37 protein-coding genes (1 of these 37 running past the window's edge) are annotated in these 57,671 nt (G+C 71.4%); 14 read left to right on the top strand and 23 right to left on the bottom strand.

From position 1 onward, the window contains the following. The 4 genes from ABZ937_RS02435 to ABZ937_RS02420 all read left to right on the top strand — a co-directional run. A protein-coding gene (locus ABZ937_RS02435; protein ID WP_361684808.1) for a HAMP domain-containing sensor histidine kinase crosses the window boundary here: on the top strand, positions 1–518 show its final stretch. Its footprint begins 973 nt before the window's first position; 518 of the gene's 1,491 nt are visible here — the last part of the coding sequence; the start codon falls outside the window, past its left edge; its stop codon occupies positions 516–518. Positions 519–1,229: 711 nt separating this feature from the next. Next, positions 1,230–2,519 (top strand): ferredoxin reductase family protein, encoded by a 1,290-nt coding sequence (locus tag ABZ937_RS02430; RefSeq protein WP_361684806.1) that lies wholly within the window; start codon positions 1,230–1,232, stop codon positions 2,517–2,519. Positions 2,520–2,576: 57 nt separating this feature from the next. Continuing rightward, the gene (locus ABZ937_RS02425; protein WP_361684804.1) at positions 2,577–3,335 is read left to right on the top strand and encodes an FMN-binding protein; all 759 of its coding nucleotides are present in this window, start codon (positions 2,577–2,579) and stop codon (positions 3,333–3,335) included. 290 nt (positions 3,336–3,625) lie between these two features. Then, a complete protein-coding gene (locus tag ABZ937_RS02420) occupies positions 3,626–4,360 on the top strand; it encodes a response regulator transcription factor (protein ID WP_361685397.1) in 735 nt (244 codons plus the stop codon). Positions 4,361–4,442: 82 nt separating this feature from the next. Here the strand turns inward: ABZ937_RS02420 and ABZ937_RS02415 are convergent, their stop codons facing one another. The 4 genes from ABZ937_RS02415 to ABZ937_RS02400 form a co-directional block, all read right to left on the bottom strand. Continuing rightward, positions 4,443–4,997 carry an ATP-binding protein gene (locus ABZ937_RS02415; RefSeq protein WP_361684802.1) on the bottom strand — a complete coding sequence of 185 codons (555 nt, stop codon included), beginning with the start codon at positions 4,995–4,997 and terminating at the stop codon, positions 4,443–4,445. 196 nt (positions 4,998–5,193) lie between these two features. Next, positions 5,194–5,865, bottom strand: a complete 672-nt coding sequence (locus ABZ937_RS02410; RefSeq protein ID WP_361684800.1) for a hypothetical protein — start codon at positions 5,863–5,865, stop codon at positions 5,194–5,196. 1,361 nt (positions 5,866–7,226) lie between these two features. Then, on the bottom strand, positions 7,227–7,844 hold the full coding sequence (locus tag ABZ937_RS02405) for a sigma-70 family RNA polymerase sigma factor (protein WP_361684798.1): 618 nt from the start codon (positions 7,842–7,844) through the stop codon (positions 7,227–7,229). A gap of 189 nt (positions 7,845–8,033) precedes the next feature. Beyond that, positions 8,034–8,789, bottom strand: a complete 756-nt coding sequence (locus tag ABZ937_RS02400; RefSeq protein WP_361684796.1) for a hypothetical protein — start codon at positions 8,787–8,789, stop codon at positions 8,034–8,036. Between the two features lie 246 nt (positions 8,790–9,035). Between ABZ937_RS02400 and ABZ937_RS02395 the strand changes: the two genes are divergently transcribed. Both ABZ937_RS02395 and ABZ937_RS02390 read left to right on the top strand, forming a co-directional pair. Further along, positions 9,036–10,190 carry an MFS transporter gene (locus tag ABZ937_RS02395; RefSeq protein WP_361684794.1) on the top strand — a complete coding sequence of 385 codons (1,155 nt, stop codon included), beginning with the start codon at positions 9,036–9,038 and terminating at the stop codon, positions 10,188–10,190. After that, positions 10,187–11,227, top strand: a complete 1,041-nt coding sequence (locus ABZ937_RS02390; RefSeq protein ID WP_361684792.1) for a sugar ABC transporter permease — start codon at positions 10,187–10,189, stop codon at positions 11,225–11,227. Before ABZ937_RS02395 ends, ABZ937_RS02390 begins: the two co-directional genes overlap by 4 nt. Here ABZ937_RS02390 and ABZ937_RS02385 read toward each other — a convergent pair. After that, entirely contained in the window at positions 11,224–12,396 is a 1,173-nt protein-coding gene (locus ABZ937_RS02385) for an acyl-CoA dehydrogenase family protein (RefSeq protein ID WP_361684790.1), read from the bottom strand. The two genes, ABZ937_RS02390 and ABZ937_RS02385, sit on opposite strands and share 4 nt — an antisense overlap. A gap of 125 nt (positions 12,397–12,521) precedes the next feature. Here ABZ937_RS02385 and ABZ937_RS02380 point away from each other — a divergent pair, with 125 nt between their 5' ends. Together ABZ937_RS02380 and ABZ937_RS02375 are read left to right on the top strand one after the other, a co-directional pair. Continuing rightward, a complete protein-coding gene (locus ABZ937_RS02380) occupies positions 12,522–14,258 on the top strand; it encodes a CoA transferase (RefSeq protein ID WP_361684788.1) in 1,737 nt (578 codons plus the stop codon). Next, entirely contained in the window at positions 14,255–15,922 is a 1,668-nt protein-coding gene (locus ABZ937_RS02375; RefSeq protein WP_361684786.1) for a class I adenylate-forming enzyme family protein, read from the top strand. Before ABZ937_RS02380 ends, ABZ937_RS02375 begins: the two co-directional genes overlap by 4 nt. A 67-nt stretch (positions 15,923–15,989) precedes the next feature. Here ABZ937_RS02375 and ABZ937_RS02370 read toward each other — a convergent pair whose 3' ends face one another. From ABZ937_RS02370 to ABZ937_RS02360, 3 genes are read right to left on the bottom strand one after another with little or no spacing between them, the layout of a single operon-like run. After that, positions 15,990–16,811 carry a zinc ABC transporter substrate-binding protein gene (locus ABZ937_RS02370; protein ID WP_361684784.1) on the bottom strand — a complete coding sequence of 274 codons (822 nt, stop codon included), beginning with the start codon at positions 16,809–16,811 and terminating at the stop codon, positions 15,990–15,992. Further along, positions 16,760–17,638 (bottom strand): metal ABC transporter permease, encoded by an 879-nt coding sequence (locus ABZ937_RS02365; protein ID WP_361684782.1) that lies wholly within the window; start codon positions 17,636–17,638, stop codon positions 16,760–16,762. The genes ABZ937_RS02370 and ABZ937_RS02365 overlap by 52 nt, the downstream gene beginning before the upstream one ends. Beyond that, positions 17,635–18,270, bottom strand: coding sequence for an ABC transporter ATP-binding protein (locus ABZ937_RS02360; RefSeq protein WP_361684780.1), 636 nt, complete (start codon positions 18,268–18,270; stop codon positions 17,635–17,637). The genes ABZ937_RS02365 and ABZ937_RS02360 overlap by 4 nt, the downstream gene beginning before the upstream one ends. 78 nt (positions 18,271–18,348) lie before the next feature. Here ABZ937_RS02360 and ABZ937_RS02355 point away from each other — a divergent pair, with 78 nt between their 5' ends. Next, the gene (locus ABZ937_RS02355) at positions 18,349–18,471 is read left to right on the top strand and encodes a hypothetical protein (protein WP_361684778.1); all 123 of its coding nucleotides are present in this window, start codon (positions 18,349–18,351) and stop codon (positions 18,469–18,471) included. A 122-nt stretch (positions 18,472–18,593) separates the two neighbouring features. Here the strand turns inward: ABZ937_RS02355 and ABZ937_RS02350 are convergent, their stop codons facing one another. From ABZ937_RS02350 to ABZ937_RS02325, 6 genes are all read right to left on the bottom strand, one after another. Then, positions 18,594–19,331 carry a YcnI family protein gene (locus tag ABZ937_RS02350; RefSeq protein ID WP_361684776.1) on the bottom strand — a complete coding sequence of 246 codons (738 nt, stop codon included), beginning with the start codon at positions 19,329–19,331 and terminating at the stop codon, positions 18,594–18,596. 40 nt (positions 19,332–19,371) lie between these two features. After that, a complete protein-coding gene (locus ABZ937_RS02345) occupies positions 19,372–19,968 on the bottom strand; it encodes a hypothetical protein (protein ID WP_361684774.1) in 597 nt (198 codons plus the stop codon). A 305-nt stretch (positions 19,969–20,273) separates the two neighbouring features. Then, on the bottom strand, positions 20,274–20,999 hold the full coding sequence (locus ABZ937_RS02340) for a peptidylprolyl isomerase (protein WP_361684772.1): 726 nt from the start codon (positions 20,997–20,999) through the stop codon (positions 20,274–20,276). A gap of 229 nt (positions 21,000–21,228) precedes the next feature. Then, positions 21,229–21,597: a DUF4345 domain-containing protein gene (locus ABZ937_RS02335; RefSeq protein WP_361684770.1), complete on the bottom strand. Its 369-nt coding sequence runs from the start codon at positions 21,595–21,597 to the stop codon at positions 21,229–21,231. Continuing rightward, positions 21,594–22,355 carry an SDR family NAD(P)-dependent oxidoreductase gene (locus ABZ937_RS02330; protein ID WP_361684768.1) on the bottom strand — a complete coding sequence of 254 codons (762 nt, stop codon included), beginning with the start codon at positions 22,353–22,355 and terminating at the stop codon, positions 21,594–21,596. The genes ABZ937_RS02335 and ABZ937_RS02330 overlap by 4 nt, the downstream gene beginning before the upstream one ends. A gap of 264 nt (positions 22,356–22,619) precedes the next feature. Then, a complete protein-coding gene (locus ABZ937_RS02325; RefSeq protein WP_361684766.1) occupies positions 22,620–23,972 on the bottom strand; it encodes an aldehyde dehydrogenase family protein in 1,353 nt (450 codons plus the stop codon). Between the two features lie 395 nt (positions 23,973–24,367). Between ABZ937_RS02325 and ABZ937_RS02320 the strand changes: the two genes are divergently transcribed. After that, on the top strand, positions 24,368–25,264 hold the full coding sequence (locus ABZ937_RS02320; protein ID WP_361684764.1) for an AraC family transcriptional regulator: 897 nt from the start codon (positions 24,368–24,370) through the stop codon (positions 25,262–25,264). Positions 25,265–25,350: 86 nt separating this feature from the next. On the opposite strand, the gene ABZ937_RS02315 is transcribed toward ABZ937_RS02320, so the two are convergent. After that, entirely contained in the window at positions 25,351–26,412 is a 1,062-nt protein-coding gene (locus ABZ937_RS02315; RefSeq protein ID WP_361684762.1) for an RICIN domain-containing protein, read from the bottom strand. Positions 26,413–26,462: 50 nt separating this feature from the next. Between ABZ937_RS02315 and ABZ937_RS02310 the strand changes: the two genes are divergently transcribed. Further along, the gene (locus tag ABZ937_RS02310; protein ID WP_361685395.1) at positions 26,463–27,233 is read left to right on the top strand and encodes a CAP domain-containing protein; all 771 of its coding nucleotides are present in this window, start codon (positions 26,463–26,465) and stop codon (positions 27,231–27,233) included. 266 nt (positions 27,234–27,499) lie between these two features. Here the strand turns inward: ABZ937_RS02310 and ABZ937_RS02305 are convergent, their stop codons facing one another. The 6 genes from ABZ937_RS02305 to ABZ937_RS02280 form a co-directional block, all read right to left on the bottom strand. Beyond that, positions 27,500–29,410 carry an ABC transporter ATP-binding protein gene (locus ABZ937_RS02305; RefSeq protein ID WP_361684760.1) on the bottom strand — a complete coding sequence of 637 codons (1,911 nt, stop codon included), beginning with the start codon at positions 29,408–29,410 and terminating at the stop codon, positions 27,500–27,502. Between the two features lie 140 nt (positions 29,411–29,550). Beyond that, complete coding sequence (locus ABZ937_RS02300; protein WP_361684758.1) at positions 29,551–30,165, bottom strand: hypothetical protein; 615 nt, start codon at positions 30,163–30,165, stop codon at positions 29,551–29,553. Positions 30,166–30,266: 101 nt separating this feature from the next. After that, complete coding sequence (locus tag ABZ937_RS02295; RefSeq protein ID WP_361684756.1) at positions 30,267–31,742, bottom strand: amino acid adenylation domain-containing protein; 1,476 nt, start codon at positions 31,740–31,742, stop codon at positions 30,267–30,269. Beyond that, positions 31,739–31,969 (bottom strand): phosphopantetheine-binding protein, encoded by a 231-nt coding sequence (locus ABZ937_RS02290; protein ID WP_361684754.1) that lies wholly within the window; start codon positions 31,967–31,969, stop codon positions 31,739–31,741. Before ABZ937_RS02290 ends, ABZ937_RS02295 begins: the two co-directional genes overlap by 4 nt. 38 nt (positions 31,970–32,007) lie before the next feature. Then, positions 32,008–33,162 (bottom strand): cytochrome P450, encoded by a 1,155-nt coding sequence (locus ABZ937_RS02285; protein ID WP_361684752.1) that lies wholly within the window; start codon positions 33,160–33,162, stop codon positions 32,008–32,010. Between the two features lie 13 nt (positions 33,163–33,175). Then, positions 33,176–36,343: an amino acid adenylation domain-containing protein gene (locus ABZ937_RS02280; protein WP_361684750.1), complete on the bottom strand. Its 3,168-nt coding sequence runs from the start codon at positions 36,341–36,343 to the stop codon at positions 33,176–33,178. 187 nt (positions 36,344–36,530) lie between these two features. Between ABZ937_RS02280 and ABZ937_RS02275 the strand changes: the two genes are divergently transcribed. Genes ABZ937_RS02275 through ABZ937_RS02265 form a run of 3 tightly spaced genes read left to right on the top strand, consistent with a single transcriptional unit; the run spans position 36,531 to position 39,434 of the window. After that, positions 36,531–37,664, top strand: coding sequence for a zinc-binding dehydrogenase (locus tag ABZ937_RS02275; RefSeq protein ID WP_361684748.1), 1,134 nt, complete (start codon positions 36,531–36,533; stop codon positions 37,662–37,664). Between the two features lie 33 nt (positions 37,665–37,697). Next, the gene (locus tag ABZ937_RS02270; protein ID WP_361684746.1) at positions 37,698–38,612 is read left to right on the top strand and encodes an LLM class flavin-dependent oxidoreductase; all 915 of its coding nucleotides are present in this window, start codon (positions 37,698–37,700) and stop codon (positions 38,610–38,612) included. A 27-nt stretch (positions 38,613–38,639) separates the two neighbouring features. Next, entirely contained in the window at positions 38,640–39,434 is a 795-nt protein-coding gene (locus ABZ937_RS02265) for an alpha/beta hydrolase (protein ID WP_361684744.1), read from the top strand. Here ABZ937_RS02265 and ABZ937_RS02260 read toward each other — a convergent pair. Together ABZ937_RS02260 and ABZ937_RS02255 are read right to left on the bottom strand one after the other, a co-directional pair. Further along, entirely contained in the window at positions 39,424–43,107 is a 3,684-nt protein-coding gene (locus ABZ937_RS02260; RefSeq protein WP_361684742.1) for an ABC transporter ATP-binding protein, read from the bottom strand. The genes ABZ937_RS02265 and ABZ937_RS02260 overlap by 11 nt on opposite strands. Next, entirely contained in the window at positions 43,104–57,638 is a 14,535-nt protein-coding gene (locus tag ABZ937_RS02255) for an amino acid adenylation domain-containing protein (RefSeq protein ID WP_361684740.1), read from the bottom strand. Before ABZ937_RS02255 ends, ABZ937_RS02260 begins: the two co-directional genes overlap by 4 nt. Positions 57,639–57,671 lie beyond the last annotated feature (33 nt).

Here is a 57,671-nt window from a genome sequence, read left to right as displayed (position 1 = left end):
CCGCCTTCGCCGGCGAACACCACGTGGACATCGTCGTGGCCGGACCGAAGACCGGCCGGGCGTGGGCCATCCCCGGCGCCCTGGATCAGATCATCGACAACCTGCTCTCCAACGCGCTGCGGGTCTCACCGCCCCACACCACGATCACCTTGGCCACCGCCTGGGCGGACGGGGTCCCCGGAACCGTGGAACTGCACGTGATCGACCAGGGTCCGGGCATGACCGAGGAACAGCGACGACGCGCCTTCGACCGCTTCTGGCGGGCGAACGACGCCGACCACGAAGGCACCGGCCTCGGCCTGCCCATCGTGCAGCAGCTGGCCCGTGCCTCGGGCGGCGAGGTGACCTTGCAGGCCGCACCAGGCGGGGGACTTGATGCCGTGATCCGCCTCAGGACGGCAGACACGCACCGCGCGGGGCACCCTCGACGTCCCCGGTCGGCGATGCGGGCAAGGCAGGGCGCGGTGCCACCCGTCCCCGCCGAGCGCCCGCTTGCCGTATCCGACTGGCAGCAGTGAGGCAGCGCAACCAACGCGGGCGGGGGCTTTCGGGCGCACAGATGCTGCGAGACATTGGCTGATTCCTGGCCCTCCGCTACCCGTTCGCTGACATTGCGCTGCAGTGCCTCCCCCTACAGTCCATGGCGTTCCCGGCCCTCCCCTGCCTCTGATGGCTGTTGCCGGCCGCTGTGCGCAGGACGGGCCAATTCCATTCGGTGCTCGTGAAGGAGGAAGCGGCAGCTGCCGATGGGGGTGCGGTCCGCTCCGGACGCAAAGGCACCCCGTCGGCCAGCCGCTCAGCGGCCTCGGCCGCCGGCCGAGGAAGTCAGGAGAGCCATGGACGTAGCCAGCCACCAACCCGCCATCGGCGGCCCACCGCTGTCCGGCAGCACTGGTCCCAACGATGTGACCGCAGTGCTTCCGTCTCTTGCTGCCACCTCCGTCTCCAGCGGAGACACGACCCTCTTCCATTCCACCGCCGATTCCTGGGCCGTTGGCGCAGCAGCCAGCTCCCGTGCAGCGGAAGGAGCAGGACCACAGCCCAGCGCCTTCCCCGTGGTTTCGGGGAATCACGCCCGTCGGCACCGACGCAGCCGCCGCCCTCAGCGGGCGCGGCTGCAAGGGCCACTTGATCCGGCCGATGCGCCGGCAGTCGGCGAGTCTGCCGCCGTCGAGACTGTTCCTCCCGCTCCAGCTGCCGGAAGCGAGGCAGAGGGCAACCGGCTCCTTGTGGTCCTCGCGTTCTGGGGACTCCTGGCCGCCAGCGTCGCCCTGTGGTGGTTCAACACCCCGGGGCAGTCCATCACCGACCTGGCCGGGGCACTGACTGCGGCAGGCCGCATCACCGGCATGGCCGGCGGCTTCGTGCTGCTGGCCCAGGTGCTGATGATGAGCCGGGTGAGCTGGCTGGAGGACTGGGCCGGGGCACACGCCCTGATGACCTGGCACCGCCAACTAGGCGCCACTACCGTCGTGTTGGTCGTCGCCCACACCGTACTGATCACCGAGGGCTATGCGCTGTCCGGCAGCGTCTCCTTCACTTCGCAGACCTGGACGATGCTGACCACGTACGAGGACATGGTCGGCGCGTTCTCCGCCACCGGCCTCCTCGTCGCCCTTGCCTTGCTGGCCGTCCGCTCTGTACGCCACCGGATGCGCTATGAGATTTGGTACGTCCTGCACCTGACCGCCTACCTGGTGCTGCTGCTCGGCTATGGCCACCAGCTCACACTCGGCAGCGACCTGCAGTCACCGCTGGCCCGCGGCTACTGGACCGTCCTGTACGCCCTCGTGATCGCCTGCCTCGCCTGGGGACGCGTGGTGGAACCACTCGCGCTGAATCTGCGCCACCAACTAAAGGTCACCGCCGTGGTGCCCGAGGCCGGCGGCATGTTCTCCATCTACGTCCAGGGCAGGCACCTGGAGAAGATCGGCGCCAGAGCGGGACAGTTCTTCCGCTGGCGCTTCCTCACCCGGCAGGGCTGGCTGCAGTCCCACCCCTTCTCGCTGTCCAGTGCGCCCAATCGGCAGTGGCTGCGGCTGACGGTCAATCCCGTCGGCGACCACACCAGCCGACTGCGGTCCCTGTCCTCAGGCACCAGGGTCCTGGCTGAAGGGCCGTTCGGGACCTTCACCGCCGACCGGCGGCACTGCCCGAAGGCCCTGCTCATCGCTGCCGGAAGCGGCATCGCCCCCATACGCGCTCTGCTCGAACAGCTGCCCCCACGAACGGTCGTGATCTACCGGGCCCGCACCGAAGAGGAAATCGTCTTCCGAGGCGAACTCGACGACCTCGCGGTCCAGCGCGACGCACAGACTCACTACGTGCTCGGCCGCCGCGAAGACGCCTGGCCCCAAAGCCTGTTCACACCCGAGGGCATGAGGGACCTGGCGCCGGACATCGCGGACCGCGACGTGTATCTGTGCGGACCTCCCGGCTTCATCAACACGGCGCTGAACGTGCTCCGCCGACTGCGGGTGCCCGACCGACAGATCCACCTCGACCCCTTCGAGTTCTGAACCCCGCGCCGCTGCACAACCGCTCCGAGCCCTGGCCCTACGTCTGAAGGCATCCCCATGCGCAGAACCATCGCCGCCGTCATCGGCACCGCCGCCGCGACCGGCCTGTTGACCACGCTGAAACTGGGCATGGCCCCTGTCGGCGCCGACGCCTCGTCCACCGCCGGTTCCCCACAGCCGGGAGAAGCCGCGACCATAGGCACCCCCACCAGCCCGCCCGCATCCGCGCCTTCCGCGAGCAGCCCCGGCACCTGCCCCGCAGCGTTCACCGGTAGCGGCGCGGCGGAACCCGCGGCATACGTCGCAGCCGGGGACGACGACGGGGGCGACGGCGACCACCACGACGAGGGCGACGACGGAGGCGACGACGCCCGGGCCACCCCTGCGCCGACGAACGGGACAACCGGCACACCAACCGGCACCTCCACGCCCCCGCCCACCCCCACTGCCGCCGCTCCCAGCGTGCCATGCACCTCGGCACCTCCCGCGGCGCCCATCGCGACGCCCGCTCCTTCTTCCACGGCCACCCGGACCGGCCTGAAGAACGGCACCTTCCGCGGACCTGCCGCCCGTAACGAATACGGCACTATCCAGACCACGATCACCGTCTCCGGCGGCCGCATCACGGACGTCACCGCCGGCTTCCCCACCACACCGGCGCGTAGCGCGCAGATCAACGCCAAAGCCATCCCCGCCCTGCGCCAGGAGGCCCTGGCCGCACAGAGCGCAACCATCGACGCGGTGTCCGGAGCGAGCTTCACGAGCACCTCGTACAAAGAGTCTCTGCAGGCAGCCATCGACGCCGCAAAGGCGTAAGTCACCTACGAACCACAGAGGCCAGCCGGTCACCCATGTCGGAATATTGGCCACCTGCTAACACGGCACTGGAGGGCTTCTGGCCCCGAGTTTCCCTCCTCACCCGTAGGGTCGTCCCCACAACGCAACGCCCAGTCACACCAGCCGCACCGTCACCACCACCGCGCGCCGCGATGCCCACGGCGAGCACAACCCAGACGATCACGGACACAGCCATGCCGACGAATAGCGAGCCCGCGTACACCGCGGGGGCCGAACAGGTCGTTCCGGCCGAACCCACAGCAGAATCCATGCAGCTCCTGCTCGTCGAAGACGACGACCGGATCGCCGGCCCCATCATGGAAGGGCTGAACCGCTACGGCTTCGCCGTCGACCACGTCAAATCCGGAGCCTCCGCTCTGTCCGCCTCCACCGCCGACCTCATCCTTCTGGACCTCGGACTGCCCGACATGGACGGCATCGACGTCTGCCGGGCCCTGCGCGCCCGCTCCGCCGTCCCCATCATCATGATCACCGCACGAAGCGAAGAAACCGACCGCGTCGTCGGCCTGGAAGTCGGAGCGGACGACTACCTCTCCAAGCCCTTCGGCGTACGCGAGTTGGTCGCCCGGATCAGAGCCGTCACACGTCGCACCCACCCCGAGAGGCACGCCCCGCTCAATACCGGCACGGCAACGGGACTCCCCCTCCAGCGCACGCAACTTCCCGAGGAGCGCGGCGTCCAGCACCTCGGCCCGCTGACCATCAACCGGCGCACCCGGGGCGTCACCATCGACGGCCGCCCGCTCACGCTCACCCCTAAGGAATTCGATCTACTCGCCCAACTGGCCAGCGACCCTGGCGCCGTGCACTCCCGCCAGCAGATCCTCGACACGGTATGGGACCCCAACTACTTCGGCCCCACCCGCACCCTCGACGTGCACGTATCGGCGCTGCGCCGCAAGCTCGGCGACCCGGCCTGGATCGCCACTGTCCGTGGAATCGGCTTCCGGCTCACCGTCCCCGGCGACAGCGCGTACGCCTGAACGGCAAACAGCGGGCTGCTTCTGGGTGTGCGTCCAGCTGCGGCCGACGCCGGCACCGAGCAAGGACCGGATCAACTGGCCGTCAAAGCCGGCGGCCGGCCACGTCCTCGCCCGGATCATCGGCCAGCACGATGGCCGCAGTGATCCTCTTGCCTACTGGTTCCCGGTAGACCCTGAAGCTCTGGCAGACGGCCATCACGATCTCTAGCCCGTGCTGGCCGACCCGGCCCGGATCCGGTGCCGAGATCGAAGGCAGGGTGGTGCCGCTGTCCCACACGGTCACCTCAATGGCACCGTCCTGGACCTGCAGCGACAGCAGACACAGTCCCGGCGCGTATGTGCGGGCGTTGGTGACCGACTCACTGACCACCAACTGCACCACGCCCATGGCGCGGCCGGACACAGGAAGTCCATGAACGGCTTGCACGTCCGTCAAGAAAGACTGGGCGAGATCACGAGCGGCAGCGATCCCCTCACTGCCCTCAAAGTAGGTGCATTCCCCCACCACGGACGTGCGGGTGCGTGTTCTGCGGCGCAGGGCCCAGCGGCTGTCGCTACCCCGGCGCGTGGAGATCACCCGCCCGTCTACCTTGATCCAGCCGTGCTCACGGCTGGGCCGGACCGTGACGGGCGGCATGGCGGTTCCCTGGACGAGCGCGATGACGCTGGGCTAGCTGTCGTAGCTGATCCGTATCGGCCCGAACGGGCTGTCGGCCGTACGGTGCTGGGAGAGCCGGACGGTACGGCGCTTGCTGAAGAAGGGCATGGTCGGATCGGCTCCGAAGACAGGGAGGTCGAAACGGGAGAGGCACGCGCCGCTACGTCGATCGTTGTCAGCTGAGAGGTGACCCCGGATGCCAGGACTGGTACGACGCGGCTCCAGGCGCAGATTGCTGATGCGGCATCGCCGTAGGAGCCGAGCCGTGGGTGCGCAGCAGTGCCTCGAACCCGCAGTGCAACTCGCGGGCCGCGTCGGGCCGGGCGGCGTAGGAGACGGCGGATCCGTCGACGCGCTGGATCGTCACCACGGCGTCGGTGCCCGGATTCTCCTGGCCCAGCCACACTCCGCCGAGGGCGGTGGCAGGCACCCACCCCGGCTCGGACTCCGGGCCGCCATCGCGCCATCGGCGCAGCACCTTCCGCCGATAACCCGGGATCAGCAGACCGGGCAGCGTCACCACGACGAGGACAAAGACCACAATGTTCGCCACCACCCCGGCCGCCCAGCGCAGCAGCGCGAGGAGCGCGGCATAGCAGGCTGAGACGATGAACACCCACAGGCAACCCACGGCGACGACGTGCGGCGCACCGACCTTGTTCAGCAGGCTGTGGAGGCCCACGGAAGCGAGCAGTACCAAGATCGTGACACATCCGGCCGTGTCGCCGAGGAACGCTTCAGCAATGCGGCCGGCAAGCCGGTCGCGGCGGACGACGAAACCGTGGTCATGGAACTGGACACGTACACGTCCCCCGGGCATGGCTCTGACGCCAACGATCTCACGCACGCCGCTCACCCTAGACGAACATTCGTCGCTCACATGCCTCGCATGAACGCCACCGCTTCCGTCCTGCACGGGAGTGGCTCGGCGCTTGGGAATCGGGACCATGTCCGGTGACCGTCTTCGGACCGGCGGTCGAAGAGGCGCCGGGGACACACCGGCTGACGCTCCTACCAGGGACGGGGATGACATGCGCCACTGGCAGCCGCTGCCCGAATCTCTCGAACCGGAAACCAGGGCCCTGCTGGAGCGCATGCGCGACCCGAAGGACGCTAGCTGCCGGTGCTGCCGCGCGCACCGCGCACAGCAAGTCGGCCTGGCACCGTTACCCCAACGGCACACAGTTCCGTCCCGTTCAGCAGTCGCGGGACTGGGGCGACTCAGGCCGACCGACCTGCTGGAGCTGCTGGAGCTGCTGGAGCTGCTGGAGCTATGGAAGCGCGCCGAATCCGTCAGCGAACGGTCGGCCGTCCCACCACCACCGGAACTTCCGCCCTCGCCTGAGGCCCCGGCACCGAGGAGGCGTCTGCCTGCCCAGCCACCTTGTGCCAGCCACCATCCTCACGCTCTCAGCCGCCGCTCTCGCCTGGACGACCACCGGGAGTACCCATGCCACGTCCGAGACCGGTACGCGCCCTGTCGGAATACCGCTGGGCCCGCCGGAGCAGGGCGCACCGCATCAACCACCACACGACAGAACCCGCCCGGTCTCGCCGCAGGGCCGTGTCGTCTGGTGGATCCCGTCTTGGTGGCTGCGATCGCAAATCCAGCGTCCCCGAGCGCATTACAGGAACACGAACTGCATGAGGAGCCGAGCGCGTCATGCGCGCAAGCACAGTCGAACTCGAGACGGATCTGCTCGGAGAGCTCGTCGATCCGCTGGGCCGGCAGATCCAGCGTGATCCGAGTCGCCTGCAGCACCGCCTCCGCGCCGCCCTCCTCGTGACCGCTCACGTCGGCGAACCGCGCACAGGTACGGAAGAGTTCCGCATGGCCCAAGTGAGCCGGCTCTTCTCGCAAGGCGGGATCAGCCGTAACGAGGACGGACTTGAGCTGATTGATGGCCTGGGTGCAGGTTCGCAGAACATGCTCAACCCCCCTCACACAACACCCAGAACTTGCTCCCAGCCGACCACGAGCAGCGGCACGACCGCGGCGACCTGCGTCCGCACACGCGGCGCCGGGCCCGTGGCCAGGGCATGTGCCCCGGCGGCAAGCAACTCGCACAGCACGGCGAACAGTGTCGTGCGCGCTCCGCACCGCCAAGGTCACCTCGGACACCCGCACGGCACCCGACGGGTCCATGCGGCCATGGAAGCCGGCGGCCCGGATCACTCGGTGATCCAGGCCGCCGTACGACCGGTACGTCATGCCGCTGCGGCCACCGGCGCGGCCTGCTCGGCCTCGTCCAGCCACTCGATGAGCGAGGTGCGGGCGCGGGCGACCCGCGAGCGGACCGTGCCGATCGGGCAGTCGCTGAGCAGGGCCGCCTCCGCGTAGGGAAGTCCCACCATCTGAGTGAGGACGAACGCCTCGCGGCGGTCGTCGGGGAGCGTGTCCAGCAGCTCGGTGAGGGCGATGCCGTCGTCGAAGCCGGGCAGGTCGCGCGGCTGGGTGCGTTCGGCGACCGACTGCCAGTCGTCCGTGTCCGACAGGCGGGGGCGGGAAGAGTTGTAGCGGATGCTGTCGATGACCGTCCGACGGGCGATGGACAGCAGCCAGGTGCGGGCCGAGGAGCGGCCTTCGAACCGGTGCAGGCTGCCCAGGGCCCGCAGGAAGGTGTCCTGAGTCAGGTCGTCGGCGCTCTGGGGGTCGGCACCGAGGTACGTCACATAGCGGCGGACGTCTCGGTGCAGTGCGCGTACGAAGAGGTCGACGGCATCGGGGTCGCCGCTGCGGGCGGCGAGGGCCAGGGCCGTGATCGAGTCTTCTCTCGCGCTCTTCCTCGATTGCTCGCGCGATGCAGGCAGGGCAGGAGTGATCACCTGGGATCTGTCCTTCTCGGGAATCAGGTGTCCGGCGTCCGGCCAGGCGCGCGCCGCAGGGCAGCGGGGCGGCCCGACCGGAACCGGTGATGGGGTGGACGGCCGGGCGCTGGAGCGCACGGCCGATGCCCGAGGCGGAGAACCGACGGCTCGACGGCTGTGGGGACGGCCTCGGGGAACCGGCTGTCGTCAGGCGACAGCGGTCCCGGAGGGCGGGCCCCGAGAGGTGATCGCGTGGGTGAGGAGGAGGCGGCGCGGCGCCCGGTCCGACTCCGCTCGGCGGGCGCGGACACGCGGCCGGTGCGGCGGCACGGGCAGCCGGAGGAGCAGACACAGCGGCGCGAAGAACCAGCCGGCGACGGCCCGCAGGATGCGGAACGCGGCACGTTCGCCGTACGCGAGCCACAGCGCGCACAGCAGCGCCGCCAACAGGTGGGCGAGGAGCATGCCGGTCGAGGACATGCCGGCCATGTCGTGGGCAACGGCGCCGGCGGGCGCTGCGGAAGCCATGTGGTCCATCGAGCCCATGGAGCCCATCGAGCCCATGGAATGCATGGAATGCATGGCGGCCATGTCGTGGCCCGTTGAGTTCGTCTCGCTCATGGAGCCTGCCCCCGGCGGCGAACCGCACAGGAGGTAGGTGAGCCACTGCTGGGCGAGCGACCTCCCGCCGGACGGTGCGGGGTGGGCGACGGCCTGGGCGAGAGAGAACGACGAGTGGAGTACGGCCTGGGTGGCCACCGCGACGGAGACGACGAGAAGCGGTCCGCGTTCCCGGTCGGCCAGCCGCCAGGCCATACCGCCCGTCGCCACCGCGCCCGCGGTCATGGCCCACCAGGGCACCGCGGTTCCCGACATCATGACGTGAGCCAGGGCGGTGAGCAGCACACAGCAGGCCGCGAACACCGCGGCCCGTACCGTGCGAGAACACCACCCAGCAGTCATGGCGGCCTCATCCTCGCATCCGCGCTTCCATGGTCACCGGGGGGTACGGAAAACGGACTATGCCCCCCTCAGCCCCGAACTTGTGATCCAGGCCACAGAAACGGGCCGGAACTCCTCGGCGATTGAACCCGACCTCTCTCGAAGCCCCGGAGATTTCCCGGGTGGGGAGGAGGAACGCCGGTGGCGGCGGACCAGAGCCAGACTCAGAGTCAGATCGGGACGGCGGCCGAAGAAGGCCCGGCACGGGTGACCGGTGCCGTGACGGCGCTGCTGACGTGTGCCATGGCCTTCTCGATGATGCAGCTCTTCCTGCTCGGCGCGCTCGGACCACGGCTCGTGGACGACCTGAAGGTGTCACCGACCGGGCTGGGGCTGACGACGACCGTCGGCTTCGGCGCCGCGGCCGTGCTCTCCCCGGCGGGCGGGCGTGTGGTGGACCGGCTGGGTCCGCGCCGGTGCCTGGTCGCGCTGCTGCTCGTGTCGGCGGTGGCGCTGGCGCTCATCGGGTCGGCGCCGGGCGCCGGGTTCCTGCTGGCGGCGGTCGCGCTGGGCGGGCTCCCGCAGGCGCTGGCGAACCCCGCCACGAACAAGGCGATCCTGGCCACGGTACCGGCGGAGCGGCGTGGCTCGGTGACCGGGATGAAGCAGTCCGGGGTGCAGCTGGGCGCGTTCGCGGCCGGGCTGCCGCTGGCCGCGCTGGCCGGGATCACCGGCTGGCGGGGCGCGGTGTGGGCGGCGGCCGGCGCGGCCGTGCTGGCGGCCGTCTGGGCGGCTCGCGCCTTGCCCGCCGACCCGCCGCCGAAGGCCGCGCCGGCCTCGTGGGTCCCGCGCGGCGCCATCGCCTGGCTGGCAGCCTTCTCGCTGCTGCTGGGCTGCGGCATCGCGTCGGTGAACACGTATCTGGCGTTGTACGGCGTGCGGCGGCTCGGGCTCGGGCCGACAGCGGCCGGTGCGTTGGTGGCGGTGCTGGGCATCGCGGGCATGGCGGGGCGGGTGGGCTGGTCGAAGGTGGCGGGCCGGCCGGGTCGGGCTGTGTGGCTGCCGGGTGGACTGGCCGGTGGTGCGGTGGGGGCCGCGCTGCTGCTGGCGGCCTCGGCGTACGCGCACCTGCTGGCGTGGGCCGCTGCGGTGGCCGTGGGCGTCTTCGCGGTGGCCGCCAACGCGGTCTCGATGGTGCTGGTGATGCAGCGTGCGGCACCGGGCCGGGCCGGACAGGACTCGGCGCTGGTCTCGGCCGGTTTCTTCGCCGGGTTCGCGATCGGCCCGCCGCTGTTCGGGCTGCTGGCGGGCGCAGGGCGATACGGGACCGGGTGGCTGCTGGTCGCGGGAGAGTTCGTGGGGGCGAGTGTGGTGGCACTGACGTGGGCGGTGCGTGAGCGGCGTTCGGTCGTACGGCGATGAGCACGCCGCGTGCGGTGAAGGGTTCGGCGGGCATGGCTCGGCAGCCCCGCCCTGACGTCCCCGACTGGGTGGCTCCTGCGCTGGATTCCGTCCTGGAGCGGGTGGCTGCCACCCAGACCGAAGTCGGTGACCGTTTCCCGCTGTTCGCCGACCCTTGCACCGGCCGGTGGACGACGACCGGACGCGGCTCGTGGACGGGAGGCTTCTGGGCGGGGCTGCTGTGGCTGCGCGCCCGGTACGCAGCGGACGACGGCGCTCACGAGGCGGCGGCGAAGTACACCGCTCGGCTCGCGGACTGGGTGCACGCCGACACGGCCGCCCGCGGACTGATCTTCTGGTACGGGACCGCGCTCGCCGACACGCGCGAGGCCACCGAGCTGCGAGATCGAGCCGCCCGCGCCTGCCGGGATGCGTACGACGCCGGACTCGGTCTCGTCCCGTGGGGCTCGGCGTTCGGCGGCCCCCGCCTCCTGGCTCGCGTGGACGGCGTACCGGGCATGGTGCCGCTCCTGGCAACGGTGGATGAGCAGGCTGCCGAGGCTCATCTGCGCCGCCATCTCGAACTCTGTCTCGACAACGGCTCCTTCGGCTGGTCCTGGTGGTACGAGCGCCCTGCGCGCTGGGTTCCGTGCGACGATCCGCCGCCCGGCTGGAGCCGGGGCCGGGCCTGGCTGCTGCTGGCCGTGGCCGACGCCGTACACCGTCTCGGCGCCGACGATCTGGCGGATGTCGCACGCCGCTTGATCCCGGCCCACGCCGTCCCGCCCGCGGACGAGACCCACCCGGGAGGCCCCCTCGACACCTCCGCCGCCGCCATCTCCGCGGTGGCTCTGCTCAGGCTCGGCCGACGCGAAGGAGCCGTCGGGATACTGGAAGAGCTGGTCCGCACCCATCTCTCGGGGGACGGCCGTCTCCTGGACGGCTGCTACGACCTCACCACGGGAACGGCGACACGGCACGAGCTGATCTGGGGCGACTTCTTCCTCGCCTGCGCGCTCGCCGCCCTCGCCGGCCTCATCGATCCCCACGAAATCTAGGGGGCACGCAGCACCCGCCGCGCGACCGAGGTGATGTGCAGTTCGTCCGGGCCGTCGAGGATCCGGGCCGCCCTGCCGGTGCGGAACAGCGCGGGCAGAGCGGTGTCCGGGCCGAGGCCCGCAGCACCGTGCACCTGGATCGCCGCGTCGGCCACCTGCTGGAGAGTGCGGGCGGCGGCCACCTTGGCCAGGCCCACCTCCACGTGCGCGTCGAGGCCGGCGTCCAGGCGGGCCACGGCCTCGTACACGAGCGGGCGGGTCGTGCGCAGGGCGAGCAGCGACTCGAAGACGTGGCGCTGGACGAGCTGAAGGTCTGCGAGCGGGCCGCGGGAGCGGGTACGGGCCGTCGCGCGTGCGCGCATCAGGTCGAAGGCACGCCCCGCCTGCCCCAACCAGCGCAGGCAGCGCAGTGTGCGGCCGAGTTGGAGCCGTTCGGCCGCGACGTCCAGTGCCTTGCCGCCCTCGCCGATCAGGTGGTCGCCACCCACCACGACCCCGTCCAGCTCGATCTCCCACTGCCCGCCCGCGCCGAGCACCGGTAGTTCACGCACCACACGGAAGCCCGGCGAGTTTGTCGGTACCAGGAGCAGTGAGAGTCCCTCGCGGTCCGGCGGTGTGCCGTGGGTGCGTGCGAGGACCGTGACGAGGTCGGCGTCGACCGCCCCGCTGGTGAACCATTTGCGTCCGCTCACCCGCCACGTTCCGTCGTCCCCCGGTACGGCACGCGTGGTGGTGAGGAAGGGGTCGGTGCCCGGCGTCTCGGGCTCGGTCATGGCGTAGCAGGCCCGTATGTCTCCGGCGACCAGGCGTTCGGCGTACCGTTCACGGACGGCCGGGCTGCCGTGCCGCCACAGCATCAGCGCGTCGAGCAGGGGTGCCGAGCCGAGGGCGGCCGGGCCGTGGTCGCTGGCTCCCTCTGCCTCGGCGACATGGGCGTACGACCGCAGCCGCAGCCCCTGGCCGCCCAGTTCCGAGGGAAGCGGGAGCGCCCACAGCCCTTCGGTCTTCGCCTCGCGCTGGAGCCTGCGCAGCACGGCGGCGGCCTCCGCGCCGCCGGCGTCCAGTACGGGCTCGCAGGGCATCACCCGTCCGCGTACGAACTCGGCGACGCGATCCCTCAACGCCGTTGCGTCCGACGGACAGTGGGGCGTCCCGGTGATCTCGTCCATGCGGGTCTCCGTCACTTTCCTCGTGATCCGCGGGAACCCCGGCCGCCGGCCGTCCGACTCCCTCTTCCGTGGAACAGGTCGGGGGCGACCGTCCCCGGGTTCCCGCGCGTCAGGAAAGGAGAGGCATGGCAACTCCAGCCATACCGGCCGTCGCGCGGACGGCCGGACCACTCGACGGTCTCCGTCTGCGGGGCGACGGTCCGCCGGGCCCGGCGGACGGTCTCGTCGCGGAGCATCTGCGGCTGCTGGGCGCCGAGACCGACGGGGGCTGCGGCGGCCGGCTCACCGTCACCGGAGGCGACATCGGTGGGGTCACCGCCCGCAGCACGTGGGGAGGGACCGCGACCGACGAGGCCACCGTCCAGGCGGCGACCGGCATCATGGCCGTACACGGCCGCCGGGACGGCACCCCGCGCGGTCTCGCCGTCGACTACACCGCCACGGCCACCGGCGTGCTTGCCGTGCAGGGCCTGCTGGCCGGGCTGCTGGCGCGGGCGCGCGGCGGGAACGTCACACAGGTCGAGGTCAGCGCCGAGCGGGCCGGGCTGCTCGTGGTCTCCCAGTACCTGGCCGCCGCCGGGGCCGAGGAGGGCGAAGCGGTCGAACTCGCTGCGGCCGGGCCGCCGTTCACGTCGGCCGACGGGATCGTCTTCGAGCTGGAGACGCTGGATCCGGGGGTGTGGGCGTCGTTCTGGCGCACGCTGGACGCCCCAGAAGAATCGATACGGCGGGGGTGGCGACCCTTCCAGTTCCGGTATGCCACGGCCTGTGCGCCCTTCCTACAGCCGTTGCACGAGGCGACGCGGGCGAGGTCCTGGGAGCGGATCCGGTACGCCGCCGAGATGTCCGGTGCCGACGTGTGCCCGTTGCACTCGCTCGCCGAGCGTGCGGCCGAGTACGACGGTGCGGCGCCCTGGCAGCTGACCTCGTACGACGAGGCGTACGCGCCACGCAGTTCCGCCGACGCCCTGCCCCTCACCGGATTCACCGTCCTGGAAGCCGGGCGGCGTATCCAGGCCCCACTCGCCGCTCACCTTCTCGGCCTGCTGGGCGCGGAGGTGATCCGGATCGAGCCGCCGGGCGGCGACCCGTTGCGCGGGATGCCGCCCGCCTGTTCCGGCGTCTCGGCGCGCTGGCTGGCGTTGAACCGGGGCAAGAAGGCCGTCGAAGTGGACATCAAGTCCGCGGCCGACCGGGAGCGGCTGCGCGAGATGGCCGCCGACGCGGATGTCTTCCTGCACAACTGGGCACCTGGCAAGGCCGCCCAGCTCGGTCTCGACCACGAGCACCTGGCCCGCGCCAATCCCGCGCTCGTCTACGCGTACACCAGCGGCTGGGCGGACCGGTTGTCCGAGGCGCCCATGGGCACCGACTTCATGGTGCAGGCCCGCACCGGTGTCGGTGAGGCGGTGCGGCCCGCCGACGAGCCGGCCGCCCCGTCCTTGATGACGCTGCTCGACGTGCTCGGCGGCCTGCTCGGTGCCGAGGCGATCCTGGCGGGGCTGCTGCTGCGGGAGCGCACCGGACGGGGGGTACGCGTCGACTCGTCGCTGCTCGGCGCCGCCGACGTGCTCACCGCACCCCATCGGGCCCGGGCCGCGCAGGGACTCGACCCGCGCAGGCCGGCGGGGTTCCGCCGCCCGCTGCGCACCGCCGACGGCTGGATCGCCCTGGCCGATCTGTCCGCGGCCCCGTACGACATCGCCGAGCTGTCCACAGACCAGGCGCTGGAGCGGCTGCGCGAGCGCGGCCTGGCCGCCGTCCCGGTCGTCACCGACCTCGCCGACCTGCTCTCCTCCGGCCCGATCACCCGCGACGCGTACGGCGCCCCCGCCGTTCCCGACCCCTGGAGCTTCGCATGACCGTGGACCTGCACGACCTGCTGCCCGCCGAGCTGCGCCGCACCTGGGCCGTCGACGGCACCTGCCCGGACCTGGACCTCTACAGCCTCTACCGCGCCCGCCAGGTCGCCGACCTGCACCGCACCGCGGTCATCGACGCCAAGGGAAAGCTCTGCTACACGGCCCTGGACCGCAAGGCGCGATGTCTGGCGGCCGGTCTGTCCGGGCTCGGCATACGCGCCGGTGACGTGGTCGGCATACAACTGCCCAATGGCCGGGGCGCCGTCGTCGCCGACCTGGCGCTGGCCGCGCTGGGTGCCATCGCGCTGCCCTTCCCCGTCGGCCGCGGCACTCGCGAGGCGGCGTCCCTGCTGCGCCGGGCGGAGGCGGTCGCCGTGATCGCCGCCACCGAGCACCGCGGCAACCACCATGCCGCCGATCTGCTCACGCTCGCCGGTGAACTCCCCGCCCTGCGCACGGTGATCGCCGCCGGACCCGGAGCCCCGGAGGGGACGGTCGCGTTCTCCGCGCTGCTGCGCACCGACCCCACGTCCTTCAAGCCGGTCCGCCCCGACCCCGACTCCGCCGCCCGCATCCTGGTCTCGTCCGGGTCCGAGGCCGAGCCGAAGATGGTGGCGTACTCGCACAACGCGCTGGCCGGCGGCCGCGGCAACTTCCTCGCCGCGCTCATGCCGGACAGCCGGCCGCCGCGCTGCCTCTTCCTCGTACCGCTGGCCTCCGCCTTCGGTAGCAGCGGCACCGCCGTCACCCTCGCCCGGCACGGCGGAACGCTCGTCCTGCTGGACCACTTCACGCCCGAGGCCGCCCTGGACGCGCTCGCCGCGCACGAGCCCACCCATGTCCTGGGCGTACCGACCATGATCCGGATGATGCTGGACCGGATCGCGGAGGGACACCATCCGGCGTTCACTCCCCCGACGGCGGTCATCGTCGGCGGATCCCCGCTCGACGAGGCCACGGCTGAGGAGGCCCGGCGCGTCTTCGGCTGCCCGGTCGTGAACCTGTACGGCTCGGCCGACGGCGTCAACTGCCACACCGGGCTGTCCGACCCTCCCCTGCGCGGTGAAAGGCCGGGCGTCCTCGCCGGTCACCCGGACCCGCTCGTCGCCGACATACGCATCGCCGTCCCCGGCACGAGTGAACTCCGGGAGGCACCGCGCGGCTGTGTCGGTGAGATCGTCGCCCGCGGCCCGATGACCCCGCTGTGCTACGTCGCCGCCCCCGACCTCGACGCCCGCTACCGCACCGCCGACGGCTGGGTGCGCACCGGCGACCTCGGCCTCATCGACGAGGACGGGAACCTGCGGATCGTCGGGCGCCTGAAGGACGTCGTCATCCGGGGCGGGGCCAACATCAGCCCGGCCGAGGTGGAGATGGAGCTGGCGGCACATCCGCTCGTACGGGACGTGGTGTGTGTCGGCGTGCCCGATCCGCTGATGGGCGAGCGGCTGGCCGCCTGCGTCGTGCCGCGGGGCGAGGCGGCACCCACGTTGGAGGAGCTGTGCGCGCACCTGGACGCGCGCGGCCTGGAGCGGCGCAAGCACCCGGAACGTCTCCTGGTCGTACCGGAGTTGCCGCTCACCCCGGCGGGCAAACCGGACCGGGCGCTCTTGCGTGAACGGTGTTCGGCGCAGGCGCCGAGATCCGTCGCGCAGGCCGTCTGACCCCCACGAGAGCGGGCCGCCCGGAGCCTCCGGGCGGCCTCGCACTCACCTCACGACGCACACCAGGTCAGGAAGAGGTCATCGCCTTCTTGATCGTCTCCGCGGCGTTCTTGTAGACCGCCAGCAGATCCAGGTCCTTGCCCGGGTAGTTGACGATCTCCACCTGCCGCGCGCCGGAGTCCGGCAGCACCGTGCCCGTCGTCATGTGGATGTTGTCGAGGACGAACGCGGGCTTCTTCGTCTCCAGCTCGGCCAGCTGCTTGGCGGTCACGGCCTGCGGACCGTAGGTTCCGCGCAGGTCGGCGCCGGCCATCTTCGCCGACCAGGCGGAGAAGACCTGCGCGACGACGGCCGGCGCCTTGTCGCCCGGCCACGCGGCCTTCAGCTCCTTCTGCAGCGCGCCGTACTCACTCTTGAAGGAGGTGTTCCATTTCGCGGCGGCCTCCTGGGTGCCGAACAGCTTGCCCAGGCGGGTGACGTCCGCACTCGTGGTGGCGACGTCGTTGTCGAGGTTCATCTCGACCATCTTCGCGCTCGACCCGGCAGCGTCCTTGATCTTCTTGGCGTACGGCTCGAAGGACGCGTACAGCACGAAGTCGGCGTCGGCGACCGCCGCGAGGTCGGACGGCTTGGGGTCGTAGTCCGGGGCGTGCTGCACGGACGACGGGACGATGACCTTCACGTCCTTGGCGCCGGCGGCCTTGGCGAGTGCGCCCTCCCAGGTGGTGGTGGCCACGACGACAGGGCCGCCGCCGTTCTTGTTCGCACTCTTGTCGCCGCTGTCGGCGTTGTCGGAGCCGCAGGCGGTGGCGGTCAGCGCGAGCGCGGTGGTCAGGCTCAGTGCGAGGAGGGAAGGGACACGGACGGTGCGGACGCGGGTGCGCGCCATGAGCGGATTCTCCGTTCGGGGATGAGGTGCACGGCCAGGACCAGGACCCCGGCCGTCAGGACGAGCAGGGGCCCGGGCGGCCAGTCGAGCTTCAGCGCGACGAGGAACCCGGTGAGGTTCACCGCGACGCCGATACCGACCGCCCAGGCGGTGATGGACTTCAGGGAGGTGCCCAGCCGCCGGGCGGCGAGCGCGGGCAGGAGGGTCAGCGCGTCGACGAGCAGCGCGCCGGTCAGCTTGATCGCCCCGGCGACGGACACCGCGACGAGCACGAGCAGCAAGAGGGTGAGCCGGTCGACCCGCACCCCGGAGGAGAGGGCGAGTTCGCGGTCGTAGAGCAGGAGCGCGAGGTCGCGGCGGCGCCACCAGAACAGGGCCGGTACGACGACGGCGAGCCCGCCCAGCAGCCACAGGTCGGGCGTGCCCACCGACAGGATCGAGCCCCACAGCAGCGCGAACGCACCTTGCGCGTTGACGCCGGACACGGCCAGGACCAGCAGCGCGGCGGCGATCGCCAGGCTCATCAGCAGGCCCATCGCGCCGGACAGGCCGTCCGGGGTGCGGGCCAGCGGCGCGACACCGGCACCTGCGAGGGCGCAGGCGATCAGCGCGCACAGCATGGGGTCGAGCCCGGTCAGCAGTCCGAGTGCGATGCCCAGGAGCGCGACGTGCATCATCGCGAACCGGACCGGCATGATGTCGAGCCCGACGATCACGACACCGATCACCGGAAGGCCGACGGCCGCCAGGAGCAGGGCGGCTCCGGCCCGTTGGACGGGTACGAGCTGCAGGAGCGTTCCGAGGTCGGCGGCGGCAAGGTTGTTCACCGGACCTCCCGGAGCCGGCCGGCGGCCATCTCCAGTACCCGGTCGCAGCGGTCGGCCAGCGCCCGGTCGTGCGTGACGACCACGACGGTCACCGGCAGCGACAGCAGGACGTCGGCCGCCTCCTCCTGCCCGGCGAAGTCGAGCGCGGCGGTGGGCTCGTCGGCCAGCAGCACACCCGCCCCGGCCGCGACGCAGCCGACCGCGCGGGCCAGATACATGCGCTGCAGCTGGCCGCCCGACAGCGTGTGCAGCGGTCGGCCGGTCAACGACCCGACACCCAGCTTCTCCGCCGCCTCCACGCCTTCGGCCGCTGCCCCACTGCTCGCCAGCAACTCGCTGCCCAGCAGCGGGAATCTGCCGACTGCGGGCTTCTGCGGGATCCAGGCGCACGCCCGGCGCCGCCACGCCCACTCGGCCGCGCTGCCGGTGCCCCGGCCGCCGACCAGGATCTCCCCGTCAGCCTGGCGGTGCAGGCCCAGCACGGCGCGTAGCAGCGTGGTCTTGCCCGACCCGTTGGTGCCGGTCAGCGCCACCCGCTCGCCCGCCTCGATGTCGAGATCGACCTCGCGCACGGCCTCTACGCGACCGTGCCGACAGGCGACCTGGCGCATCCGCACATCCAGCCCGTCCATCCCACCTCCTGTCCGTTCTGCGAGAGGAGTCGGACGGGCAGGGCGATGAGTTCCCGGCGATTTCCGGCGAAGAGAGGAATGCGCGAAGTCTCCGCGGCCCCCGGTTCCGTCACCGTGCACGGCACGGATCTCGACGACGGGCGGTTGCGCGCGGCGATCGTCGAGGCGGGGTACGGCGTCACCGACCCGGTCGCCGTCTGACCGACGGTGGAGCGGACCGCAGGCGACCGGCTCTCATCCGTCGCGCGTCACATCGAAAAGACGACGGGTGCCCTGCCGACGGGTCTCCGCCGGCAGGGCAGGCACCGCTGTTCTACTCGGCTTTACTCGGCCCGGGATCCGGCGGAGCGGCCGCGCAGGACGGAGAACACCGCCGCGGCCAGCCCCAGCACGCCGACGACCAGTCCGGCGACACCCAGACCGCGGGCGGTCGAGTCACTGGCCGACGCGGTCGACTTCGAGCTGTCGGAGGTCTTCGGGCTCGCCGACGAGGCGGTCGCGCTGCCGCCGTCCTCTGCCGCCTTGGCGGTGAGCTTGAGCACGGGTGCCGGGTTCTCCGGCTCCTGATCGCCCTGGGCCTCCTCGATCCACCGCACGACCTTGCCGTCGGAGTACGTCTGGAGGGTCTTGAAGGTGAGCTGGTCGGTGTCGTCGGGCAGCTGGCCGAAGGCGACGTTGAAGTCCTCGTAGTGGCCGGGGTCGATCTTGCCGCCGGTGAAGGTGATCTCGGAGACGGCGTCGGTGATGGTGCCGTCGTCGGTCTTGATGGGCGTCTTGAGCTTGGTGTTGGTGACCTTGGCGGTCCAGCCGTCCTGCGGGGAGACGAGCACGCCGAGGACGGGGTGGTCGGTGGGCAGGAACACCTGGACCTGCTTGGTGCTCGCGTTGTCCTCCTCGTTGGGGACACGGAAGGTCAGGACGCCGTCGGTGGCGCCCTTGGCGTAGCTGTCGGGGTGGATGGTGACGTGCGCGGAGGCGACGCCGGCGGCGGCGAGGAGTCCGGCGGCGGTCAGGGCGGTGACGGCGCCGGCGCGGCGCAGGGTGGTGCGGGTCCTGGACATGTGGTGAGGGATCTCCGTACGGAAGGAAGGGATGTCGGGGTCAGATCGCGTACGACAGCGCGGATGACATCCCCATCGGCGGCCCCCGCCGGTGAACGGCGTGCCTCAGCCGTGCCTGCCGCAGCGACCACGTCTCACCGGCAGCCCGACCTACGAGCCCGTGCGCGTCCGGTACGCCCCGCGCCCCGCCGTCGGCCTGCCACCAGGCGGCAAGCCCCGGCACGAACACGACCGCCCACCGCAGCAGCGACCACAGCGCCGCCTCGCCCCGCCGCAGCCACCAGGTCAGGACCAGAGCCGCCCCGACGTGGGCGGCAGTGGCGTGCGGCGTCAGCGCATGGGCGTGGGCCATCCGCATGCCGTGCATGACCATCGCCGCGTGGTGCGGCTGCACGGCGTGGAAGAGGAGATGCAGCCCACCCTGGGCAGCCAGAGTCCCCACGCCGATCGCGGCCAGCGACCGCTCCCGGCCGCCCAGCAGACAGCCGCCCGCAAAGACCGGCACGAACGCGGCCACCTGCACCCACACCGCCGGCGCCATGCCCGTGGCCAGGGCATGCCCTCCGGCAGCGAGCAGCACGCACAGCACGGCGAACACCGCCGCGCGCACGCTCCGCACCGCCAGGGACACACTCACGGCACCCGATGCTGCCATGCGGCAAGAAGATCTTTCCCCTCGCCCATGCATACGCATCACCGCCCACGAACCGCCTGGCCAATCCGCCCCCTTAACGAGTCGGAGGCGGCGGCCGTTCAGTTCCCGGCCATCTTGGCGAAATCGAAGCACCGGAAGCGGAGCACGGGCGCACGCCGTCCGCCCACACGCCCCCACACACGACGGGGTCGCGCGTCCGCCGCATCCGACAGCATCGGCAACGGCTACTTCACATCACCGTGGGACCAGGCACATAGCCGGCCCCACGGTGACCGCACCACGGTTCGTCAGGGCCGGCAGGACGGCCGGACGCGGAGCAGCTCGGTCCGCAGCACGGGCGTGCCGTCGACAAGCTGGGGGTCCTGCGTAGTCGGCTCGATACCGCCGGCAGCGATCTTGTCGAGCGTCTCCAGGCCGGCGGTACCGACCGTGCCGAACACCGTGTAGTTCGGTCGCAGCGCGGAGTCGCCGTAGACGACGAAGAACTGTGAACCGTTCGTGTTCGGCCCGGCGTTGGCCATCGCCAGCACACCGCGCCCGTAAAGGCGACGGACGCCGGTCGGATCGCTCGGTGCCGGCGGCAGGTCCACCGGCAGCTCGTCCTTGTACGCGTACCCCGGCCCACCCTCGCCGGTGCCGGTCGGGTCGCCACACTGCAGGACCTTCAGCGTCGGATACGCCGTCAGCCGATGGCACACCGTACGGTCGTAGAACCGGTGCCGCGCCAGGTGCACGAAGCTCTGGACCGTGCACGGCGCCTTCGCCCGGTCCAGACGCAGCGGGAGCGGGCCCTGGCTGGTCGGGACAGCCATGTCGACCGTGCCGTGACCGGGGGTGTGCCGCGGGTCGGGCGGCAGGGGAACCGGCCGCGCCGCCGGCTCGTCCGGGGTCTGGGTGTACTGGCAGGGACCGTGCGTCGTGCCCGGCGGGGCATCGGAAGCGGAGGCGGTGGTGCTGCCCCCGGACACGACCAGCGCTGCTGCCGCCCATGCGGTCATGAGAGCTCGGTTCATCCTGCACACCCTCCAAAAGATCGTCAGATTTCGGAGCGGTCGCAGTCTAAAGCGCGGCCCGGTGGGCGAGTACCGGTCCGCAGGCCACATCCACTCCCAGCCTTCGGCCCGGCCGCAGGCCACGTCGTTCGGCTGCGGCACGGCGCCCCGAACCATGTCGAGCGGGTTTCCGGGTGCAGAAACGCCATCCGTCCCGGACATGCCGGTGTGCCCGCCCAGGGTCGCTGCCTCAGACAGCGAGTGACATTCGTCTGGTCCTGAGTGCGGTGGAGTGCGCCCCGACGATGACGAACGCGAGGATGAGCTCCAGGGCGCCGAAGGAGAGAAATTCTGCCGGCCGGTCCGGCAGGCCGTTCTGGGCGATGGAGAGCACCCGCCCGAGGGCTCCGAAGAAGATCGGGGCGGCAAGGAAGTAGACGAGGATCCCCTGCGAACGGATCGTTGCCGCCGCCCAGAAGAACAGGGGAGCCCAGCCGATGTAGACGCCCGCCATGAAGCGGTGTACGTGGTCCGCGGTCACATCGCCCCCGGGGGCTCCCCGCGCTATCTGCAGCGAACGTTCCTTGTTGGTCTCGCAGTTGACGGATGTGGTGGTCATGCCTGCTCGGCGGGGCGTACGAGCAGCTCGGCGACGGCCACGTGCCGGGGACGGGTGACGATGTAGCCGACCGTGTCGGCGATGTCCCGGCTCTGCAGCCGCTCGATGTCACCCAGAGAGGAGGCGATGTACTGCTGCACAGCAGCGGGGTTGTGCGTGCGCAGTTCGGTGTCGACGCTGCCCGGCTCGATGACGGACACACGGACATGCTGCTTTGCCAGTTCCTGGCGCAGCGCCTCGCTGAAGCCGGTGACGCCGAACTTGGTGGCGGTGTACACCGCCATCATGGCGTAGGCGTTGCGGCCGTTCAGCGAGCTGACGTTGACGATGTCGGCGACCTGGCGCGGTTCCTCGGCGGCGGCCTTGACCAGGTGAGGGACGGCCGCGTGGGTGGTGTACATCAGGCCCGTCAGGTTGATGTCGATCATGCGTCGCCAGTCGTTCAGATCCGCACCCGAGGCGGGACCGAGCAGCATGAGACCGGCGTTGTTGACCAGGATGTCCAGACGACCCAGGCCCTCGACGGTCCGCTCGACCGCCTCCGCGGCGGCCTGGGAGTCGGTGATGTCGGCGGGCACGACCAGGGCCTTCCCGCCGGCGGCGGTGATCTCTCCGGCGAGGTCGGTGAGGCGGTCCTCGCGCCGGCCGACCAGCGCCACGTCGGCGCCCTCGCGGGCAAGCTCCAGCGCGGTGGCGTGGCCGATACCGCTGGAAGCCCCGGTGACCAGGGCAACGGTTCCTTCAAGACGACCAGTCATGATTCAAGCCTTTCGATGAACGGCCACGCTGCTGCGAGCCGTACGGGATGGAGATAGGGGGTGACAGTGGCAGAGTCCGATCCGCCCGGTTTCATATGGATTGTCTACAAGCGCTCTCCGCCGTATGACCAGGGGAAACGCCATGCATTCCGTGACCGATCGCGCCCGCATCGACGAAGCCGCTCGGAGCATGCCCGTTTGTGCCGGTCCTGGTCCAAGCTCGCCCATACCTCTCTTGTCGGCCTCGCAGTCGATGCCACCTGTTCAGCTCAGCGGGACGTCGAGGACGGCCTTGCGGTGGCTGAACGTCTCGATGGAGTAGCGGCCGTGGTAGTTGCCCATGCCGCTTTCCCCGACGCCGCCGAAGGGGAGCGTCGGCACGGCGAGGTGGTGCATCGGCAGGCCGAAGTTGAGGCCGCCCGAGGAGGTCTCGGCGGTGAGCCGGCGCTTGGTGGTGTTGTTCTCGGTGAAGGCGTACAGGGCGAGCGGCTTGTCGCGTTCGTTGATGAAGGCGATCGCCTCGTCCAGGTCCTGCACGGTCAGGATCGGCAGGATGGGGCCGAAGATCTCCTCCTGCATCACGGGTTCGTCGGGCCGGACATCGGCCAGCACGGTCGGGGCGATGTACTTGTCCCCGCGGTCGGTCCGGCCGCCGGTGACCGTACGGCCGGAGGCCAGCAGCGCGGAGAGCCGGTCGAAGTGCCGCTCGTTGACGACCCGCGCGAAGGCGTCGGACGTCTGCGGGTCCTCACCGAACAGCTCCTTGAGCGTGACGACCAGGGCGGCCTGCAGTTCGGCCGCGGTCTCCGGGTCGGTCAGGACGTAGTCGGGGGCGACGCAGGTCTGTCCGGCGTTGGCGAACTTGGTCCGCGCCAGGCGCTGCGCGACCGTCGCGATGTCGGCGTCCCGGTCCACGAACACCGGCGACTTGCCGCCGAGCTCGAGGACGACCGGGGTGAGGTTCTTGGCGGCGGCGGTCATCACGATGCGGCCGACCGTGCCGTTGCCGGTGTAGAAGATGTGGTCGAAGCGCTGCTCCAGGAGCACGGTGATCTCCCGCGAGCCGCCCTCGACGACCGCGGTGGCGTCGGTGTCGAGATAGGCGGGCAGCAGCTCGGCCAGCAGCGCGGAGGTGTGGGCGGCGTAGTTGGCGGGCTTGATCACGACCGCGTTACCGGCCGCGAGGGCGCCCGCGACGGGGACCAGCAGCAGATTGATCGGGTAGTTCCACGCAGAGATCACCAGGGCGACACCGAGGGGGTCGAACACGGTACGGGCGGTGCTGCCGGGAAGGCCGGGCACCGACACGGGGGCGTGCTGCGGGGCGGTCCACTCCTCCAGGTGCTCCAGGTACTCGTCGATCTCGACGATCGTGAGGTCGATCTCCATGGCGTCGGCCTCGGCGCGGCTCTTGTGCAGGTCCGCGTACAGGGCGTCGGCTATCGCCACGCGGTTGTCGGTGAGCAGGCCACGCAGCCGGGTCAGCTGCTGCCGGCGCCAGGACAGAGGCTTGGTGCGGCCGGTGCGGAAGGCGGCGCGCAGCCGGTCCACCAGCGCCGTGGCTTCGGCGGCAGTGAAGGTGTCGTCGAGGGTGAAGGATGCTTTGGGGTCAGTCACAGTGTGGTCCTGTTCGGATTGGAGCGAAAGCAGGCCGGCCTCCGGGGAAGGCGAGCGGTATCCCGGTAGCCACGCGTTGCTGGTCACCGCCAGGTCGGCGTGACGGCCGCGGCCTGGCGGGAGCCGACCTCGTGCGGCAGGATCTCCGGGACGCGGGCGACATCCTCGGGCGTGAGGGTGACCTGCGCGGCGGCCACGGCCGGAGCGCCGCAGGCGATCGTCGTGCCTACGTGCCCAGACCGGTCGCCCCGGTCTTGAGGCCCTGGCCGCCGAGAGTGCGCCGGGCGGGCTTCCTGGTGCGTTGTGCCATGTCCTCAACGCTAGGGACACGGCACCCGGGGGTCATGGGGCACCGATCGCATAGAATTGCCTAATCCTCTCAACAAGGAGGCGCCGTGCTGGACCGACTTTCCTCAGCCATCAATCGGCACTTCGTGGGAGTGGGCTCGGCCACCGCGGTCCCGCGGCTCACCCTTGTCGCGGTCGATGAGCTCATGGAGCCCACCGACCGGCTGGAGGATCCGATGATCTGCTTCGTCGCCGAGGGCACGAAACGCACCACCGCGGGGGAGCTCAGCCATGTCGCTCACGCCGGCGAGATGCTGTTCACCACCATCGACCTGCCCGTCACCGTCGCGGTGGAGAAGGCGCCCTACCGCTCCGCCGTCCTGCGATTCGACACCCAGGCGCTCACCGAACTGCTCGTCGAGCTGCACGAGACCGGCCCCGCCACCCTGTCGACGATCGAAGCACAGGTGACCGCGCCGATGACCCCGGAACTCATCGACGCACTCACCCGCTATGTCCAGCTCCTCGACACCCCCGACGACATCCGCCCCCTCGCCGCCCGGGTCGAGAGCGAGATCCTCTACCGGCTGCTGCGCAGCTCCCTCGGACCCGTCCTGCGCCAGTGGTCTCTGGCCGACTCCGTCACGACCCGGGTGCGCGAGGTGGCCCGATGGATCTGCGCCCGCTACACCGAGCCGCTCAGAATCGACGAGATCGCCGCCGTGGCACACATGAGCCCCGCCAGCCTGCACCGGCACTTCAAAGCGGCCACCGGCATGAGCCCGATCCAGTACCAGAAGCACCTACGGCTGCAGGAGGCACGACGTCGCCTGGTCGCCGGCGATGCCACCGCGGCCCAGATCGCGCAGGCGGTCGGATACGCAAGCGCCACCCAGTTCAACCGCGAGTACCGCAGCACCTACGGCCTTCCACCGGGCCAGGACGCGGCCCGCCTACGCGCTCGACTCGCCCAGGCCACCACGGCAACGACGCGGCGGGCATAGGACCTGGCCGTCAGACTGAGGCATCTGCCGGGGGGCCGACGACGGCCGTGTTGTCGCTCCGCTGCGGCCTGGCGCAGCTCCGCCATTCACGCGGGCCTCAGCATCCATTGCTGGCTGGCACTGTCCTTGTCCGTCTGCAGCACGATCGCCGCATGGTCGTGTGTGCTGTCGGCGTCGACCTCGATGACCTTCTTCTCGCTCAGCACACTGACGATCTTCACGTAGCCGCCGTCCGTCGGGACCAGCTTCCACTGCTGGTTGGTTCCGCCGTCTTTTGCCGGCCACTGGATGATCGGGGTGCCGTCGGTCGGGCTTGCGTGCTGGACGTCGACGAGCATGCCCGAGTGGACGTTGGTGATGGTGGAGACGCCGTTGCCGAGGTCGGAGAGACGCCATTGCTGGTTGGTGCCGCCGTTGAGGGTGTACTGGATGAGCTGGGTGTCCTTGGTCGTCGAGAAGTCGGGATCGTCGAGGACTTCGCCGCTCGCGCGGTTGGTGAGGGTGTACGCGTCCAGGGTGGCGCAGAAGGGGATGGCCGCGCCGCGGGTCTGGTGGAGGTCGAGGACGACGACCTCGTTGGTGCCGGCGACGAGCCAGGGCGCGGGACAGAAGAGGCGGTGCTGGGGGCCGATGCTCCAATAGCGTCCGAGGTTACGGCCGTTGACCCAGACCAGCCCCTTGGTCCATCCGGACATGTCCAGGTAGGTGTCGCCGACGGCGCCGAGGGTGAAGGTGGCTCGGAAGAACAGGCCCGGGCGGTTCGGGTCGCTGATGTTCGGCTTCAGTGCCGCGACGTAGGGCTCGTCGACCGGCAGCGTGTACGTCTGCCAGTTCACAAGCATCTCGCCGCTGCGGATCTGGAACGGCTTCCCGTCGAGCAGGAAAGCCGACCCGTCCGGGGCGAAGGCGAACGTGTTCCCGGCCGCTGAGGCGTTGCCGGTGACCAGCCGTGCGGCCAGCGGGCTGATCAGCCCGGCGGCCAGGCCGAGCGATTGCTGGTCAACCTCGCCTTGGTGCCGCTTCCGGTCGGCTACGTGGCGTACGTCCTCGCGCGCAGCACGAGCCCCACGCTCCGGGCCACCTCGGCGTCGGTGAGTGGACCACGCGCACGGCAGGGCACACACCGACGCCGGCGCGCCTCCAAGCACCGTGCGGCGCGCACCCTCGCCCTGGGCAACGGGGGCGGACGCTCACTGGCATCCTTCGGCAGCAGGCCGCTGCTGACCGCCACGGCGCTCGCGGCGACCGTCACGGCGGCGCTGGGCGCGGTGGAACTGGCAAGCCCCGACGAGGGGAAGTCCGCGGGACATCCATCAGGTGGCCTCACGGTGGCCGACGATGCAGCCGCCCCGGTGGCAACCCCTCGGAAAGGCCCTGCCGGTACGCCGCACACCCCACCACCGACGGCCACGCCCCGCACAAAGCCCACGGCCAGGCACACGACGCCTCCGAACGGCTCCCGGCACATCGCACCTGCGTCCACTCCCGCCCCGGAAAGGCCCACACCCGCCGAGACACGAAACCCCCGAACGTTCCGACCGCCGGGCAAACGGCCGCGTCGGAGGTCCTCGACGTCATCAACCAGGCCCGTGCCGAGGCAGGTCTCGCGCCGTTGCGGTTCAGCACCGGCCTGGGAACGAGCTCTGGCCGACACACCGACACCATGGCCGCCGGTTGTGGCCTGCAGCACCAATGTCCGGGCGAGCCGTCGCTCGGCGACCGCGAGACGGCGGCCGGCGTTCACTGGAGAACCGCCGGCGAGAACATCGGCGAGGGCGGCCCGGTCGCCGAAACGCAGGCGGACATCACGGGCATGGCCGTCGGGATCACGAAAGGGATGCTCGCCGAACAGCCCCCCAACGACGGACACCGCCGCAACATCCTCAACCCGGACTTCCACCACATAGGAATCACCGTGCTGCGCGACAGCGGGGGGAGGGTCTGGATGGCCCAGGACTTCTCCGACTGACAACGGCCGAAGTGACGAGCAGACTTGTCGCCCCGGAGCGGGGAGTCGTCCCCGCCGTTGAGCCATGAAGATCCGAATTCATTCTCACCAGACCGCTGCGTACGCCCCGGGCCCGTCGCCGGCCGCCGCGTTCAGGTGAACGGGCAGCGCGAGCAGTCCTGGCGGCTTCCGGTGTACCGGACGGCGCGGCAAGCCGGTAGGTCTCCCCACCGCGGACGTGCCGCCCCTGCCCCAGCACCGCAAGGAATGTCCGGGAATCGACTCGGTCACGTGGACCCGGTGCTCGTACGGGCGTGTGGTCGGCCCCCGTCCGGCGCCGGGTCGGCCGGTCCGGGCAGTCCGCTGGGGCCGGTTTCCGGGACCGGGTGTCCGAGGGCCGACTCGGTGCTCTCGCCGAGGAAGCCGCCCGACTGGTGCTGCCACAGCTTGGCGTAGGCACCGTCCGCCGTGAGCAGTTCCTCGTGGGTGCCCTGCTCGACGACGCTTCCGCGGTCGAGGACGACGAGACGGTCCATGCCGGCGACGGTGCTCAGGCGGTGGGCGACCACGAGGGCCGTACGTCCGTCCATCAACCGCCACAGGGCGTCCTGGACGAGGAGTTCGCTCTCCGAGTCCAGCGCGCTGGTCGCCTCGTCGAGCAGCAGGATCGGGGCGTCGCGCAGGATGGCCCTGGCCAGGGCGACGCGCTGGCGCTGGCCGCCCGAGAGTTTGACCCCCCTCTCCCCCACCAGGGTGGCGAAGCCGTCGGGGAGTTGGTCGGCGAACTCCGTGACGTGCGCGGCCGCGGCCGCCGCGTGGATCTCCTCGTCGGTGGCGCCGGGCCGGGCGAAGGCGATGTTGTCCCGCAGGCTGCGGTGGAACATGGCGGGTTCCTGCGGTACGTAGGCGATCAGTGAGCGCAGGTCGGTCTGGCGCAGCCGGCTGATGTCCTGACCGCCGATCAGGATGCGTCCGTCGTCGAGGTCCGACATCCGCAGCAGGAGCCGGGTGAGCGTGGTCTTGCCGCCGCCGGACCTGCCGACCAGGCCGATCCGTGCACCTGCGGGCACGTCCAGGTCGAGGCCCTGGAAAATCGGCTTCGCACCCGTGTGGGCGAAGGTCACCGCCTCGAAGCGGATGCCGGTGTCCCGCGGTGCGAGCGTCTCGGGATGCGTCGGGTCGAGCACGGTGGGCGGATCCAGCAGCAGCTCCGTGAACTGCGCGGCCTCGGTCATCGAGCTTTCCAGACGCCGGTAGATCTGGTTGAACTCGAACATGATCTGTGTGGCGTTGGAGTAGTAGGTGAAACTGACGACGATCTCCTCGACTCCCTGGCCCGAGCCGCCGAAGGCGACGGCGACCAACAGCCCCAGCACGTTGGTCAGCACGGACATGGGGGCGACCAGGGTGTCGACGCGCAGATTGCCGTAGTCCCACGACCTGAGCGTCAGGCGCCGGGAGTCCGCGACACGGCTGCGGTGTTCGTCGGCCTCCCGCCGCTCCGCCGCGAACGCCCGGATGGTCTCCATGTTCATGAGGCTGTCGGCGACGTGGCCGGAGACCCGGGCGATCGCCGCCTCACGGGCGTTGACGAGCCTCTGCCGACGACGGATCAGCGGCGTCGCGGCCACCACGGTCAGCGCGATCATCACGAGAAGGCCGACGACGAGCGCCGGTTCGTAGCTCCACAGCACCACGGCACCGAAGACCAGCGGGACGAGACTGCCCACGATCCGGTACGTCACCGTGTCGACGAAGTCCTCGAAGCGCTTGCCGAAGCTGAGCACCCGTTTGGTCAGGGAGCCGGCGAAGTTGTCGTGGAAGAACGCCGCGTCCTTGGCCAGGAGTTCGTCCATGCCGCTCACGTACAGGTGTTCCATGCCGAGGGCGTCCACGCGGTTCAGGCAGTGCTGCCCGATCCGCCACACGCCCTCGGCGAGCAGCAGCGTCACGCCGAAGCCCAGCACGTACGGCAGCGCCGAGCCGAGGGTGAGATCGCCGTCGTCGGCGGCCTGTCCCGCCAGTTTGGCGATCAGCAGGGGGGCGACGTAGCGGATGCCGATGTTGCCCACGGCCGGCAACAGCAGCGCGGGCAGGGCCAGCAGTCGTAGTCGCAGCAGTTCCCGGCCGTAGTGGCGCAGTGCCAGGACGACCGCGCTCCTGCCCGGTGTCGGCCCTCGCGTATCTGTTGTCCCCATCACACTCCCGGAGGTTCGGAAGTCGGAAGTGTCCCGTCCGCGGAGTTCCTCAGTCCAGGCATTTACCGCGGACCGGCGAGAACCGGACACCGCCGCGTTCGTGGGTCACCGGGAAGGCGAGGGGGCCGGTGCGGGGTGGGTCAGAAGCGCTGGACGATTTCGCAGGTGTTGGGCACGACGATGTCGAGAGGGGGCCGGTCGGCGACCAGGACGTCGAAGCCGGTGCCGCAGTCGATCTGGTCGAAGCCGCCGTTGCGGCTGACGATCGTGTCGTTGCCGCCGCGCCCGACCATGGTCACGGTGATCAGGGTCGGACCGGTCCAGCCGTCGGGGTCGGTGAGCCGGTCGGGGCCGCTGCCGCCGACGAGGATGTCGTTGCCCTGCCCGCCCACGAGGTCGCTCGGGAGGTCGGTGTCGTTCTGAGCCGTGTCGTTCCGGTCGCCGAGGTCGGCGACGATCCGGGTCACGCCCTGGCCCGCGCAGAGGACCGTATGGCCGCTCCCGGTGCAGCCCGGGCCCGCGGTGAGATTGCTCGTCGTGTCGGTGACCCGGAGGGTTCCCGCGCTGAAGGTGTCGAAGGTGACGGTGTTCGTCTCGCCGGGCAGGGCGGTGAAGACGAGCCGGCCGTTGCTGATCGTCACGAAGGCGGGGGCTGCGGACGCGGGGCTCGCGACGGCCATCGTCAGGGTGAGGGCGGCCACGGCCGGGGCGGCGGCGCGGACAGCGGTGCGGAGACGTGAAGCTGTCGAGCTCATCGGTACTGTTCCTCGGGGTCGGCGCGTGCGGATCTGATCCTGGATCCGTCGCACCCTTCGCTACCCGGAGTGACGAGCCGGCTCACCTCTTCATCACACAGTTACCTCGTGTGCCGCAGGAGAGACGTTCGGTCGATCTTCCCGTGTGCCGTCATGGGGATGCTGCCCACGAAGACGTAATGCTGCGGCACCATCTCGGCGGGCAGGTGCCGGCGGGCGAACTCCTTGAGCGCCGCGGCCGAACGGGGCGCATCGCTGTGCGCGTCGCCGACCACGTAGGCGGTGAGGCGGGCCTCGTCCTGGTCCCAGTCGACCACGACGTCGTTCACCCCGGGGCACCGGCCCAGCACTCCCTCGATCTCCCCCGGCTCCACCCGCACGCCGCGCACCTTGATCTGCCGGTCGATCCGCCCGAGGAACTCCAGTTCGCCCTCGTCGTTCCGGCGGACCAGGTCGCCGGTGCGATACCACCGCTGTGCGGAGCCGCCGACGCGCACGAAGCCGCTCTCGGTCGCCGCCTGGTTCCTCCAGTACCCGAGGGCCAGGCATGCGCCGCCGACGAGGAGTTCACCGGGGGCGCCGCTCTCGGCCTCCGCCGTGCCGTCGGCCACCATGGTCCGGGCCGGGCCGATCGCCCGGCCGATCGGGACGGGGCCGGTGCTCGTCGGTGCCACCTCGTGGCTGGTGGCGACCACCGTCGTCTCGGTGGGGCCGTAGTGATTGACGAAGCGCCGCAGCGGGTGCCCGTCCCGAAGGCGCAGCCGGTCGCCTCCGGTCAGCAGGCAGCGCAGCTGTCCGAAGTGGGTCCCGTGCCGCAGATAGGCCTCGGCCAGCGGAGTCGGCAGAAACGCCAGGTCGATGGCCTGGGCCCGGTACCAGTCGCCGAGTTCCCAGGGCGCCAGCTTCAGTTCCCCGGGAGCGAAGTGGATGGACGCGCCGTGGCACAGGTACGGCCAGGTCTCCCACATGAAGGCGTCGAACGACATGGCGGCGATCGACGCGGCCCGGTCCGCGGGCGTCACGCCGTAGGTGTCGCCGTGCCAGCGCGCCAGCAGCGCGAAGGAATCGTGTCCGACGAGCACGCCCTTCGGGACCCCTGTCGATCCCGAGGTGTAGATGAGGTACGCGCCGCCGCCGGGCACACCGAGCGCGTCCGGTTCCGCCGGGGCGCACGCCGCCCGGTCGATCACCCTCGGCACGCCGGGCAGGCCGGCGTCCGGGCCGCCGGCAAAATCCCCGACGACGGCTTCCGGAGCGGCATCGGCCACCATCGCCTCCAGCCGGCCACGCGGCAGGTCGGGAGGCAGGGTGAGGCAGATCCCTCCTGTGCTCCAGATGCCGAGCTGGGCAGCCAGCACACCGATGCCGCGATCCAGGTGGATCGCGACGACCGCGCCCGGCCGGACCCCGCTCCGGGTCAGGGCGAGGGCGATGCCGGCGGCCTGCCGCACCAGCTCGCCGTACGTGGTCAGCTGCCCCTCGCACGCCACGGCCGGTGCGTCCGGCCGCCGTCGCGCCTGGCTCAGGACCATCTCCGGAACAGAGCTGATGCCGTTCCTGACCGTCGAGGCGCTCACTGGCTCTCGACCGCCACGCAGGCCGCCGCCACCGCCTGCGCGCGGGCGTCCGTCAGGAACTGCCGCGCCGGTACGCTCATCCCGTACTGGGTGCGCAGCAGCGAGATGACCTCCATGACCAGGAGGGAATGGCCACCGATCGCGAAGAAGTCGGACTCCGCGTCGACCTCGGAGCTGCCGACGACCTTCACATAGCTCTCGATCACCGCGTCGAGCGAGTTGTCCATGTCGTTTCCCCTTTCTCTGCTGTTCTCTGCTTTTCTCTTCAGGCAGGCTGGACGAAGGCGGATTCGAGTCTGCGGTAGCCGGTACCCACGGCCCATCGAACGGTTTCCGGGGAGAGCCGGGCCGTGGGAAAGGCGGCCGTCCATGCGGAGATCGCGGCCTTCGCGCCTTGACGGGCTATCGGAGCGCCGAGGCAGTAGTGGATGCCGACCCCGAAGGCCAGGTGCCGCTGGTTCCGCGTGAAGTCGAGGACGTCGGCGTCCGCGGAGTTCTGCCAGTCCCGGTTGGCGGCGGCGAGCAGCACGAGAATGCGGTCACCCGCGCGGATGGTGTGCCCGTCCACGCTCAGGTCGGCGAGTGCGACTCGGGGGACCTGCGGTACGGGCGTGTCGAAGCGCAGCAATTCCTCGACCACCGCCCCGGCTTCGGCCTGCCCCGTGGCCACTTCGTGGTAGCGGCCGGGTTCTCGCAGCAGGTGCAGCAGCCCGCTCGCGATGAGCCCCGCCGTGGTCTCCTGGCCGGCGAAGGACAGGAGGTGGGCCGTGTGCAGGTAGGTGTCCTGGGGCGCTGCCGGGTCGTCGCCGACGAGAGGGAACAGGGCGCTGTCCGGCGAGAGGTCCGGGGCGAGCGCGCGATAGAGCTCGTTGAGCCGGCCGACGGCGGCAGCCGCCTGCTCGGCGAACTCCGTTTTGTGTGGCTGGGCCAGGAAACTGGCGATCGCGGCCATGTGAACGGCCGCCGTGGACATGACGTCGGCGGGCACATCGAGTACCCGGGCGAGAATGCCGCCGGCGACCGGGGTGGAGAAGTCGTTCGCGATGTCCACGCCGGTGGGCGGGCGAATCGTCTCCAGTTGTGTGGCGACGACGTCCTGGAATTCTTCGGCGAGGCTCTCCGCACGGTTGCGGGCGAAGAAGGACTGCATGGTCCGGCGAAGCCGTGTGTGACCCGGCGGATCCATGAGCATGAACCAGCCGAGCAGCATCCGCTCCAGTTCGGGGAACTCGCGGCAGGGCGAATCGCCGGCGTTCAGCCGAAGCCAGTCCGAGGACACTTCCGGAGAGCGCAGAACCGTGTTCACCGCGCTTCTTCCGGCGACCACCCAGACTTCCAGCAGCTCGTCCCAGAAGACGCCGGAACGCTCTTGAAAGGTCTTGTAGACAGGGTACGGATCCTCCCAGAACGAAACCCCCACGGCCCGCTGCTCCCTAATGTGCTGTGTCACGTCGTGCGGTGGTCCCGGGATCGGCGACCACCCTGGCGAGAAGCTCGTGGTAGGCCGCCCGTACGGCCTGGACGGTCTGCGCGGAGACGCGTTCCGGCTGACGGTCGAAGGTGATCCTCAGGGCGCCGTCGGGCTGCGGCCAGGCTTCCACGACCAGCTCGTGCATGGAGCGCGGATGCGCGGCGTCGATGCCGGTCACCTGGCAATCCGGAAGGCCGAACCTCTCCTGATCGACGTCCTGGAGGGCGAACATGGTCTGGAACAGGGGGTGGCGGTCCGAGCGGGTCGGGCGGACGGTTCCGACCACCTCGGAGAAGGGCACGTCCTGGGCGGCGAACGCCGTCATGACGATGTCGTGGGTGCCGAGCAGTACCGAGGGAAAGTCGTCGTCGAGGCCGCGGAACGGGATGCACAGCGTGTTGATCAGGCAGCCCACGAAGCTGTCGGCGGAAGGTATGTCGCGCTTGGCGACCGGGACGCCGATACCGAACGCGTCCTGCCCGAGGGTCCGGTGGAGCGCCGTGGCGTAGGCGGCCAGGAGCACGGTGAACAAGGTCGTACCGGCTTCGACCGCTGCCTTTTCCAGCTTGGAGGCGTCCGCTGCCGGCAAGGAGAAGGACGCTTCGGCCGGTGGGAGGGGGTGGCCCGGTGGGTTCGGCGCGGGACCGAAGTCGAGCGGGGGAAGGCCGGTGAGTGCCTCCGACCAGAAGGCGAGCTGCTGTGACAGCCGTTGCGGGGACAGTTGCAGCGCGCGTTCCCGCAGGGCGTCCGCGAGGGAGGCCGGGGCCCTGCCGAAGTCGGGCCGCACCCCGGCACGACGAGCCGTGTAGGCAAGGGCCAGCTCCCCGAGGAGGATCCGCTGCGACCAGGCGTCGAAGGCGATGTGATGGACGCAGATCGCGAGGAAGTGCGTGGTCGCGCAGGCGATGGACGCGCACCTCCATACCTGTGCGCTCTCGATGCTCAGCGGAGTGAGCACATGCTCCCTCAGGAGACGGACGGCCTCGTCCTCATCGGCCGCCGAGGGCAGGACCTCCAGGGACGCGGGGGCATCCCCGGTGCGCACGAGGGCACGAGGTCTCGGTACGGCCTGGTACGCGGCCCGCAGGGCTTCATGGCGCTCCCCCACGTCACGCACGGCCTCGGCCAGGGCGTCGAGGTCCAGGGGGCCGTCGATCCTCCAGAAGGAAGGGCAGAGCGGTGCCAGGTCCTCGGGGTGGAATTCGTGTGCCATCGCGAAACCCGCCTGCATGCCGACGAGTTCCACCGCCTGCTGTGGAGAGGCGTTCCGGGGCTCGACCGGTACGGGCCGGTTCGCGTCCGATCGCGAGCGGCGCAGCTCGTCCAGGCAGCCGTCGAGCGTGGGGTGGGCCATGATCAGCGAGATGGGGACCGGCGCCCCCAGGAGCAGCCCCAGTTTGGTGCACAGCCGGCCGGCGTCCAGGGATGTGCCGCCGAGCGCGAAGAACGATACGTCAGGGGGCACGCTCTCCCGGTGGAGCACCGCCGCGAACGCCGATCCGACGACGGCTTCCAGCTGATCGCGGGCCTTCCCGTCGTGGTCCGCGACGGCGGTCCCGTCCAAGCGGGGCAGCGAGGCGGCCAGTTTCCGGTGGTCGACCTTGCCGTTCGCGGAAAGAGGGAAGTTCTCGACGTGTTCGCAGTGATCCGGGACGAGGTGTCCGGGGGCGCGGGCCATGATGCCGCGCCGGAGTTCGTCGGGCCGCGGGTCGGCCGCGTGCTCCGTGGTGTAGAAGACGGCGATGCCGTGGCAGGTGCCGTTGCCGTCCGTGCGGGGGACGGCGACACAGTCCGTCACGCCTGGCGCCTGCCGGACCAGAGCCTCGATCTCCGCCAGTTCGACGCGGTGTCCACGGAGCTTCACCTGACGGCCGATGCGTCCGTGGAAATGGAGGATCCCGTCGGCGTCGACGGAGACCAGGTCACCCGTCCTGTACCTGCGGTCCGCATGCCCCGGGCCGTCGGCTCGGACGAATCTCTCCTCGGTGAGCGCGGGTTGCCCGAGGTAGGAGAGCGCCAGGCCGTCGCCGGCGATGTACAGCTCGCCGGGCTGCCCTGCCGCGCACGGCTTGCCGTCCTGGATCACCTGGACCCGCCGGCCGGCCACCGCTCTGCCGATGGGGATTCCGTGCTCGTGTGAGCAGTCCGCCGGCGTGATCTCGTGCACGGTCGCGAAGACCGTGCTCTCGACGGGCCCGTACCCATTGACCAGCGTGATGCCGGGATGAGCCTCCAGGAACATGCGCACATGCCTCGGGGAGAGGCGTTCGCCGCCGATGAAGACGCGTTCGAGACCGTCGAAGCAGCCCAGGTCCTCCTCGACGAACATGTTGAAGAGCGAGGCGGTGAGCCACAGGACGTTCACCCGGTGGGCGGCGGTCAGCGTCCGCAGCGAGAGGGGAAGCAGGTAGGGGCCGTCGATCAGAACCGACGTTCCGCCGGACAGCAGCATCCCCCACAGCTCCAGACTGAAGGCGTCCCAGGGCAGCGCCGCGGCCAGCGGCATGACGCTTCCCGGCGCGAAGCAGCGGAACACCGGATCACGGAGCAGGCTGACGGTGGCCCGGTGCGGTGACACCACCGCCTTGGGCACGCCCGTGCTGCCGGAGGTGAAGAAGACGGTGGCGGGGGAATCGCGGGAGATGACGGGTGCGGCGGGGAGGGTGAGCTGCCGCTCCGCCCGCTCTACGGATGGGGGGACGAAGGCGGGAAGGTCCCACCGGCCCGGCTCGGTCGTCACGACGACCGGCGCGGCGAGGAGCCGCACCAGCTCCTCCTGCCGGGCGCGCGGCCATTCCGGGGCGATGAGCGAGTACGCGGCGCCCGTCTTGAGGATGGCGAGCACCGCCACGACCAGCTCCGCCGAACGCGGCATGACGACGGGAACGATGTCGCCCGCCGCCGCGAGTCCGCGCCGCGTCAGCTCCTGGGCCCAGGCGTTCGAGACCTCGTCCAGTGTGCGGTAGGAGTACTGCCTGTCCCCTGCGATCAGCGCGGTGCGGTCTCCCTGCTCCCGGGCCTGAACGGCGAAGGCCCCGCACAGGGTGTCGCCCTGGCCGATGAGCTCCTCGAACAGCGCGCGCGGATTCCTGGCGGGCACCTCCGCACCGTGCCTCGATGTTCCAGCCATGCCGCTGACTCCTGCCGGTGCCGTCCGTGGTGATGTCATCACGCCAGCTCAGAAGGTAGGTCGCACAGCTTTCGTCTCGTTATCGCGCCCGCTTCGCACCCGGTGCCCCGGGCAGTGCCCCGACCGGACGCGTTCGCAGGGGAGAACTGATACGGCGTCGATAAGGCGCGCCTCTAGGGTCCCGGCCATGCCGAGCCCCATGGAAACGTCGCACGCCCACCCCACGACCTCCCGGTCCGTGGTCCTGCGCGCATTCAACAAGCCCCTCGCCCTGGAAGAGCTGGACATCGCCGCGGTCGGTCCCGGCGAAGTCCTGGTCAAGGTGGGTTACGGCGGCGTCTGCGGCACGGACGCGCACCTGTGGAGCGGACGACTGGACATCCCCACACCCGTGGTCCTCGGGCACGAGGGGCTCGGAACGGTGGAGCGGATCGGGTCCGGCGGGCTGCGTGACGCGAACGGGGACACCCTGGAGGTCGGGGACACCGTCATGTGGGCGTCCTCGATCTCCTGCGGTTCCTGCGTTCCGTGCCGTATGCACGAAGAACCGACGCTGTGCGAACGGCGCACCACCTACGGCGTCAACATCCCCGTGTCGGACGCCCCCGGACCGTCCGGGTCCTGGTCGGAGCGCATGCTGCTGCGCGCCGGCACCAGTGTGGTCAAGGTCCCCGCGGGCGTGGACCCGCTGTCGGCGATGTCACTGGCCTGTGCCGGCCCCACCATGGCGCACGCCCTGTACGGCCGGCGTGCCGTCAGGCTCGGCGAGACGGTCGTGGTCCAGGGCAGCGGACCGGTGGGGCTCGCCGCGGCCGCCATGGCGCAGCTGGCCGGCGCGTCCCGGGTGATCGTGGTGGGCGGCCCCCGGGCCCGCCTCGCGGTCGCCGGACGACTCGGCATCGGTGACCACCACCTGGACATCATCGACGGCCTGGACGCCACGGCCGCGCTCGCCGAGGTACGCGCCCTGACCGGCGGATACGGCGCCGATCTCGTCATCGAGTGCGCCGGTGCCCCGAGTGCCGTCCCCCAGGGCATCGCCATGGCGCGACGGGGCGGCTCCTACCTCGTCGTGGGGCAGTACACCGACCGTGGCGACATCGACATCAACCCGCACCAGCTGGTCCATCGCCAGCTGTCCCTCTTCGGCTCCTGGGGATTCACCGGGGCGCACCTGGTCGCCTACGTGAACCTGCTGCCGGCTCTCAGCGAGCGGTTCGACCTCAAGAGCCTGGTGACCGAGTTCCCGATGACGGACTGCGAGGAGGCCCTGCGGCAGGTCGGCACGGGTTCGGTCCTCAAGGCCGTACTGCGCCCGTAGCCGGAGAGAGGTGAACGTCCGAGGGGAGTCACTGTGCGGCTGAGTACCGTCATCCTGCCCACCCGGCGCTGGACCGAGGGCGCCGGCCGCAGGTGGCGGCGTGCCGAGGAACTCGGGTTCCACGCCGCCTACACCTACGACCACCTGTCGTGGCGCAGCCTGCGCGACCGGGCCTGGTTCGGTGCCGTACCCACGCTGGCCGCTGCCGCGGCGGCCACCCGGTCCCTCCGGCTGGGCACCCTCGTCGCCTCTCCCACCTTCCGTCACCCGGTGCCGTTCGCCAAGGAACTCATGTCCCTGGATGACGTGTCCGCAGGGCGCGTCACGCTGGGAGTGGGCGCCGGGGCGAACGGCTTCGACGCCACGGCCCTGGGGCGGGCGCCGTGGTCGCCGCGTGAACGGGCGGCCCGCTTCGAGGAGTTCGTCGAACTGCTCGACCTGCTCCTGAGGGGCTCTGTCGTCTCGTACGACGGCGCGTTCTACCGTGCCCACGAGGCGCACAACCGGCCCGGCTGCCTCCAGTCCCCACGGCTGCCGTTCGCGGTGGCCGCCACCGGGCCGCGGGGCATGCGGCTGGCGGCACGCCATGGGCAGGCATGGGTGACCTTGGGCGACCCACGGCTGCCCGACGGCGACGAGCAGCGGTTCCACGCCACGATCGTCGAACAGGCCGAGAACCTGGACAAGGCCCTCGCCGAGCAGGGGCGGGCGGCGGGGGACATCGAGCGGATCCTGCTGACGGGCTTCAGCGGCGGCGACCCGCTGCGTTCCGTGGACGCGTTCGTCGACTTCGCCGGACGCTACGCCGAACTGGGCTTCACCGAGATCGTCATCCACTGGCCCGTCGAGGACTCCGTGTTCGAGGCCGACGAGGTGGTCTTCGAGCGCATCGCGTCACAGGCGCCGAGGCAGCTCGCCGGTGGCTCGGACACGTACACGCCGGAGTGATTCGTGCACGCAGAAGGAATGGGGACCGTGACCGCTGGGACGCCGTACCGCACCGCCGCCCACACCGTCCGGGGCGCGGGCGAACCCGTCCTGCTGATCACGGGGAGCGGTGGGCGAGCCCGGTCCTGGGACGCCCACCAGGTGCCGGCTCTGGTCCGGGCCGGCTACCGGACGGTGACCTTCGACAACCGGGGCAGCGCACCGGGGCCGATCGAGCCGTTCGGCCTGGACGACCTGGTCGAGGACGCCGCCCACCTCATCGAGGCCCTCGGTCTGGCGCCCTGCCGGGTGGTGGGCGTGTCCCTGGGCGCCATCGTCGCGCAGGAACTCGCCCTGCGCCGTCCCGGTCTGCTGCGCCAGGCGGTCTTCATGGCCACCCGCGGACGCACCGACGCCATGCGCCGGGCCGTGGTGACGGCCGAGATCGAGCAGAGCCGCGGCGGGCCCACCGTCTCACCGGCCCATCACGGAGTACTGCGGGCGATGCAGAACCTGTCCCAGTCCACCCTCAGGGACGACTCCAGGGCTCAGGACTGGATGGCCCTCATGGAGGGACCGGTCGACGCGAGCGAGGGCTACCGGTACCAGCTGCGGAGCACGCTCATCCCGGACCGGCTGGAGGACTACGCGGGCATCCGGGTGCCCTGCGCGGTGATCGCCTTCGGCGACGACCTCGTCACTCCGCCCCACCTGGGCCGGGAGGTGGCCGACGCCGTCGACGGCTGCCGCTACATCGAGATTCCGCGGTGCGGGCACTACGGGCACCTGGAGGACCCGAGGTCGGTGAACGACGCCCTGACCTCGTTCTTCGTCAACGGGTGACGGGAGAGTCCGCCCTGTCGTGTCCGGGGAGAGCCGCGTTCCACAGGCCCGCGTAGTACCCGCCCCGGGCGAGGAGCTGCTCGTGGCTGCCGTCCTCCACGACGGTGCCGCCGTCCATCACGATGATGCGGTCCGCGCGTGCGGCCGTGGTCAGACGGTGCGCGACGAGCAGTGAGGTACGGCCGGCGGTCAGCCGGGCGACGGCGCCGGACACGGCCGCCTCGGTCGCCGGATCGAGCGCGGAGGTGGCCTCGTCGAGGAGGAGGACGTCCGGGTCGACGAGCCGGGCGCGGGCGAGGGCGACGAGCTGACGCTGCCCGGCCGACAGGTTCCGGCCGCCCTCGCCGACCGGGTGCCGGTAGCCGCCGGGGAGCCGGGACAGCAGGTCGTGGGCGCCGACCGCGCGGGCCGCGGCCGTCACCTCGGCTTCCGTCGCGGCGGGGCGGCCGTAGGCGATGGCGTCGTGCACCGTGCCGCCCGAGAGGTGGGTTTCCTGGGGGACGATGCCGAGCCGGCGCCGGTAGTCCCCGAGTTCCAGGGTGCGCAGGTCGAGCCCGTCGACCTGTACGGCACCTGATGTCACGTCGTAGAACCGCCCGACCAGTTTGACGAGCGTGGACTTGCCCGCGCCGGTCTTGCCGACCAGCGCGACCGTCTGTCCGGCCGGGATGCTCAGCCGTACGGCGTGCACCGCGTCCCGGGTGGTGCCCGGGTAGCGGTAGCGGACGTCCACGAGATCGATGGCGCCGGCCACCTTCCGCACCGGACGGGGGGCTGCGGCTCTCGGGGTGCCGCTCGGGGTGCGGAAGAGGTCCAGGATCCGGCGGAGTCCGACGGACGCCTGCTGATATCCGTCGAAGACCTGCGAGAGCTGGAGCACCGAGGCGAAGAGGACGTCGACGTAGAGCAGGAACACCACGAGCAGCCCGATGGTCACGGCGCCGGAGCGGACCCGGTCCGCCCCGAAGGCCAGCACGCATCCGGCGCTCACCCCGGGCAGCAGCTCCACGAGCCCGAAGTAGCCGGCGGCGTAGCGCTGGGCGTGCAGCCGGGCGGTGCGGTAGGCGGCGCTCCTGCGGGCGAACCGGTCAGCGACGCGGTCCGTCTGCCGGAACGCCTGGACGATGCGCAGACCGGCGACGTGCTCCTGCAGTTCGGCGTTGAGGGTGCCGGAGCTGTCGCGGGCGGCGTCGTACGCCTTGGCGGCCGTCAGCCGGAACAGGACCGTGGCCGCGGCCAGGACGGGCAGCGCCGCGCACACCACCAGGCCCAGCCGCCAGTCCAGGACGAGCAGCACGGTGAGGACGGTGACGGTGGAGACGAAGCTGACGACCGCGGTGGCGAAACCGGTCTGGCTGAACCCGGCGACCGCGTCCACGTCGGCGGTCAGCCTGGTCATGATGCGGCCCGACAGCTCCCGCTCGTAGTAGGACAGGTCGAGGCGCTGGAGGTGGGCGAAGCCACGCATCCGCAGCAGGTAGCGGATCCGCTCGCCGAGCACGCCGTTCGTCCGGATCTGGGCGAGGCTGACCGCCCAGCCCGCCAGGACGACGGCGACGGCGGCGAGCGACGTGCCGAGCAGCACGGGTGACGCGGCCCGCTGGATGCCGTCGTCGATGCCGGTGCGGATGAGCAGCGGCACGAAGACGCTGCCCAGCGCGTCGAGGAGGACCAGCAGCGCCCCCAGGACGAGGGCGGTGCGGAAGGGGCGCAGCAGGCGGCGCAGGCCGTAGCCGGGCTCCGCGTCCTGGGCCGGCGCGGTGGCGGCCGGGACCAGGTCGGCGAGTTCCCCGGGGGCGGCGGCGGTCGCCGGCGGCGGGGGCGCGTCCCGGTACTCCGGTTGCCCGGCCGCTGCCGCGCCGTCCTCGCCGCCCGGAGCCGGATCCGGTTCGGGTTCCGGCTCCGGGCCGGCCAGCAGGGCCTGGTACGCCGGGCAGCGGGCGACGAGTTCGTCGTGGGTGCCGCTGTCGACGACCCGGCCGCCGTCCAGGAAGGCGATCCGGTCGGCGAGTTGGAGGGTGCTCCGGCGGCGGGCGATGAGCAGGGTGGCCCGGCCGGTCATGACCTGCCGGAGCGTGGCGTGGATCTCTCGCTCGGTGCGGGGGTCGACGGCCGAGGTGGCGTCGTCCAGCAGCAGGACACGCGGGTCGGTGAGCAGCGCGCGGGCCAGGGCGATGCGCTGCCGCTGCCCGCCGGAGAGGGTGAAGCCCCGCTCGCCGACCCGGGTGTCGTAACCGTCGGGCAGTTCGCGGATGAACCCGTCGGCTCCGGCCGCCGTGGCCGCCGCGGTCACGTCCGGCCCGGTGGCGTCCGGGCGGCCGTAGGCGATGTTGTCGCGTACGGTGCCGGTGAAGAGGAAGCTGTGCTCCGGTACCAGGCCGATCGCGGAGCGCAGCGAGTCGGCGGTCAGGTCCCGGACATCGTGGCCGCCCACGCGCACGGCGCCGCCCCACACGTCGTAGAACCGCGGGAGCAACTGCGCCAGGGTCGACTTGCCGGAGCCGGGCGCGCCCACGAGCGCGAGCGTCTCTCCGGGCCGCACCGTGAGCGAGACCCCGGCGAGGGTCGCGGGCGCGTCGCCCTCCGTGCCGTAGCCGAACGTCACGTCGTCCAGCTCGACATCGACCGGTCCGGGCGGCAGGTGCGCCGCGCCGGGCCGGTCCGTCACCAGCGGCTCGGTGTCGATCATCTCGAAGACCCGCACGACGCTGGCCCGCGCCTGGTGCACACCGGTGACGACCGAGGCCAGACCGCGCAGCGGGGACACGATCTGCGAGACGTACGTGGAGAACGCCACGAACGTGCCGAGGGAGATGGAGCCCCGCGAGGCCAGCCAGCCGCCGGTGGCGAGGATGCCCACCTGGCCGAGGAGCGGCAGCGCCTGCAGGGTCGAGCTGTACAGGGAGTTGAGGCGGACGACCCGCCGGCGCGCCGTGAACAGGTCGTTGGCGGCGGCGCCCAGGCCCCGCAGCTCCCGTTCCTCCTGGGCGAATCCCTTCACCACGCGGACCCCCGCGACCGCGCCGTCGACGACGGAGGCGACGGCGGCCTCCCGCTGCCGCGCCTGAAGGGTGGCGGGGTACAGGCGCCTGCTGCTGTGCCAGGCGGTCAGCAGCAGCGGGGGCAGCACGAGCAGCATCACCAGGGTGAGCAGCGGCGAGAGGGCCACCATGACCGCGAGGGACAGCACCAGCAGCAGGACGCTGGCGAGGACGTTGGGCAGCAGCGCGAGCAGGCCCTGTGCCATGGACAGGTCGTAGATCGAGCGGCTGACCACCTGCCCGGTCGGCAGGGCGTCCTGGCCCGCCCCGTCGAGCCGGGACAGCGCGGTGAACGTGCGCATCCGCAGATCGTGCTGGACGTCGCAGGACAGGCGCGCGGCGAGGCAGCGCTGCGCTGCCCCGGCGCCGAAGCGGACGAGTCCGGCGCCGGCGAGCGCCAGCAGGCAGGGCAGCAGCGGCAGTTCGCCGGCGACGATGACCCGGTCCACGACGGCCCGGGAGATCAGCGGCACCGCGGCCGAGGCCGTGATGGCCGCCACGGCGGCCACCAGGAGGAGCGCCATGGTGCGCGGGTAGTCACGGCAGCAGCTCAGGAGGCGCCGCATCGGCGAGCCGGACGGGCCGGGCTCGCCGGTGCGGCGCGGGCCGCGCCGCCTGACGGGAGACGTCACCGGCCGCCCCCGTTCCCGGCGAGCTTCGCGGCGACCGCCTCGGAGATCTCCTTGAGGGGAGCCCCGGTGGTCATGTCGCTGTGGGCGCAGTCGACGGGGTGGTCGGTGATGTCTCCCTCGACATAGGAGGCCCACAGGGTGTGGGCGCCCTGCCGGTCCGGCCGGCCGGCGGTGGCGGTGAAGAACTCCACGTCACCGCGGAACACCCCGGGACGGTGACCGGCGGAGATCCGCACGCCGTTGGCGCAGACGGCGACGACCCGGGCGAGCGTCTTCTCGTCGAGCCCGGTGAGGGCTCCGCCCTGGTGCCGCAGCAGTTCCGCCGCCTTGACGAGCGGAGGGACGGCCGCGTCGCGCAGGTCGTCGTGGATGCCCATGTCGCGCAGCAGTCCCTCCAGGATGTCCACCTCATCCGGCACGTCGGGCTCGTCCCCTTCCGTGCCGCTCGGCGGGTAGCCGTCCAGGAGCGCCAGGAACGCGACCGTCTCGCCCTGCTCCTGGAGCGCGGTGGCGACGGCGTGCGCGGCGACCGCTCCGAACGACCAGCCGAGAAGGTGGTACGGGCCGGTCGGCTGGACCGCGCGGATCCGGGCCGCGTAGTCGGCGGCCATCTCCTGCAGGGTGGCGGGCAGCGCCCGTTCCTCGGCGATGCCGCGCGCCTGCAGTCCGTACACCGGCTGGTCGGGGTGGAGGTGCTGCAGCATGCCGACGTAGGCCCAGCTCAGGCCGCTGGCGGGGTGGACGCAGAAGAGCGGGGGCCGGTCGCCGTCCGGGCGCAGCGGCATGAGCGGGGCCAGGCCGTCGCCCGGGTCGTCGCCGTCGAACCGCTGGAGCAGGCGGGCCACGGTGGGTGCCTCGAACAGCGCCCGCAGGGAGACCCGTACACCGAAGACCGTCTTGATCCTGCTGATCAGGCGCGTCGCGAGCAGGGAGTGGCCGCCGAGAGCGAAGAAGCTGTCGTCGATGCCGACCCCGGTGACGCCGAGCACTTCCGCGAACAGGCCGCACAGGGCCTCCTCCTGCGGGTTGCGCGGCGCGCGCCCGGCGCCGCGGGCGGTGGCGTCGGGCCGGGGCAGGGCCCGCCGGTCGAGCTTGCCGTTCGGGGTGAGCGGGAAGGTCTCCAGGGCCACGAAGGCGGTGGGCACCATGAAGTCGGGCAGCAGCTCCGCGAGGCGGCCCCGCAGTTCGTCGGCGTCGAGCGGCGTGCCGTCGGCGGGCAGCACATAGGCGACGAGCCGCTGGTCGCCGGGCCGGTCCTCGCGGAGCACGACGGCGGCCTGGGAGATCTGCCACTGCGCCATCAAGGCCGCCTCGATCTCGCCCAGTTCGACGCGGAAGCCACGCAGCTTGACCTGCTCGTCGGCCCGGCCCAGGAACTCCAGCTCGCCGCCGCGGCGCCGCCGCATGAGGTCACCGGTGCGGTACATGCGCGCGCCGGGAGGCCCGTAGGGGTCCGCTACGAAACGGTCGGCGGTCAGGCCCGCGCGGCCCGCGTAGCCGCGGGCCAGCTGGCCGCCGGCGACGTACAGCTCGCCGGGAACACCCGCGGGCACGGGGCGCAGCCGGTCGTCGAGGACGTACGCGCGCACCCCGGGCACGGGACGGCCGACGGGCAGATACGCGTCGGTGCCGGTGCGGTCGTGCCGGGCCTCGTGGTGGGTGACCTGGACGGTGGACTCGGTGGGCCCGTACAGGTTGACGCACGGCACGCCCCAGGTGTCCTGGGCGAGTTCGGCCAGGGCGGCGGGCAGGGGTTCACCGCCCACGAACAGCCGTCGCAGGGACGCGTCCGTGGTGCCGGCGGCCACGGCGGCCGTGCACAGCTCGGACAGCAGTGACGGCACGACCTGGGCGACGGTGACACCGTGCCCGGTGAGCTGGTCGGCCAGCTGGTGCGGGTCGGCGGCGACGTCGGCGCTCACCAGGTGCACTGCGGCGCCGGTGAGCAGGGGCAGCCAGATCTCCCAGACGGAGGCGTCGAAGCTGAACGAGGTACGGGCGAGCACCTTGTCCGTGGCGTCCAGGGGGTAGGCCCGGGCCATCCAGCGAAGGTGGCCGGTGACCGCCTCGTGGGGAACGACGACGCCCTTCGGCCGGCCGGTGGAGCCCGAGGTGTAGATCAGGTACGCGGGGTGGCCGGGCAGGAGCGGCCGGTTCCGCGCCGTGTCCGGCACGTCCGCGCCGGACTCCCGGGCGACGGCCTCCGCGATCTCCTCCAGCACGAGGACCGTGCCCCGCGTCATGGAGCTTTGCTGTGCCGCGCTGGTGAGCACCACGGCGGGCCGGGCGTCCCCGAGCATGTGGGCGATCCGCTCCGCCGGGTACCGCGGGTCCACCGGCACGTAGGCGGCGCCGGTCTTCAGGACCGCCAGCATCGCCACCACCGCGTCCGCGGAGCGCGGCAGTGCCAGGGCCACCGTGGTCTCGGGCCCCGCGCCGTGTCCGATCAGATGCCGGGCGAGGCGGTTGGCCCGCGCGTTCAGCTCCGCGTAGGTGAGTTCCGCCGCCTCGAAGACGACGGCCGTCGCCTCCGGGACGCGCGCCGCCCGCTCCTCGAAGAGGTCCGGCAGCGTCCGGGTGTCGACGTCGGCGGCCGGGCGCCGCGGGCCGCCGACCAGTTCCTCGCGCTCGTCCGCGGACAGGATCTCCAGGGCGGCGACGGGCCGGTCGGCGTCGGTCACGGCGGCGGCGAGCAGCCGCCCGAACCGTGCCGAGATCTGTTCGACCGTCGCCCGGTCGAACAGGTCGACCGCGAACTCGAAGGTTCCGGCGAGCCCTGTGGGGGTGCCGTCGGGGCCGCATGTCTCGCGGACGCTCAGGGACAGGTCGAACTTCGCTGTGGTGGCGGGTGTCGCTTCCGCCGTGACCGCCAGGCCGTCGAGCCGTACCTGGGCCTGTTCCGTGTTCTGGAAGGTCAGCATGACCTGGAACAGCGGGTGCCGGGACAGGGAGCGGGCCGGGTTGAGGACCTCGACGAGGTGCTCGAACGGCACGTCCTGGTGCGCGTAGGCGGCCAGGTCCGCTTCCCTGACGCGTTCCACCAGTTCCCGGAAGGTCGGGTCCCCGGACAGGTCGGTGCGCAGCACCAGCGTGTTCACGAAGAACCCGACCAGGTCGTCCAGTGCCTCGTCGGTGCGGCCCGCCACCGGCGAACCGATCGGGATGTCCGTCCCCGCGCCCAGCCGGGACAGCAGCGCCGCGAACGCCGCCTGCACCACCATGAACATGCTCGCGCCCGACTCCCGGGCCAGTTCCGCCAGACCCGCGTGGGTGTCCGCGTCGAGCGTGAAGGTCACGTGGTCGCCCCGGTACGACGCCGTCGCGGGGCGGGCCCGGTCGACGGGCAGCTCCAGCTGTTCGGGCAGGTCGGCGAGGTGGTCCTTCCAGTACGCGACCTGCCGGCCGAGCAGGCTGTCCGGGTCGGACTCGTCGCCCAGCAGCTCCCGCTGCCACAGCGCGTAGTCCGCGTACTGCACCGGCAGCGGCTCCCACGCGGGGGCGCGCCCGTCGGTGCGGGCCTCGTACGCGGTGGCCACGTCCCGCGCCAACGGCGCCATCGACCAGCCGTCACCCGCGATGTGGTGGAGCACCACCACCAGGACGTGTGAGGTGCCGTCCACCGCGAACAGGCAGGCCCGCAGCGGCGGTTCGGACGCCAGGTCGAAGCCGCGCCCCGTCTCGTCGGCCAGGGCCTGGGGCAGCTCCGCCCCGGTCAGCGGCACGGCGAGGAGGGTCGGGCAGGCGTCGTCCACGTCCAGGACGTGCTGGAACGGCGTGCCGTCGACGCCTTCGGGGAACACGGTGCGCAGCGACTCGTGCCGGGCGACCACGTCGCGGATCGCCGCGCGCAGCGCCGCCTGGTCCACGGCTCCGGTGATGCGCAGCGCGATGGGCAGGTTGTACGCCGAGGCCGTGCCGCCCGCGAAGCGGTTGAGGAACCACAGGCGGCGCTGGGCGAAGGACAGCGGCACCTCGGCGGGGCGGTCGACCGGGACCAGCGCCGCACGCGCGGCTCCGGCGTCCGCGATCCGCTCGGCGAGCTGGGCCACCGTCGGCCCCTCGAACAGGATGCGCAGGGGCAGCTCCACGCCGAGCAGTGCGCGCAGCCGGCTGATCACCCGGGTGGCGAGCAGGGAGTGCCCGCCGAGGTCGAAGAAGCTGTCGTCGACACCGACCCGCTCCACCCCCAGCACCTCGGCGAAGACCGCGCACAGGACTTCTTCCCGGCCGCCCCGCGGGCCGCGCCCCGAGGAGGTGTACTCCGGTGCGGGCAGGGCGCGCCGGTCCAGTTTGCGGTTCGCGGTCAGGGGCAGCTCCGTCAGGGTGACGATCGCGGCCGGGACCATGAACCCGGGCAGCCGGCCGCTCAGATGGCGGCGCAGCTCGCCGTCGTCGAGCGCTGCCGCCGTCCGCGGTACGACGTAGGCGACGAGGCGCTTGTCCCCGGGCCGGTCCTCGCGCGCGATCACCGCCACCTGCGCAACCTGCGGATGCCCGGCGATCACCGCCTCGATCTCGCCCGGCTCGACCCGGAAGCCGCGGATCTTCACCTGGAAGTCCGCCCGGCCCAGGAACTCCAGCGTTCCGTCGGCACGCCAGCGCGCCAGGTCGCCCGTGCGGTACATCCGCTCCCCGGGCTGCCGGGCGAACGGGTCGGCGACGAACCGCTCGCCCGTCAGGCCCGGCCGGTTGAGGTACCCGCGGGCCACCTGCGCGCCCGCCAGATACAGCTCTCCGGCCACACCCACCGGCACCGGACGCAGCCGGTCGTCGAGCACGTACACCCGGCTGTTGACCACGGGCCGGCCGATGGACGGCGTCACCGGCCACGCGTGTGCGTCACCCTCCAGCGTCAGCGCCGTGACGCCGTGCGTCTCGGTCGGACCGTAGTGGTTGTGGAGCCGGCGCCCCGGCACCCGGACGAAGAAGTCACGTACGCCGTCGCGTACCGTCAGCGTCTCACCGCCCTGCGCCACGTCCCGCAGCTCCGGGAGCGGCAGGCCGAGTTCGGTGGCCGCGTCGGCGACCGCCTCGATGACGAGGTTGGGTGCGTACAGCTGGGTCACGCCGTGCCGGTCGAGCCAGCGGACCAGTTCCGCGGGGCTTCTGCGAACGTCGTCGCGGGGTACCGCGAGGGTTCCGCCGGACCACAGGGTGGAGAACATCTCCTGGGCGGCGACGTCGAAGCTGATGGAGGTGAAGTGGGCGGTCACACCGCCCGCGCGGTCGCCCGTGTGCCAGGCGAGCAGGTTGGCCATCGCTCCGGCCCGGAACACCACCGCCTTCGGACGCCCCGTCGACCCGGACGTGTAGATCACATACACGGGATGCTCGGGGAGTAGCACTCCACCGCGTTCCCCGGCCGACAGGTCCCCGGCCGGACAGTCGTCGAGTGTCAGCGTGGCGAGGTCGACACCGTGCTCCGCCCACTGCGCCGGCAACCGCTCCAGCGTCTCGGCCGAGCCCAGCACACACACCGGCCGCGCGTCATCGAGCATGTAGGCGATCCGCTCCGCCGGATACTCCGGATCCACCGGCAGATACGCCGCACCCGACTTCACCACCGCCAACAACGCCACCGGCAACCACTCCGAACGCGGCAGCATCAACGCCACCACCCGCTCAGGCCCCGCCCCGCGCTTCACCAACAACCGCGCCAACCGGTTCGCCCGAGCATTCACCTCCCCGTACGACAGCTCCACACCCTCGAACACCACCGCACACGCCCGAGGATCGACCGCCACCCGCGCCTCGAACGACTCCGGCAACGACACCCACGGCACCACCACACCCGTGTCGTTCCGCCGCACGACCAGCTCATGACGCTCGCCCTCGGACAGCACCGCCACGGCACCCACCCGCACATCCGGGTCGGCCACCACCGCCGACAGCACCCGCGCGAACCGCTCCACCAGACCCTCGACCGTCCCCCGGTCGAAGAGATCCACGGCGTACTCCAGGACGCCGGTGAGGCCGTGGGCGGGCTCGTCGCCGGAGGTCGTCCGCTCGGCGAGGCTGAGGAAGAGGTCGAACTTGGCGGAGCCCGGCGTGTCCAGCGCCGCCGCGTCCAGTCCGGGCATGTGCAGCCGGGCCTCCGCGGTGTTCTGGAAGGCGACCATCACCTGGAACAGCGGGTGCGCGGCCATGGAGCGGGCCGGGTTGAGGACCTCCACCAGGTGCTCGAACGGCACGTCCTGGTGCGCGTAGGCGGCCAGGTCCGTCTCCCGGACCCGCTCCACCAGCTCCCGGAACGTCGGGTCACCCGACACATCCGTCCGCAGCACCAGCGTGTTCACGAAGAACCCGACCAGCTCGTCCAGCGCCTCGTCAGTACGGCCCGCCACCGGCGAACCGATCGGAATGTCCGTACCCGCGCCCATGCGGGACAGCAACGCCGCGAACGCCGCCTGCACCACCATGAAGAGGCTGGCACCGGACTCGCGGGCCAGTGCGGTGAGGCCCGCGTGCACCGCCGGGTCCACCTCGAACGTCACCCGGTCACCCCGGAACGAGGCCACCGCCGGACGCGGCCGGTCCACGGGCAGCTCCAGCTGCTGCGGCAGATCGGCGAGCTGTGCCGTCCAGTAGGCGACCTGCCGGGCGATGACGCTGCCCGGGTCCGACTCGTCGCCGAGCAGCTCCCGCTGCCACAGCGCGTAGTCCGCGTACTGCACCGGCAGCGGCTCCCACACGGGAGCGTGCCCCTCGGTGCGGGCCGCGTACGCCGTGGCCGCGTCCCGGGCCAGCGGGGCCATCGACCAGCCGTCGCCCGCGATGTGGTGCACGATCACGACCAGCACATGGGCCCCGTCCGGCAGCGCGAACAGGGCGGCGCGCAGCGGCGCCTCGGTCCGCAGGTCGAACCCGCGGCCGGTCACCTCGGCCACCGCGGCCGGCAGCTCGTCCTGCCGGAGTTCGCGGACCGGGAGGCCGACGTCGGCCGTGGGCAGCAGCAGCTGGTGGGGAACGCCGTCGTCGCCTTCGGGGAAGACGGTCCGCAGCGACTCGTGCCTCTCGGCCACGTCCCGCAGGGCGGCGGCCAGCGCCTCGCGGTCGAGCCGGCCCGTCAGACGGAAGACGAGAGGCACGTTGTAGGTGGCGGACTCCGGCCCTTCGAGACGGTTGAGGAACCACAGCCTGCGCTGGGCGAACGACAGCGGGACCGAGTCGGGGCGAGGCATCGGCGTCAGCGCCCGGCGCGCGACGCCGGCAGCGGCGACGCGCTCCGCCAGCCGCGCCACGGACGGTGCCTCGAACAGGTCCCGCAGCGGCACCTCCACACCGAGCACGGTGCGGATCCGGCTGGTCACGCGCGTGGCGAGCAGGGAGTGACCGCCGAGGTCGAAGAAGCTGTCGTCGACGCCGACCCGCTCCAGCCCGAGCACCTCGGCGAAGACGGCGCAGAGGGCTTCCTCGCGGGCGTCGCGTGGACCACGCCCGGAAGCGGTGTACGCCGGAGCTGGCAGCGCACGCCGGTCCAGCTTGCCGTTGGGGGTGAGCGGGAGGGCGTCGAGCGGCAGCACCGCGCTGGGGACCATGTAGTCGGGCAGCAGGCCGGAGACGAAGCTCCGCAGCTCGGCCGGGTCCACCGGGCCGTCGCCGTCGGTGGGCACGACGTATCCGACGAGGCGCTGGTCGCCGGGCCGGTCCTCGCGGACCACGACGGCCGCCTGGGCGGTCCGCGGGTGACGGACGAGGGCGGCCTCGATCTCCCCCGGTTCGATACGGAAACCGCGCAGCTTGACCTGGCTGTCGGCGCGGCCCCCGTATTCCAGCCCGCCGGTGGTGGTCCACCGTGCGAGGTCACCGGTGCGGTACAGGCGGGCCCCGGCGGGCCCATAGGGGTGGGCGACGAACCGCTCGGCGGTGAGGGCGGGACGGGCGAGGTAGCCGCGCGCCAGGCCGTGCCCGGCGATGTACAGCTCGCCGAGGACTCCCGGCGGGACCGGGCGCAGCCGCTCGTCCAGGACGTACACCTGGGCGTTGGCGATCGGATGCCCGATGGGCGGGATGTCCGTGCCGGGGACGATGTCGGCGAGTGTGGTCGTGACCGTCGCCTCGGTCGGCCCGTACTGGTTGACGACCTCGTCGGCGTGCGCGCACAGCGTCTCGGCGAGCTGCGCGGACAGCGCTTCACCGCCCGTGCCGACCCGCAGTCCCCGCAGCATGCCCGGGTCGTACGTGACGAGTGTCTGCCAGAACGACGGCGTGCCCTGCATGAAGGTGACCCCGGCGCCACGGATGAGCTCCCGCAGCGCCTCGGGCCGGGTCAGGGTCGCCTTGTCGGTCAGGACCAGGCCGGCGCCCGCGACCAGCGGCAGGAGGATCTCCACGGTCGCGGGGTCGAACGCGACCGACGCCACCGCGAGGAGCCGGTCACCGGCCCGCAGCGCGAACCTGTCCCGCAGCGAGGCCAGCAGGTTGACGAGCGCACCGTGCGGGACGACGACACCCTTCGGCCTGCCGGTCGATCCGGACGTGTAGATGACGTACGCGGCGTCCCCGAGTGCGGAACCCACCGGGGCGGGCTCGGTGTCCGGGTACTTTGCGAAGCCGCCCGCCATGTCGTCCGGGCCGAGCACGAGCAGCGGTGCGGAGTCCTCCAGCATGAACGCGACGCGTGCCGCCGGATGGCCGGTGTCGACGGGCACATACGCACCGCCGGCCTTCAGGACGCCGAGCAGCGCCACGACCAGGTCCACGGACCGGGGCAACGTGAGTGCGACCCGCTGCTCAGGGCCGACGCCCTGCTCGATGAGCCAGTGCGCGAGCCTGTTCGCTCGGGCGTTCAGCTCCGCGTACGTCACCGTCACATCGCCGCAGATCACGGCGGTGGCGTCCGGCGTCGCGGCGGCTTGCCGAGCGAACCGTGCGGGCACGGTCAGGTCCGGCACGGGCACCGCCGTGTCGTTCCGCCCGCGCAGCAGCAGCTCCCGCTCACCGGGGGCGAGCACCTCCACCGCGCCGACCCTGCGGCCGGGATCGTCGCCCACCTGGCGCAGCAGGCTGACGAACCGGCTGGTCAGCGCCTCGGCCGTGGACCGGTCGAACAGGTCGGTGGCGTACTCGAAGACGCCTGCCAGGCCGTCGACCCGGCCGTCCGGGTCGCGCCGCTCGGCGATCGAGACGGACAGGTCGAACCGGGCCACGTTCGTCGGCGCCGCCGCGGCGGACACGGTGAGCCCCGGCAGGCGCAGCTCGGCCTCCTCCGTGTTCTGCATCACGAGCATCACCTGGATCAGGGGATGCCGGGACATGGACCGGACCGGGTTCAGCACCTCCACCAGGTGCTCGAACGGCACGTCCTGGTGCCCGTACGCGGCCAGATCCACTTCCCTGACGCGTTCCACCAGTTCCCGGAACGTCGGGTCACCGGACAGGTCGGTGCGCAGCACCAGCGTGTTCACGAAGAACCCGACCAGCTCGTCCAGCGCCTCGTCGGTACGGCCCGCCACCGCCGTACCGATCGGGATGTCCGTCCCCGCACCCAGCCGGGACAACAGCGCCGCGAACCCCGCCTGAAGGACCATGAAGAGGCTGGCCCCGGACTCCTGGGCGAGCCGGGAGAGCCGGTGGTGCTGCTCCGCGTCCAGAGTGAAGGTCACCCGCCCGCCCCGGTGGCCGGCGACGGCGGGCCGGGGCCGGTCGGTGGGCAGCTGCAACTGATCCGGCAGATCGGCGAGTCGACCGGTCCAGTACGCCAGCTGTCGGCTGATCAGACTGTCCGGGTCGGAGTCGTCACCGAGGACCGCGCGCTGCCACAGCGCATAGTCCGCGTACTGCACCGGCAGCGGCTCCCATGCCGGCGCCTGCCCCGCGGCCCGCGCCTCGTACGCTGTCGCGAGGTCGCGTGCCAACGGTGCCATCGACCAGCCGTCACCCGTGATGTGGTGGAGGACGACGACCAGGACGTGGGTGGTGTCGTCCAGCACGAGCAGCCTCGCCCTCAACGGCGCCTCGACCGTCAGGTCGAATCCATGTGCCGCGAGTTCACCGAGACGCGCCGGCAAGCCATCGGGCGTGACCGTCTCGACGGGCAGGTCGACCCCGCCACACCCATCGATGTCCAGCACCTGCTGGTGGGGGGTGCCGTCGGGACCCTCGGGGAACACCGTGCGCAGGGACTCGTGACGCATGACGACATCGCGCAGGGCCGCACGCAGGGCCTCGCGATCCAGCAGGCCGCTGAGCCGCAGGGCGACGGGCATGTTGTACGTGGCGGCCGTCGCACCCTCGAAGCGGTTCAGGAACCACATCCTGCGCTGCGCGTACGACAACGGCACATGGACGGGTCGCACAGCCGGGACCAGCGCGGCCCGCGCGGCACCGGCCAGCTCGACGCTACGGCCCAGCTGCTCGACCGTGGGTCCCTCGAACAGGGCACGGAGGGGGAGTTCGATGTTGAGTACGGTGCGGATGCGGCTGATGACGCGGGTGGCGAGGAGCGAGTGTCCACCGAGGTCGAAGAAGCTGTCGTCGATGCCGACCCGTTCCACGCCCAGCACCTCGGCGAAGATCCCGGCGAGGACCTGCTCACGCTCGGTGCGCGGGGCACGCGAGGACACGGCCGCGGTGAAGTCCGGGGCGGGCAGGGCCCGGCGGTCGATCTTGCGGTGCGCGGTCAGCGGGAGTTCGGGGAGGGTCACGACGGCGGCCGGGACCATGAACTCAGGCAATACGGAGGCCACGTAGCGTCGAATGTCCGCACCCTCAAGCCCGTCCTGTCCAGCCGCCGGTACGACGTAGGCGACCAGCCTCTTGTCACCGGGCTGGTCCTCGCGTGCGATCACCGTGGCCTGGGCGATCTGCGGATGCCCGGCGATCACTGTCTCGATCTCGCCCAGCTCGATCCGAAAGCCGCGGATCTTGACCTGCTCGTCGGCACGAGCGACGTACTCCAGCTGACCGTCCCGGCGACGACGCACGACATCGCCAGTGCGATACATGCGCGCACCTGGTTCTGCGAACGGGTCGGCGATGAAGCGGTCAGCCGTCATACCGGGCCGGTTCAGATACCCCCGGGCCAGCTGCGCGCCCGCCAGGTACAGCTCTCCGGCCACACCGGCCGGCACCGGACGCAGCCGGTCGTCCAGCACATAGGCGCGGGTGTTCCACACCGGACGACCGATCGGCGGCACGCCCTCACCCGACAACGGCGCACTCGCCGTGGAGGCCACCGTCGCCTCGGTCGGGCCGTAGATGTTGACCATCAGACGGCCGCGCGACCATTCCCGGGCCACCTCCGGCGAACACGCCTCACCCGCCACCACCAGGGTCAGCCCCTCGGGCAGGCCCCCGGCCTCCCCGAGGACCGGCAGCGTGGCCGGCGGCAGCGTCGCGTGCGTCACCCCGTACTCGCGCACCAGGCGCACCAGCTCAGGTCCGGGGACCAGGCGCTCGGCCGTGCCGAGAACCAAGGTCGCCCCGGCCAGCCACGCCGGCCACATGTCCGCCACCGCCGCATCAAAACTCGGCGAAGCGAACTGCAGCAGACGGCTCTCCTCACCGATGCCCAGCCGTGCCACGTGGTCCAGGGCCAGGTTCACCACGCCCGCATGCCCGACGACCACACCCTTGGGGCGTCCCGTCGAACCCGACGTATAGATCACGTAGGCAGGGTGGTTGGGCAGCAGAGGATTGCGGCGGTCGGTGTCCGACAGGTCCGCACCGGCCTCCGCCGACACGGTGTCCGCGATGTCCTCCAGTACAAGCACGTCGGTGTCTTCGGGTACCGCCGCTTGTACGGATGCGCTGGTGATCACGACGGCCGGCCGGGCGTCCTGGAGCATGTAGGCGATCCGCTCCGCCGGATACTGCGGGTCCACCGGCACATACGCCGCCCCCGCCTTCAACACCGCCAGCATCACCACAACCAGCTCCGGCGAACGCGGCAACACCAACGCCACCCGCTCCTCCGGACCCACACCGCAACCCACCAAGAACCGAGCCAACCGGTTCGCCCGCGCGTTCAACTCCGCATACGACAGCTCCACACCCTCAAAGCACACCGCCACCGCATCCGCACCACGCCTGACCTGCCGCTCGAACACGACGGGCAAAGAGGCCCATGGCACATCGACCCGCTCGCCCTGCCAACCCGACAGCAACTCCCCACGCTCACCCGACGACAACACCTCCAACCGGGCAACACGCACATCCGGATCCGCCACCACCGCCGACAGCAGCCCACCGAACCGCTCCACCAAACCCTCAACCGACACCCGGTCGAACAGATCCGTGGCGAACTCGAAAGCCCCAGCCAGGCCCGCCGGAGCGCCCTGGTCGTCGAAGCGCTCCGACAGTCCCAGGGAGAGGTCGAACTTCGCCGCGGCGCTGTCGTGCGGCTCGGCATGAACGTCGAGGTCGGGAAGCCGGAGATCGAGCCGGCTCTGGTTCTGGAAGGCCAGCGCCACCTGGAACAGCGGGTGCCGGGACAGGGACCGGACCGGGTTCAGCACCTCCACCAGGTGCTCGAACGGAACGTCCTGGTTCCCGAACGCCCCGAGATCCCTCTCCCGGACCCGGTCGACCAGTTCGCGGAACGTCGGGTCACCGGACAGGTCGGTGCGCAGCACCAGCGTGTTCACGAAGAACCCGACCATGTCCTCCAGCGCCTCGTCGGTGCGGCCGGCCACCGGCGAACCGATGGGGATGTCCGTGCCCGCACCCATACGGGACAGCAGCGAGGCCAGTGCCGCCTGCACCACCATGAACATGCTCGCGCCCGACTCCCGGGCCAGCTGTGCCAGGCCGGCGTGGACGTCGGCGCCCACCTCGAAGTGGACGCTGTCACCTCGATACGAGGCGACGGCGGGGCGGGGCCGATCGGCGGGCAGCTCCAACTGGGCGGGAATGTCAGCGAGTTGTTGCTTCCAGTAGGTGACCTGCTGACTTATCAGGCTGTCCGGGTCGGACTCGTCACCGAGCAGTTCACGCTGCCACAGCGCGTAGTCCGCGTACTGCACCGGCAGCGGCTCCCACGCGGGGGCACGCCCGTCGATCCGCGCTTCGTAAGCCCGCGCGACATCCCGGGCCAACGGCGCCATCGACCAACCATCACCCGCGATGTGATGCAACACCACCACCAGCACATGCACGTCCTCCGCCACCGCGAGCAGCCGCACCCGCAGGGGGACGCCAGACGTCAGGTCGAAGCCGCTCATCACCTCCGCGGCGATGGCGTTCCCCAGGTCGGTGTCCGACACCGTGGTGGCCGTCAGGGACGGGCATGCCTCCGCCGTGGTGACGATGTGCTGGTAGGGGGTGCCGTCGGGGCCTTCGGGGAAGACGGTACGCAGGCTCTCGTGCCGCCCCACGACGTCCCGCAGCGCGGCGGCCAGCGCGTCCCGGTCCAGTGGACCGGTCAGTCGTAGGACGACGGGCATGTTGTAGGTGGCGGCCGTCGTTCCCTCGAAGCGGTTGAGGAACCACAGGCGCCGCTGGGCGAAGGACAGCGGCACTTCGGCCGGCCGGTCCATCGGTGTCAGCGCGGTCCGGGCCTGCTCGGCATCCGCCGCCCACTGCGCGAGCTGGGCCACCGTGGGACGCTCGAACAGGACGCGCAGCGGCATCTCCGCTCCGAGGTCCGTACGTACGCGGCTGACCACGCGGGTGGCGAGCAGGGAGTGTCCGCCGAGGTCGAAGAAGCTGTCGTCGATGCCGACCCGTTCCGCGCCCAGCACTTCGGCGAAGATCTCGGCGAGGGCCTTCTCACGGGTGTCGCGCGGAGCGCGATGCGACTCTCCCTGGAACTCGGGTGCGGGCAGGGCGCGGTGGTCGAGTTTGCCGTGCCCGGTCAACGGGAGGTCGTCAAGGACCACGACCGCGGCCGGGACCATGTACTCCGGCAGACGACCACTCAGATAGCTGCGGAGAACCTCCCCGTCGAGCACCGCCCCACCCTCCGCCACCGCGTAGGCGACCAGGCGCTTGTCGCCGGGCTGGTCCTCGCGCAACACCACCACCGCAGCCGCAACACCCCCGTGCCCGGCCAGCACCGCCTCGACCTCACCCGGCTCGATCCGAAAACCACGCACCTGAACCTGCGCATCCACACGCCCGACGAACTCCAACTCCCCGTCAGCACGCCAGCGCACCACATCACCCGTGCGATACATCCGCTCACCCGCAGCAAACGGACACGCCACAAACCGCTGCCCCGTCAAACCAGCACGACCCGCATACCCCCGAGCCAGCTGCACCCCCGACACATACAACTCACCCGGCACACCCACCGGCACCGGACGCAACCACTCATCCAGCACAAACACCCGACTGCCGCCCCGCGGACGCCCGATCGGCACCGGACCCGACCCCAGCACCACACCCGGACCCACCCGGAACTCCGTCACATTCACCGTGGTCTCGGTCGGCCCATACGCGTTGAACACCACCGCCTGCGGATGCCGACGACGCCACACCGCCACATCCGCACCCACCAACGCCTCACCACCCAACACCAACTCGTGAGACGGCGACACCTGCACCGGCGACGCCACCAACAACGGCACATGACTCGGCGTCGCCTTCATGAACCCCGGCGCCTCACCCACCACCGACGACGA

It is taken from the genome of Streptomyces sp. NPDC046727, from assembly GCF_040645635.1.
Lineage (GTDB): Bacteria > Actinomycetota > Actinomycetes > Streptomycetales > Streptomycetaceae > Streptomyces.
Note: the sequence above shows the minus strand (reverse complement) of the source record. Positions and strands in the feature narration are given on the sequence as shown.

Coding starts and splice junctions, on each gene's coding strand:
- ABZ937_RS02385 (WP_361684790.1), bottom strand. CDS start 12,396: ATGGACGAGATCACCGGGACGCCCCACTGTCCGTCGGACGCAACGGCG.
- ABZ937_RS02280 (WP_361684750.1), bottom strand. CDS start 36,343: ATGGCTGGAACATCGAGGCACGGTGCGGAGGTGCCCGCCAGGAATCCG.
- ABZ937_RS02380 (WP_361684788.1), top strand. CDS start 12,522: ATGGCAACTCCAGCCATACCGGCCGTCGCGCGGACGGCCGGACCACTC.
- ABZ937_RS02340 (WP_361684772.1), bottom strand. CDS start 20,999: ATGAACCGAGCTCTCATGACCGCATGGGCGGCAGCAGCGCTGGTCGTG.
- ABZ937_RS02375 (WP_361684786.1), top strand. CDS start 14,255: ATGACCGTGGACCTGCACGACCTGCTGCCCGCCGAGCTGCGCCGCACC.
- ABZ937_RS02420 (WP_361685397.1), top strand. CDS start 3,626: ATGCAGCTCCTGCTCGTCGAAGACGACGACCGGATCGCCGGCCCCATC.
- ABZ937_RS02275 (WP_361684748.1), top strand. CDS start 36,531: ATGCCGAGCCCCATGGAAACGTCGCACGCCCACCCCACGACCTCCCGG.
- ABZ937_RS02335 (WP_361684770.1), bottom strand. CDS start 21,597: ATGACCACCACATCCGTCAACTGCGAGACCAACAAGGAACGTTCGCTG.
- ABZ937_RS02400 (WP_361684796.1), bottom strand. CDS start 8,789: ATGACTGCTGGGTGGTGTTCTCGCACGGTACGGGCCGCGGTGTTCGCG.
- ABZ937_RS02290 (WP_361684754.1), bottom strand. CDS start 31,969: ATGGACAACTCGCTCGACGCGGTGATCGAGAGCTATGTGAAGGTCGTC.
- ABZ937_RS02390 (WP_361684792.1), top strand. CDS start 10,187: ATGAGCACGCCGCGTGCGGTGAAGGGTTCGGCGGGCATGGCTCGGCAG.
- ABZ937_RS02370 (WP_361684784.1), bottom strand. CDS start 16,811: ATGGCGCGCACCCGCGTCCGCACCGTCCGTGTCCCTTCCCTCCTCGCA.
- ABZ937_RS02300 (WP_361684758.1), bottom strand. CDS start 30,165: ATGAGCTCGACAGCTTCACGTCTCCGCACCGCTGTCCGCGCCGCCGCC.
- ABZ937_RS02305 (WP_361684760.1), bottom strand. CDS start 29,410: ATGGGGACAACAGATACGCGAGGGCCGACACCGGGCAGGAGCGCGGTC.
- ABZ937_RS02425 (WP_361684804.1), top strand. CDS start 2,577: ATGCGCAGAACCATCGCCGCCGTCATCGGCACCGCCGCCGCGACCGGC.
- ABZ937_RS02255 (WP_361684740.1), bottom strand. CDS start 57,638: ATGAAGGCGACGCCGAGTCATGTGCCGTTGTTGGTGGCGTCGCCGGTG.
- ABZ937_RS02355 (WP_361684778.1), top strand. CDS start 18,349: ATGCGCGAAGTCTCCGCGGCCCCCGGTTCCGTCACCGTGCACGGCACG.
- ABZ937_RS02360 (WP_361684780.1), bottom strand. CDS start 18,270: ATGGACGGGCTGGATGTGCGGATGCGCCAGGTCGCCTGTCGGCACGGT.
- ABZ937_RS02350 (WP_361684776.1), bottom strand. CDS start 19,331: ATGTCCAGGACCCGCACCACCCTGCGCCGCGCCGGCGCCGTCACCGCC.
- ABZ937_RS02330 (WP_361684768.1), bottom strand. CDS start 22,355: ATGACTGGTCGTCTTGAAGGAACCGTTGCCCTGGTCACCGGGGCTTCC.
- ABZ937_RS02415 (WP_361684802.1), bottom strand. CDS start 4,997: ATGCCGCCCGTCACGGTCCGGCCCAGCCGTGAGCACGGCTGGATCAAG.